The sequence below is a fragment of the Pseudomonas sp. 1L-E-NC-VB-C3 genome, assembly GCF_057291535.1.
This window is the reverse complement of the sequence record NZ_JBXAWD010000004.1, coordinates 396,231-453,901: the sequence shown is the minus strand read 5'-3', so window position 1 is coordinate 453,901 and position 57,671 is coordinate 396,231. Positions and strand designations below refer to the sequence as shown.

At 60.2% G+C, this 57,671-nt stretch carries 50 protein-coding genes; 26 read left to right on the top strand and 24 right to left on the bottom strand.

The window, feature by feature from the left end; translation table 11 throughout:
• Window positions 1-45 precede the first annotated feature (45 nt).
• From AC0Z5Z_RS09860 to yaaA, 9 genes are all read right to left on the bottom strand, one after another.
• A complete protein-coding gene (locus AC0Z5Z_RS09860; RefSeq protein ID WP_095180419.1) occupies window positions 46-1,158 on the bottom strand; it encodes a mannuronate-specific alginate lyase in 1,113 nt (370 codons plus the stop codon).
• A gap of 8 nt (window positions 1,159-1,166) precedes the next feature.
• The gene (locus AC0Z5Z_RS09855; protein ID WP_252877484.1) at window positions 1,167-2,633 is read right to left on the bottom strand and encodes an alginate O-acetyltransferase; all 1,467 of its coding nucleotides are present in this window, start codon (window positions 2,631-2,633) and stop codon (window positions 1,167-1,169) included.
• An 11-nt stretch (window positions 2,634-2,644) separates the two neighbouring features.
• Window positions 2,645-4,216, bottom strand: coding sequence for a mannuronan 5-epimerase AlgG (algG, locus tag AC0Z5Z_RS09850; protein ID WP_051600606.1), 1,572 nt, complete (start codon window positions 4,214-4,216; stop codon window positions 2,645-2,647).
• A 26-nt stretch (window positions 4,217-4,242) separates the two neighbouring features.
• Complete coding sequence (locus AC0Z5Z_RS09845; protein WP_041479487.1) at window positions 4,243-5,724, bottom strand: alginate export family protein; 1,482 nt, start codon at window positions 5,722-5,724, stop codon at window positions 4,243-4,245.
• Window positions 5,721-7,229 carry an alginate biosynthesis TPR repeat lipoprotein AlgK gene (gene algK, locus AC0Z5Z_RS09840; RefSeq protein ID WP_177342702.1) on the bottom strand — a complete coding sequence of 503 codons (1,509 nt, stop codon included), beginning with the start codon at window positions 7,227-7,229 and terminating at the stop codon, window positions 5,721-5,723. Before algK ends, AC0Z5Z_RS09845 begins: the two co-directional genes overlap by 4 nt.
• 9 nt (window positions 7,230-7,238) lie before the next feature.
• Window positions 7,239-8,408, bottom strand: coding sequence for an alginate biosynthesis protein Alg44 (locus tag AC0Z5Z_RS09835; RefSeq protein WP_024011680.1), 1,170 nt, complete (start codon window positions 8,406-8,408; stop codon window positions 7,239-7,241).
• A 35-nt stretch (window positions 8,409-8,443) separates the two neighbouring features.
• Window positions 8,444-9,925, bottom strand: a complete 1,482-nt coding sequence (alg8, locus tag AC0Z5Z_RS09830; protein WP_162098720.1) for a mannuronan synthase — start codon at window positions 9,923-9,925, stop codon at window positions 8,444-8,446.
• Between the two features lie 79 nt (window positions 9,926-10,004).
• Entirely contained in the window at window positions 10,005-11,321 is a 1,317-nt protein-coding gene (locus AC0Z5Z_RS09825) for a nucleotide sugar dehydrogenase (RefSeq protein ID WP_016771595.1), read from the bottom strand.
• 809 nt (window positions 11,322-12,130) lie between these two features.
• On the bottom strand, window positions 12,131-12,910 hold the full coding sequence (gene yaaA / locus AC0Z5Z_RS09820; RefSeq protein WP_150636190.1) for a peroxide stress protein YaaA: 780 nt from the start codon (window positions 12,908-12,910) through the stop codon (window positions 12,131-12,133).
• A 363-nt stretch (window positions 12,911-13,273) separates the two neighbouring features.
• Here yaaA and AC0Z5Z_RS09815 point away from each other — a divergent pair, with 363 nt between their 5' ends.
• From AC0Z5Z_RS09815 to AC0Z5Z_RS09790, 6 genes are all read left to right on the top strand, one after another.
• Entirely contained in the window at window positions 13,274-14,350 is a 1,077-nt protein-coding gene (locus tag AC0Z5Z_RS09815) for a polysaccharide deacetylase family protein (RefSeq protein WP_370695134.1), read from the top strand.
• A 338-nt stretch (window positions 14,351-14,688) separates the two neighbouring features.
• Window positions 14,689-16,083, top strand: coding sequence for a PhoH family protein (locus AC0Z5Z_RS09810; protein ID WP_485610997.1), 1,395 nt, complete (start codon window positions 14,689-14,691; stop codon window positions 16,081-16,083).
• A gap of 240 nt (window positions 16,084-16,323) precedes the next feature.
• Window positions 16,324-16,797, top strand: coding sequence for a cyclic pyranopterin monophosphate synthase MoaC (gene moaC / locus AC0Z5Z_RS09805; RefSeq protein ID WP_041479492.1), 474 nt, complete (start codon window positions 16,324-16,326; stop codon window positions 16,795-16,797).
• Window positions 16,794-17,036 (top strand): MoaD/ThiS family protein, encoded by a 243-nt coding sequence (locus AC0Z5Z_RS09800; protein WP_024011686.1) that lies wholly within the window; start codon window positions 16,794-16,796, stop codon window positions 17,034-17,036. The genes moaC and AC0Z5Z_RS09800 overlap by 4 nt, the downstream gene beginning before the upstream one ends.
• Before the next feature lie 2 nt (window positions 17,037-17,038).
• The gene (moaE, locus tag AC0Z5Z_RS09795) at window positions 17,039-17,491 is read left to right on the top strand and encodes a molybdopterin synthase catalytic subunit MoaE (protein WP_016771590.1); all 453 of its coding nucleotides are present in this window, start codon (window positions 17,039-17,041) and stop codon (window positions 17,489-17,491) included.
• A gap of 262 nt (window positions 17,492-17,753) precedes the next feature.
• Entirely contained in the window at window positions 17,754-18,530 is a 777-nt protein-coding gene (locus AC0Z5Z_RS09790) for an ABC transporter substrate-binding protein (protein WP_252868833.1), read from the top strand.
• Window positions 18,531-18,631: 101 nt separating this feature from the next.
• Here the strand turns inward: AC0Z5Z_RS09790 and AC0Z5Z_RS09785 are convergent, their stop codons facing one another.
• The 5 genes from AC0Z5Z_RS09785 to AC0Z5Z_RS09765 form a co-directional block, all read right to left on the bottom strand.
• Window positions 18,632-19,258 carry a helix-turn-helix transcriptional regulator gene (locus AC0Z5Z_RS09785; RefSeq protein WP_016771588.1) on the bottom strand — a complete coding sequence of 209 codons (627 nt, stop codon included), beginning with the start codon at window positions 19,256-19,258 and terminating at the stop codon, window positions 18,632-18,634.
• An 84-nt stretch (window positions 19,259-19,342) separates the two neighbouring features.
• Window positions 19,343-20,470, bottom strand: coding sequence for an NAD(P)/FAD-dependent oxidoreductase (locus tag AC0Z5Z_RS09780; RefSeq protein ID WP_315435695.1), 1,128 nt, complete (start codon window positions 20,468-20,470; stop codon window positions 19,343-19,345).
• 150 nt (window positions 20,471-20,620) lie between these two features.
• The gene (locus AC0Z5Z_RS09775) at window positions 20,621-21,565 is read right to left on the bottom strand and encodes an ornithine cyclodeaminase family protein (protein WP_485610996.1); all 945 of its coding nucleotides are present in this window, start codon (window positions 21,563-21,565) and stop codon (window positions 20,621-20,623) included.
• A gap of 117 nt (window positions 21,566-21,682) precedes the next feature.
• A complete protein-coding gene (gene rhlB / locus AC0Z5Z_RS09770; protein ID WP_056783067.1) occupies window positions 21,683-23,161 on the bottom strand; it encodes an ATP-dependent RNA helicase RhlB in 1,479 nt (492 codons plus the stop codon).
• 96 nt (window positions 23,162-23,257) lie between these two features.
• Complete coding sequence (locus AC0Z5Z_RS09765) at window positions 23,258-23,914, bottom strand: alpha/beta hydrolase (protein WP_056783069.1); 657 nt, start codon at window positions 23,912-23,914, stop codon at window positions 23,258-23,260.
• Window positions 23,915-24,382: 468 nt separating this feature from the next.
• On the opposite strand from AC0Z5Z_RS09765, the gene AC0Z5Z_RS09760 reads away from it, so the two are divergent.
• From AC0Z5Z_RS09760 to AC0Z5Z_RS09745, 4 genes are all read left to right on the top strand, one after another.
• Window positions 24,383-25,414 carry an amino acid ABC transporter substrate-binding protein gene (locus tag AC0Z5Z_RS09760; protein ID WP_016771583.1) on the top strand — a complete coding sequence of 344 codons (1,032 nt, stop codon included), beginning with the start codon at window positions 24,383-24,385 and terminating at the stop codon, window positions 25,412-25,414.
• A gap of 66 nt (window positions 25,415-25,480) precedes the next feature.
• Complete coding sequence (locus AC0Z5Z_RS09755; RefSeq protein WP_071174462.1) at window positions 25,481-26,662, top strand: amino acid ABC transporter permease; 1,182 nt, start codon at window positions 25,481-25,483, stop codon at window positions 26,660-26,662.
• Between the two features lie 10 nt (window positions 26,663-26,672).
• Window positions 26,673-27,767 (top strand): amino acid ABC transporter permease, encoded by a 1,095-nt coding sequence (locus AC0Z5Z_RS09750; protein WP_016771582.1) that lies wholly within the window; start codon window positions 26,673-26,675, stop codon window positions 27,765-27,767.
• A gap of 13 nt (window positions 27,768-27,780) precedes the next feature.
• Window positions 27,781-28,545 carry an amino acid ABC transporter ATP-binding protein gene (locus tag AC0Z5Z_RS09745; RefSeq protein ID WP_485610995.1) on the top strand — a complete coding sequence of 255 codons (765 nt, stop codon included), beginning with the start codon at window positions 27,781-27,783 and terminating at the stop codon, window positions 28,543-28,545.
• A 57-nt stretch (window positions 28,546-28,602) separates the two neighbouring features.
• On the opposite strand, the gene AC0Z5Z_RS09740 is transcribed toward AC0Z5Z_RS09745, so the two are convergent.
• On the bottom strand, window positions 28,603-29,091 hold the full coding sequence (locus AC0Z5Z_RS09740) for a type II toxin-antitoxin system MqsA family antitoxin (RefSeq protein ID WP_056783073.1): 489 nt from the start codon (window positions 29,089-29,091) through the stop codon (window positions 28,603-28,605).
• On the bottom strand, window positions 29,088-29,399 hold the full coding sequence (locus tag AC0Z5Z_RS09735; RefSeq protein WP_071174464.1) for a type II toxin-antitoxin system MqsR family toxin: 312 nt from the start codon (window positions 29,397-29,399) through the stop codon (window positions 29,088-29,090). Before AC0Z5Z_RS09735 ends, AC0Z5Z_RS09740 begins: the two co-directional genes overlap by 4 nt.
• A 166-nt stretch (window positions 29,400-29,565) precedes the next feature.
• On the opposite strand from AC0Z5Z_RS09735, the gene AC0Z5Z_RS09730 reads away from it, so the two are divergent.
• The 5 genes from AC0Z5Z_RS09730 (at window position 29,566) to AC0Z5Z_RS09710 (ending at window position 33,543) form a co-directional block, all read left to right on the top strand.
• A complete protein-coding gene (locus AC0Z5Z_RS09730; RefSeq protein WP_406228326.1) occupies window positions 29,566-30,225 on the top strand; it encodes a FadR/GntR family transcriptional regulator in 660 nt (219 codons plus the stop codon).
• Complete coding sequence (locus AC0Z5Z_RS09725; RefSeq protein WP_485610994.1) at window positions 30,215-31,519, top strand: CynX/NimT family MFS transporter; 1,305 nt, start codon at window positions 30,215-30,217, stop codon at window positions 31,517-31,519. Before AC0Z5Z_RS09730 ends, AC0Z5Z_RS09725 begins: the two co-directional genes overlap by 11 nt.
• A gap of 190 nt (window positions 31,520-31,709) precedes the next feature.
• Window positions 31,710-32,180, top strand: a complete 471-nt coding sequence (locus AC0Z5Z_RS09720; RefSeq protein WP_095180432.1) for a nuclear transport factor 2 family protein — start codon at window positions 31,710-31,712, stop codon at window positions 32,178-32,180.
• Between the two features lie 40 nt (window positions 32,181-32,220).
• The gene (locus AC0Z5Z_RS09715) at window positions 32,221-32,523 is read left to right on the top strand and encodes a GIY-YIG nuclease family protein (protein ID WP_095180433.1); all 303 of its coding nucleotides are present in this window, start codon (window positions 32,221-32,223) and stop codon (window positions 32,521-32,523) included.
• Window positions 32,524-32,607: 84 nt separating this feature from the next.
• Window positions 32,608-33,543, top strand: coding sequence for a glutathione S-transferase family protein (locus AC0Z5Z_RS09710; RefSeq protein ID WP_236168102.1), 936 nt, complete (start codon window positions 32,608-32,610; stop codon window positions 33,541-33,543).
• Window positions 33,544-33,659: 116 nt separating this feature from the next.
• Here AC0Z5Z_RS09710 and AC0Z5Z_RS09705 read toward each other — a convergent pair whose 3' ends face one another.
• The gene (locus AC0Z5Z_RS09705; protein WP_095180435.1) at window positions 33,660-34,010 is read right to left on the bottom strand and encodes a glutaredoxin family protein; all 351 of its coding nucleotides are present in this window, start codon (window positions 34,008-34,010) and stop codon (window positions 33,660-33,662) included.
• A complete protein-coding gene (gene yejK, locus AC0Z5Z_RS09700) occupies window positions 34,010-35,014 on the bottom strand; it encodes a nucleoid-associated protein YejK (protein ID WP_039759184.1) in 1,005 nt (334 codons plus the stop codon). Before yejK ends, AC0Z5Z_RS09705 begins: the two co-directional genes overlap by 1 nt.
• Before the next feature lie 485 nt (window positions 35,015-35,499).
• On the opposite strand from yejK, the gene AC0Z5Z_RS09695 reads away from it, so the two are divergent.
• The gene (locus tag AC0Z5Z_RS09695) at window positions 35,500-35,781 is read left to right on the top strand and encodes an HU family DNA-binding protein (RefSeq protein ID WP_003221909.1); all 282 of its coding nucleotides are present in this window, start codon (window positions 35,500-35,502) and stop codon (window positions 35,779-35,781) included.
• 194 nt (window positions 35,782-35,975) lie between these two features.
• Here the strand turns inward: AC0Z5Z_RS09695 and rlmF are convergent, their stop codons facing one another.
• The 5 genes from rlmF to AC0Z5Z_RS09670 all read right to left on the bottom strand — a co-directional run bounded on the left by rlmF (window position 35,976) and on the right by AC0Z5Z_RS09670 (window position 42,641).
• Window positions 35,976-36,995, bottom strand: coding sequence for a 23S rRNA (adenine(1618)-N(6))-methyltransferase RlmF (gene rlmF, locus AC0Z5Z_RS09690; RefSeq protein ID WP_016771571.1), 1,020 nt, complete (start codon window positions 36,993-36,995; stop codon window positions 35,976-35,978).
• Window positions 36,996-37,228: 233 nt separating this feature from the next.
• A complete protein-coding gene (locus tag AC0Z5Z_RS09685) occupies window positions 37,229-40,075 on the bottom strand; it encodes a valine--tRNA ligase (protein WP_485610993.1) in 2,847 nt (948 codons plus the stop codon).
• Window positions 40,076-40,269: 194 nt separating this feature from the next.
• On the bottom strand, window positions 40,270-40,656 hold the full coding sequence (locus tag AC0Z5Z_RS09680; RefSeq protein WP_056783087.1) for a hypothetical protein: 387 nt from the start codon (window positions 40,654-40,656) through the stop codon (window positions 40,270-40,272).
• Between the two features lie 8 nt (window positions 40,657-40,664).
• Entirely contained in the window at window positions 40,665-41,093 is a 429-nt protein-coding gene (locus AC0Z5Z_RS09675) for a DNA polymerase III subunit chi (protein WP_122707168.1), read from the bottom strand.
• 57 nt (window positions 41,094-41,150) lie between these two features.
• Window positions 41,151-42,641: a leucyl aminopeptidase gene (locus AC0Z5Z_RS09670; RefSeq protein ID WP_460124266.1), complete on the bottom strand. Its 1,491-nt coding sequence runs from the start codon at window positions 42,639-42,641 to the stop codon at window positions 41,151-41,153.
• Between the two features lie 296 nt (window positions 42,642-42,937).
• Here AC0Z5Z_RS09670 and lptF point away from each other — a divergent pair, with 296 nt between their 5' ends.
• From lptF to pdxJ, 8 genes are all read left to right on the top strand, one after another.
• A complete protein-coding gene (lptF, locus tag AC0Z5Z_RS09665) occupies window positions 42,938-44,059 on the top strand; it encodes an LPS export ABC transporter permease LptF (protein WP_016771566.1) in 1,122 nt (373 codons plus the stop codon).
• Window positions 44,052-45,113, top strand: coding sequence for an LPS export ABC transporter permease LptG (lptG, locus tag AC0Z5Z_RS09660; protein ID WP_073473630.1), 1,062 nt, complete (start codon window positions 44,052-44,054; stop codon window positions 45,111-45,113). Before lptF ends, lptG begins: the two co-directional genes overlap by 8 nt.
• 173 nt (window positions 45,114-45,286) lie before the next feature.
• Entirely contained in the window at window positions 45,287-47,083 is a 1,797-nt protein-coding gene (gene lepA / locus AC0Z5Z_RS09655; protein WP_016771564.1) for a translation elongation factor 4, read from the top strand.
• Between the two features lie 9 nt (window positions 47,084-47,092).
• On the top strand, window positions 47,093-47,947 hold the full coding sequence (lepB, locus tag AC0Z5Z_RS09650; RefSeq protein WP_056783094.1) for a signal peptidase I: 855 nt from the start codon (window positions 47,093-47,095) through the stop codon (window positions 47,945-47,947).
• 169 nt (window positions 47,948-48,116) lie between these two features.
• A complete protein-coding gene (rnc, locus tag AC0Z5Z_RS09645) occupies window positions 48,117-48,806 on the top strand; it encodes a ribonuclease III (RefSeq protein WP_024011703.1) in 690 nt (229 codons plus the stop codon).
• Entirely contained in the window at window positions 48,799-49,701 is a 903-nt protein-coding gene (gene era, locus AC0Z5Z_RS09640) for a GTPase Era (RefSeq protein ID WP_016771562.1), read from the top strand. Before rnc ends, era begins: the two co-directional genes overlap by 8 nt.
• A gap of 166 nt (window positions 49,702-49,867) precedes the next feature.
• Window positions 49,868-50,557: a DNA repair protein RecO gene (gene recO, locus AC0Z5Z_RS09635; protein ID WP_016771561.1), complete on the top strand. Its 690-nt coding sequence runs from the start codon at window positions 49,868-49,870 to the stop codon at window positions 50,555-50,557.
• Window positions 50,558-50,596: 39 nt separating this feature from the next.
• A complete protein-coding gene (pdxJ, locus tag AC0Z5Z_RS09630) occupies window positions 50,597-51,343 on the top strand; it encodes a pyridoxine 5'-phosphate synthase (RefSeq protein WP_095180437.1) in 747 nt (248 codons plus the stop codon).
• An 83-nt stretch (window positions 51,344-51,426) separates the two neighbouring features.
• Here the strand turns inward: pdxJ and mltF are convergent, their stop codons facing one another.
• Window positions 51,427-52,887 (bottom strand): membrane-bound lytic murein transglycosylase MltF, encoded by a 1,461-nt coding sequence (gene mltF, locus AC0Z5Z_RS09625; protein WP_081932530.1) that lies wholly within the window; start codon window positions 52,885-52,887, stop codon window positions 51,427-51,429.
• A gap of 285 nt (window positions 52,888-53,172) precedes the next feature.
• Between mltF and purL the strand changes: the two genes are divergently transcribed.
• Window positions 53,173-57,069: a phosphoribosylformylglycinamidine synthase gene (purL, locus tag AC0Z5Z_RS09620; protein ID WP_095180438.1), complete on the top strand. Its 3,897-nt coding sequence runs from the start codon at window positions 53,173-53,175 to the stop codon at window positions 57,067-57,069.
• Window positions 57,070-57,074: 5 nt separating this feature from the next.
• Window positions 57,075-57,386 carry a YqfO family protein gene (locus AC0Z5Z_RS09615; RefSeq protein ID WP_041479517.1) on the top strand — a complete coding sequence of 104 codons (312 nt, stop codon included), beginning with the start codon at window positions 57,075-57,077 and terminating at the stop codon, window positions 57,384-57,386.
• Window positions 57,387-57,671: the final 285 nt, after the last annotated feature.

The following is a 57,671-nucleotide window of genomic DNA, read 5'->3' as shown; positions in this document are numbered from 1 at the left end:
GGTCAGTCCCCTCTCCCTCCGGGAGAGGGTTAGGGTGAGGGGCTTTTAGCCCTTTTCATGCGACGGGTCGTAGACCTTGGTCAGGTCGCCGCCAAGACGGAAAGTCTTGAACGGTTGCATGTCGCGTTTCTTCTCGATCACATCCGGCGCACAGGTGTAGAGCGTGCAGAACGGTTCGAGCCAGGCGAATTTCATGTCCTCTTTCAGGTCGGTCATGTCCTGCTTTTTGCCGTTCTTTTCTTCGAACTCGTCAGGGTCCTTCACGCCGGCCAACACGCGGTCACCCAGACGCTTCAGTGCGCCATTGTTTTCCTGACGCAGATCGACACCGTTGACCTGGGCGAAACTGGCGATCATCGCCAGCGGCGGCAGGGCGTAGTTGTGATAGGCGAGGGCGCGTTGCTGGCGCTTGAGTTCGTTGGGCAGGAATCCGTCGGCGTCGACCTGGTTGACGCCGACCTTGTATTCCTTCACCGCCCAGTCGAACAGGTCGCGGCGGTTGGTGGCGACGGCGGTGGCCATCACCGACCAGGCGGCCCAGTACGAGTGGTTGTTGGTTTTTTCCAGCGGCAGGTTGTCCCAGTCGCTGACCACCTGATCGGCCATTTTGCTGAACCAGGCTTCGATCACCTGCGCTTCCTGCTGATGCTGGGCCAGCGGATGCGAGTCGGAAAACTTCAGGCGAATGTACGACGAGGCCATGCTGCCCAGTGCCCATTTGCGCATCGACTTGCCGGTGTGGTTGAAGTCTTTGGACATCAACGCGTCAGCCTTGGCCCATGCGGTCAGCCAGTTGAGCGTGCATTCGAGCTGCTCCGGGCGACCGTCGCGCATGAACTGCATGACGCGCTTGGCGGTGCCGCGCTCCAGCGTGGTGATGTCTTTGGTGGTGTCGCGAAAGGCTTTTTCCGACTGCACATTCAGCGTCGCGCGGGCCTTGTCCGAACCTTCGTATTTGCTGCGAAATTGCAGCGGACCGGTGTATGGCGCCGGCATCGCGTCGCAGCCGTCGCTCTTGTCGCCGGTCTTGAATTTATCCACCGGGGCGAAGTAGCCCTGCGGTGGACGCAATGGCGCGGCGGCCTGAGTTGCCCCGGCGAACATCGCCAGGCTCAGGAGTGTCGGTGCCAACAGATTTTTCAGTTTCGGATTTCGCATAGCAGACCTCATTGCCCGAGCTGCGCGGTCTGTTGACCGACGCCCGGGAATACGTTGCGTTTGCAGATTTTCGCTTCGACTTTTTGTGGCGCGGCGCCAGGTCCGGCTTCAGGACCCTGGACTTCGACTGCCAGCAGGTTTTGCGAGGCCCAGTCTTCGTCCGTGCGCAGCTCAAAGGCGAAACGACCGTCGGTGTCGGAGGTTTCCGGTTTCTCGATCTTGATGTCCTCGTGGCGACCGTTCATGTACCAGAGGGTGGCTTGCAGGGTTTTCACCGAGGTGTCGGCGAAGCGGATATCAACCTGATGGTTGGAGTTCTGCAGGTTCAGGTTCTTGCTGTTGACCAGCAGTTCTTGCTTGCTGCCCGGCTTCAGCGTGGCGCTGGCGGACATCTGCGCGTCCTTGCCTTCGCAACCGTTGTCGAGCAGCGCCATCATCTGGCGATAGATGGTTTCCTGGTCGAGGCGATACAGCGGCGAGAATTCCCAGATGAGAATCTTCGGCGGGGTCTTCTGGAATTCTTCGCTGCCCAGGTATTGCAGCATCGAACCTTCGAAACCGCCGCCGGGGAAGGCCACGTTGAGGATGTCGGCGCCGATGGCTTCTTCGAGGAAACCGGCGAAGTTGTAGTTCTTGCCGCTGTGCGATGTACCGACCAGAGTGATCTGCGGATTGCCGGAATCGCCGAACAGATCGCCGTCACCGGCCTCGCCTTTCGGCTCGGTGGTGAACTGGTCCATGTACTGGATCGCGTAGCTGGTGCCGCACAGTTGCCCGGCCATGTTGTGCAGGGTGCCGGTCTTGCCCATGCGCCCGGAGCGCTTGGTCTCGAATTCACGCTTGGGAATGTCGGCGAAGGCCGGGATCTGCTTGACCTTTTCGGCGACGATTTTTGCCGTGCGCTGGGCACCGTAAGGTGTCCAGTGCTGGTCGCCACGGAAGTAGAAATCGTGGGCGGGCAGGGTGTCCGGCAGCGATTCGTTGGTCAGTGGCGACAGGTCCGGCACCACGTAGCCCATCTTGGCGAAACGGCCGAGCATGGTCTTGTAGTTGCCCAGCGCTTTCTCGTAATCGAACGCGGCTTTTTCCTGCGGGTTGAGCTTGTTGCGGTTCACCAGGCCACGGGTCGGCTGGTAAACGATCACCAGCTCGACGCCTTTGCTCTTGAACGCATCGTGCAACTGCTGCAGGCGCTTGTAGCCGGCCGGCGTGGTGTTGAACTCGGTGCGCAGGTCTTCCTGGGTACGGAACAGCCAGTCGCCCTGAGCCTGTACCAGGGTGGTGAAGTTCTGCTGATAACGCGTGGTGTAGTTCTTCGCGTCATGGGCCGCCGGGCACAGGTTGCAGCACGGCTCGGCGGTGAACTTCGGTGGCGTGACGCTTGCGCCGTCAGCGTCGGCGCGGGCGTTGCCGGCAGCGAGAATGCCGAGAGTCAGGGCCGAGAGGCTGAGCAGTTTGATCATGTGTGGGTGCATAAAAATTATCCTCAGTCCTGCAATTCGGTCTGGCGTTCGACAGGGTCGATCAGCACGGCTTTCTGCTGGCGCACCAACAGATCGAGAATTTCATCCTGGCGCTCGCCGAGAATGCCGTTGAAGCTGATCCCGCTGGACTTGGTCGGCGCCAGCATCGACACGCGATACAGCTCGACACTCAGCGGCGAGTCGATCGACAGCGGGCCGCTGCCATTGGCCGCCAGCTCGCCGCCGACGACGATCAGCGAGACCTGCGCGTCGAACGGGTCGAGCTTGATGTCACGGTCGGTGTCGGTCAGGTCCTTGATGTGGCCGTAGATACCGGTCAGGCCGTTGGTCATGGCGACGTTTTCGTAGAGGCGGATGTTCACGCTGTTACGAATACGAATGCCGTGACGGGTATTGCTGATGACCTTGTTGCCCCACAGCAGGTTGTCGGCGGACTCGTAGAGCGTGATGCCGTCGGTGTGGTTCTTGTAGATCTCGTTGTAGGCAATGATGTTGTTGACGCTGTTACGGTCGATCACCAGGCCCGACAATTTGTTGTCGAAACTCTTGTTGTTGAAGATGAAGCTGTCGTTGACCTCACGGGAAATGATGATCCCGTGCTTCTTCTTCGTGCCGTGAACGGTGTTCTCGGCAATGATCAGACGGTGCGAGCGGTCATGCGGGTCGATGCCGTAGACGATGTTGTCTTTGTAGGTGTTGCCCTTGACCACAAAGTCGCTGGTTTCGTAGCAGTAGAAGCCGTACCACATGTCCGAGAACTCGGAGCCGACGATCCAGCCGGTCGGTTCCGGGCGCTTGAGGACCTTGGCCATGTTCGGCGTGTACTGGGAAATACTCACCCCGTACGACTTACTGTTGGCGTAACCGAAACTGGCCATCTTGCTGTTGACGATGTAGGTCTCGGTGCCGCCCCAGGCGAGCAGGAACGGACGGAATTCCTTCGGCGAACGGAAGGTTGCCGGGCCGTTGTCCTTCTCGCGCCAGCCGGTGACTTTGGTGTCACGCACGAACAGTTTGCCGTCATTGACCAGGAACGAACCGGCCTCTTGGGACAGGCGCAGTTCCTGGGTCTGACCGTCGATTTCGAGGATGCCTTTCTCGCCGACCACGATCGGCAATTTGGCTAGGTACACGCCCGGGGACGTCTCGCTGAAATACTGCTTGGGCAGTTTTTTCGCCAGATCCTTGAGGTTCATGTAGCCGTCGTCGATGAAGATCGCCTGCGGAATGCCGTGCTGACGCACGACCCATTCGGCCATCTTGTTATCGCCGCCGATGAAGTCCTTCAGGGCGTTTTCCTGCATCATCCGGCGCACACTGATCTTGCCCGGTTTGCTGCGCACGATCTTCGCGGCAGCGGCTTCGGCGGTGAAGCCGGACAGGTCGGGCAGTGTCGGCTTGGCCAGTTTCAGTGCGTCGGTCGGCGCGCTGCTGACGGTGTAGGTCTTGGCCTGTTGCAGTTCCTTGGCCACGGTCGCAGGTTTCGCCGGTTCAACATTGGCGAAGGCGCCGGCGCTGGCCAGCAGCATCGCGCCGGCCAGCAGGCTGAGTGAGCCTGTTCTGGTGCTGATCATGTCGGGCACTCCCTTGGCGGTTTGCATCAGAAGCGCCAGATCACGTCAATGAATGCGCGGTGCATGTAGGAATCAACCTGGCTGCCATAGGCGTCGCCCGGTTTGAACACACCGCCACGGAAACGCACCAGTGCCGAAGGCTCGTCGATCGACTGGCTCAACGCCGCCGGCAACAGGCCTTGCTTGAAGTACTTGGTGACGACCAGGTCCATTTCCTGACCCAGGTCCTTGTTGCCATCTTCAAGCGGCAAGGATGTGCTGGAGAGGATCGCGCCGGTGACGTCGTCGGTGTTGTTTTCCACCGCATTGATGCCGTTGCTGCCGACCGGCTTGTTGCCGTCGACACGCCAGAACTTGTGGTAGATCAGGCTGGCGTCGTACTCGTCGTTGACCATCCACGAACCGAACAGGGTGGCGGTCTGCATGTTGTTCATTTCGCCACGGAACGCTTCGCCGAAACGGTGCACGCGCGAGCGGGTACCGGTGTAGTTGGAGCGGTTGCTCTCCAGACCGTTCTGTTCGTAATCGGCACTGGCGCGGGCGTAGGCACCGCCGACTTGCCACTGCGGATCGAGGCGCAGACGCACGCCGACATCGGCTGCCCAGCCGCTGATGTCATCGCTGCGCTTGGCTTGTGTCGGGCGCGTGCCGTCGGCGTTCAGCGCGTTGACCGTGTCGCGGTCGCCGCTCATGCCGGTGATGCTGCCCCAGTAGTTGACGGTGTTGGTGTTGCGCCAGTTGTAGGCGTCGCTGTCAGCGGTCAGGCCGATCCAGCTGATGTCGCCGTTCTCGGTCTTGTCCAGCGAGTCGCGCGGGACGCCCGGCTCGGCGTAATCGAGTTTGCCGTCATCGTGAGTGTGGTGGCCGCGAATGCCGACCCACTGGCCCGGTGTCCACTGGTAAGCAGCGTCGGCGTAGGCGTGCAGGCGATCCTTGTCTTTCGGCGCCAGCTCTTTCAAGTCGGTGCGGTATTCGCTGAAACGCTCGGCAACACCGGCATTGGCCCGCAGCAGGGTGGTGTCGAAGGTCCAGTTCAGCGCTTCGATGTTGGTGTCACGCCATTGGCCGTCGTCATTGCGCAGACGCTGGCGACCGAACTTGAGCATCTCGCCTGGGTACGGGGTGAGGCCGCTGTAGCCGACCCAGAACTCGCGCATCGCCAGGTAGTTCTTCTTGGTTTTGCGATCACTGTTGTCGGTGGCTTGTTCGCCGTCGGATTGTTGCAGGGTGTCGGTCTCGATGATGTCGGTCGAGGTCACCGCCTGACCCATCGCGTAGGCGCTCCACGCGCCGCTTTCGCCGTAGATCCACGGACGCAGGTCGAGGCCCACGCCATTGACGTCACCGCCGCCGGCAGTGCCGAGGTCACGGTCGTCTTCGGACTGGCCGGTGAGTTTCACTTCCAGACCGAAGTTCTTGGTTTCAGTCATCGCAGCCAGTGTCGGGCAAGACCAGATCAGCGCGAAGGTGAGGCCAATACCGGCCTTCACGAATGGGTTCAGCTTCATAGTTTTTCCTCGCCGTCTTCTTCTTGCAGGGCGTGCAGTTGCAGCGTGTTCGAGTTCAGGGCGCCACGGCTGGCCTGTTCCTGTTGCAACAGGCGGCGGGCTTCGGGCAGGCGCTCGGGCGGCAATTGCGCCTCGAGTGTCGCTGCCAGTTCATCGGCTTGCGGGGTGTTCTGCGCCTTGGCCAGTTGGCTGAATACGTAGGCGTTCAGCGGGTCGGGCTTGGTACCCTTGCCTTGGGAAAACAACTGGGCGATGGCGAAGTCGGCACTGTTCTGGCCGTTGCGCGCAGCGGTCAGCAGGTGGTCCAGAGCCTTCTGCGGATAGACCTTGCCCAGGTAGCCACGACGGTAGATCTGGCCGAGGTAGTAGTCGGCGGCGACTTCGCGGCCAACGGCTTTCTGGAAGTGTTCCTCGGCGACTTTCGCATCGGCCGGGACCATTTTGCCTTCGTAGTAGACCTTGCCCAGCAGCAGTTCGGCGCGCGGCTGGTCGGCGGCGCGACCGTTGTCCAGGTACTTCATCATCTGGTCGACGTCGCCCAGTTCGGGGAAGTCGTAAAGCAGTTGGGCGAGGGTGACCCACGATGCCGGGTAGCCCGGAGCGATCGGCTCGAGCAGCGCCTGCGCGGTTTTTTCGTCAGTCTTGCCCAGGGTCGAATCGGCCAGCACGCGGGCTACTGAGTCGACACGCTGCGCGGTGACGGTGCCACGGCTGTAACCGGCCTGCATCTGCTTGATCAGCTCGGCCTGTTGGTCCGCCTGGCCACGTTTCTGGTAGACGGTGGCCAGTTCGACGTAGCAGATGTCAGTGGTGTTGAGCGCGGCCTTGCAGATCTTTTCCACGTCATCCAGATGCTGGTCGTAAGTGCCTTGGGTGCGATACAGCAGCACCTGCGCCAGACCCGCTTCCGGGTAGCCCGACTTGCGCCACTGATCGATCTGCTGCTGCGCGTTGATGTTGGGGAAGCTGTGCGGGTATTGCAGGTACAGCATCGCCAGCGGGATCAACGTGTTGCCTTCGCCATTGGCGGCGGCTTTTTTCAGCAGGGTTTCGGCTTCGTGGTGCTCGGCTTCGGTGGAGCCCGGCTTGGCCACCAGCAGACGACCGAGACGTGCCTGGGCACGCGGCGACACGCTGGCCGCTGCGCGGTAAGTCGCCTCGGCCTGTTTCATCTGCGCCGGGTCACGGCTGTCGACCTGGATATCGGCCAGGCCGACTTGCGCCTCGCTGTAACCCAGATCGGCCAGTTGCTGGTAATTCTGCGCAGCGGTGGCGGTGTCGCCACGCTTGAGCGCTTCGTTGGCCAGACGCTGATCGGGCAGCCCGGCGCAACCGGCCAGAGAAACTGCCAGTGCCAGCGAGCACACCATCAATCCCATGTGGGAGCGAGCCTGCTCGCGAAGCAGTCGACTCGGTACTTCAGACAAACCGCGCTGGCCCTTTCGCGAGCAGGCTCGCTCCCACAGGGTCGGCGGTGTGTTCAAGTTATGCGTAGTCACAGGCATGTCCTCGACTTAAAGACCGGCAGCCATGGCTTTGTCGATCAGCCAGTTCAGGTTCGGGCCACGGTCGCTGTTCACTTCAACCGGGCGGCCGGCCAGGCTGCTGTCGAGCGGCTCGTCAGGCTGGATCTGCACGCGGATGTCGGAGGACAGGTCGGCGCTCTTCAGGCTCGTGCTGCTGACGATCTTGCCGGTGCGGGTCTTGTCTTCGCCGGCGATCTGGAAGCTCACCGGGGTGCCCGGACGCACGTCGCCGAACTGGCGATAGGAGAAGCGTGCTTCAACGTTGGCCTGGGTGTTGCGCGGCACCAACTGGAAGATCACGTCGCCCTTGCTCGCGTACTGACCGTCAGCCACCAGTTGCTGGGCCACGGTGCAGTCGCACGGCGAAGTCAGGGTGCCGGTCATTTGCTTGCCGAACAGTTCTTCAACCTTGGCCGGGGCCAGTTGGTCTTCGGCCAGATGGCCCTTGAGCACGTCGAGCATGCTGGTGCTGAAGGTCGCCAGCGGTGCGCCTTTGGCGGCAACGCCGTCGGACTTGACCAGGCTCTGTACGGTGCCGTCACGCGGCATGGTGATGTTCATCCCCGGCACGCTGACCAGACCGGCCTGGGCGTGGCTGACGAAGTACATGCCGTACACCGACTTGAAGATGAAACCGGCGGCGACCAGACCAACAGCGAAAATACCGGCGCTGAAGGTCACGGCTTTCAGGCGGCCGAACGGGGTCATGCCGGTGTCGTTGGTCTTGTTCTTGCGCGCCTTGGTGAAGTTGTCGCGCTGCAGGGTCGCCAGCACTTCGCCGATGCTGACGATGTCGCCGGCCAGGTGCGAAGTGATCAGGTGGCGCAGGGTGGAAATGTCCTGCGGCTCGAGGTTCTGGAACTGGCAGCCGGCGCGGCCGGTGGCGCGGTCAAAGGAACGCACCTGCAGTTCAACGTCCATGGCCAGGCCGAGGTTGTCGATGACAAATTGCAGACGCGCCTTGTACACCTCGCCGATGGTCAGCGGCATCTGCCCGGCGTTGAACGCCAGACCGCCAGCCGACAGATCGAGGACCCGCGCTTCGAGCGGAGTCCGGTCAGGGCCGAAGAAACGCAGCTTGGCCGGGATTTTCACGCGAGCGTGCTGGCGCTGGGCTTCGGATTCATGCACTACGTTGACGTTGACGGCGGTATTCATAGGGGCGATTTCCTTGTTAATTCAATAGGAGCGGGTCAGACCATCATCAGCAGCACGGCGACAAAAATGCTGCCGGCGGAGAAGGTCATGGTCCGAGACGACCAGGTGTTGAACCAACGTTGAAAGCTGGCGAGATCACGGGTCAGGGATGTGGGCTGGCGAGTCCAGGATTGTTGGTCGAGGCGGAAGAACACGTAGATCTTCACCAGGGCGCCAACGATCTGGTTGTAATACAGAATCGCCGGGTAAGCAGGGCCGATGCGGTGACCGGAACACGACAGCAACAGCGTCAGGATCAGGCGGGTGATACCGATCCACAGCAGGTACACGAGGATGAACGCGGTGCCGTACTTGAAGCTGGCGATCAGTGCGACGGTCAGGCCGAGCAGCGAAGTCCACATCGACACGCGCTGGTCGAACAGCACCACCGAGGTGAACGCGCCGAGGCGGCGGATACCCAGACCCAGTGCACGCGAGTTCTGGCGCAGGTTGTTGCCGTACCAGCGGAACATCAGCTTGCGGCTGGCCTTGATGAAGCTCTTTTCCGGCGGATGTTCAACGGTGTTGATCGCGGCATCCGGCACGTAGAAGGTGTCGTAACCCAGGCGCATCAGGCTGAACCAGCTCGACTTGTCGTCGCCGGTCAGGAACTTGAAGCGGCCCAGACGCCAGTGTTGCAGCGAGTCGCTTTCAACGTCGGCGATGAACTCCGGATTGGTCACCACGGAGGCTTTGAACACCGACATCCGACCGGTCATGGTCAGTACGCGCTTGGACAGGGCCATCGAGCACATGTTGATGTGGCGCTGGGCGAAACGCAGCTTGTGCCATTCGCTCATGATGTAACCGCCGCGCACTTCGCAGAACTCGTTGGTGGTCAGGCCGCCGACATTGCCGAACAGCTGGAACCACGGCACGGTCTTGCGCACGACGCCTTCGCCGAGCACGGTGTCGCCGTCGATCACGGCCACCACGGCACGGTCGTCCGGCAGGTGACGGGAGATCGCGCGGAAACCGAAGGCCAGACCATCGCGCTTGCCGGTGCCGGGAATTCGTACGAAGTCGAGCTTGACCCGCTCCGGCGGATTCATCCGTGCCCACAGCGCCTTGACCAGCAGCTCGTCGGACATTTCCACGATCGAGCAGACAATGGTGGTCGGCAGTTCGCAGTCGATGGCTTCGCGGATCACCGAGCTGTAGACCTGCGCGGTTGTCAGCGCGTCAATACGAAAGCTGGTGACCATCAGAAACACATGCGACGGATCGGCCGCTTTACCCAGCTTGCGTACTTTGCGACGCAGGTGCGGGTAAACGATGTAGAGAAAAATCATGCCGCGCACAAAGTGCGTTGCACCCATCGAGTAGCGCCAGATACCCACGGCGCCAATCAGGAAAATGAAGTCCTTCGACTCGGAGTCGAATGTGGACGTGGGCAGCATCAAGGCCAGGCCCATCAGCAGACTGAGATAAAAAAGCCAGCCGGCTGATTGCAGAAAAAAATGTTTGAGCTTGGTCATAACCGTCATCCGAAGGTGATGGAGGCTTCAAGCCGCAAGCGTGTTGCTTTTGCTTGCGGCTTGAAGCTTGAGGCTTGCCTTACCAGCAAATGCCTTCGGTGCGGCTACCGGCGCTGGTGGCCTTGGACATGAAGCCCACCAGGTCGATGACTTGCTTGCCCTGCGGCGCTTCCTGGGCCAGCGAACGGAATTTCTCGTCGCGGTTGCCGAGGATGATCACGTCGGAGTTATCGATCACCGAGTCGAAGTCGGAGTTGAGCAGGGACGATACGTGCGGAATCTTCGATTCGATGTAGTCCTTGTTCGCACCGTGGACACGGGCGTATTCGACGTTGCTGTCGTAGATGCTCAGGTCGTAACCCTTGCCGATCAGCATTTCCGCCAGTTCGACCAGCGGGCTTTCGCGCAGGTCGTCGGTGCCGGCCTTGAAGCTCAGACCGAGCAGGGCGACTTTGCGTTTTTCATGGCTTTCAACGATGTCGAAAGCGTTCTGCACTTGCGATTCGTTACTGCGCATCAGCGAGTTGAGCAGCGGTGCTTCGACGTCCAGGGAACCGGCGCGGTAGGTCAGCGCACGTACGTCTTTGGGCAGGCACGAACCGCCGAAGGCGAAGCCCGGGCGCATGTAGTACTGGGACAGGTTCAGAGTCTTGTCCTGGCAAACCACTTCCATCACTTCACGACCATCGACGCCGACCGCTTTGGCGATGTTGCCGATCTCGTTGGCGAAGGTCACTTTGGTCGCGTGCCAGACGTTGCAGGTGTACTTGATCATCTCGGCAACGGCGATGTCCTTGCGGATGATCGGGGCGTCGAGTTCTTCGTACAGCGATTGCAGAACGTCGCCCGAGGCGGTATCGAACTCGCCGATAACGGTCATCGGTGGCTGATCGTAGTCAGCGATGGCGGTGGATTCGCGGAGGAATTCCGGGTTGACCGCAACGCCGAAATCGACGCCGGCTTTCTTGCCGGAGCAGTCTTCCAGAATCGGGATGACCACGTTGGCCACGGTGCCTGGCAACACGGTGCTGCGCACGACGATGGTGTGGCGGGTGGTTTTTTCACGCAGGACAAAACCGATCTCGCGGCACACGGCCTCGATGTAGTTCAGTTCCAGGTCGCCGTTCTTTTTGCTTGGCGTGCCGACGCAGATCATCGACAGGTCGGTATCACGAATCGCCTCGGCGAAGTTGGTCGTGCCGCGCAGACGACCGGTCTGGATACCCTGTTGCAACAGTTCACCCAGGCCCGGTTCAACGATCGGCGATTTGCCGGCGTTAATCATGTCGATCTTGTCTTTGGCAACATCGACGCCAACTACGTCATGGCCCCGTGCAGACAGGCAACCGGCACATACTGCGCCAACGTAACCCAAACCAAATATGCTGATGCGCATCGCAATTACCTCTGTATATATCAGGCCTTAGAAGGCCGGAGTTAATGGTGTTCAGCGGTCACTAGTGCACTCGGAAGTGCGGCTTACAGGCGCCACAATGCCGTGTGCAGGCATACAAAGTTCCGAGTGTCTAATAAGTGCACTCAAGATGTGCGCAACTAGGCCTTGTTGTTATGACTTGCCCTGTTATGCAGCCGATCTTCCGTGCGGGAAGACTCTAGTGCAGTCGTGTAGCCTGCTCGACGTCCGGTAGGGGGCCGGTAAATCAAGCAGTTAGGTGCTCAGGCGAGCACGTTTATAGGGGCGCGGCCTTGGCCTTTGTAGGGGATATTAATGGTGCGTATCTCCTGTCCTTCGATTGTTTTGAGACTAGTTAGTCACTCAGGCAAGTTGCTGTGACAACTTGGTTACATGGCTATCAGCTCTGCGTAAGTTATCTCGTACAAACTCGGCGAGAATCGTTACCGGTGGTATGAGCAACGCATTTGGACATAGTTCCAGCCCGCTCATCGTGCCAGCCGAAATTTTTTGAAATATTGATGAAGATGGCACTGGGTGCAAATTGATAGCACTAACGATTTCGCCCTTTAGTTATCGGGGTGAAACCGGGGTCGATAGTTTTGTGCCACTACGGGTAAAAAATTTAGGTGCCACTACTGAAAAAAAACTTCAGTGTCGAGTGAAACTAAAATTAGAAAATAGAGTGTGGTTTTATTGGCGCCATGAATTTGGCGATATGTCGCAGGGGGATTTTGACTTCGGGCGGACTGCACGACTCTGGAGGAAAAGAGTCGTGCAAAGGGCATGCTTTATTCCGGGGCGTGGTCGCGCAAAAACACCAGATTGTCAGGTTTCGATTGTTCGGCGCTGTAGCGATAACCCTGTACATCAAATTGCTTGAGCTGAGCCGGGTCGTTGATGCGTTCCTGGATCACAAAACGGCTCATCAGGCCGCGCGCTTTCTTCGCGTAGAAACTGATGATCTTGTACTGGCCGTTCTTCTGATCCTTGAACTCGGTATTGATGATCCGCGCCTTCAACGCGCTGCGCTTGACCGCAGAAAAGTATTCGTTGGATGCAAGGTTGAGCAGTACGTCATCGCCCTGATCGGCCAGCGCTTCATTCAGCCACTCGCTGATGCGCGTACCCCAGAACGCATACAGATCCTTGCCACGGCCGTTGGCCAGTTTGGTGCCCATTTCCAGGCGATAGGGTTGCATCAGGTCCAGCGGCCGCAGCAGGCCATAAAGGCCGGAGAGCATGCGCAAATGCTTTTGCGCGTAATCGAATTGCGCTTCGCTGAAGGACTGCGCATCCAGGCCGGTGTACACGTCACCCTTGAAGGCGAGCAGGGCCTGCTTGGCGTTTTCCGGGGTGAAGGCGGGTGTCCAGCTGCCGAAACGCGCGGCGTTGAGGCCACCGATCTTGTCGGACACGTGCATCAACTCGCTGATCTGCGCCGGACTCAGCTCGCGCAACTGCTGGATCAATTCCTGGGAATGGTCGAGGTACTGCGGCTGGGTAAAGCGCTGGGTCGCCGGCGGTGTTTCGTAGTCGAGGGTCTTGGCGGGGGAAATCACCATCAGCATGAAGTCGTCTCCTTTAATCGTGGGGGCGATTCTAGGGGGTTGTCCGGGTTGACTCCAGCTATCAAGCCCATAGGTGATCGACGGCTTAACTCAAACCCCTTGTAGGAGCGAGCCTGCTCGCGAAAGCGGATTCACATGATCGTTCCCACGCTCCGCGTGGGAATGCAGCCCTTGACGCTCTGCGTCACAGTCGTCTGACGCGGAGCGTCCGGGGAGGCGTTACCACGCAGAGCGTGGGAACGATCATCCGTGGCTGAGGGGAATAGGACAGGATCAGCTATAGTGCCGCGCGGGTTTTGTTATGGAGACATCCCTTTGCGCATTGTTCTTTTATTCACCGCGTGGCTGCTGAGCTTCGGCGCCATGGCGGCGCCCGGTGATGCGGCGACGCTGGATCGCACGACCTGGCCGGAGCAGCTCAGCAACCCGACCCTGTTCGACGTCGCGTCGCGGGCGGAAATCCTCATGTTCGCTCGCGGCCTGCTCGGCACCGAGTCCATCGACGAGGCGGCACTGGCCCAGCGCCTGGGCCTGCGCACGGTCAATATCGATGCGGTCAATCAGCTGCGCCAGCGCCTCTGGCAGCGCTTGCTCGCCAACTACAACCACGCCCAGCAAAGCTGCGATCAGGACGCCTCGTTCTGCTTCCTCGTCGAAGACCTGCCGACCCTGCGCGAGCAGGCGGCCAAGTTCGTCGTCAGCGACGACAGCTATTACACCAAGTGGGCCGAGCCGAGCCGGATCTTCCATTTGCAGTACCTCGACGAGCTGATGCGCAAGGCCGCGCTGTCACCGCAAACCAGTAACGAATTCGATCGTTTCGGCGACTACGAGCGCAACGGCGACGACATGCACGACCGGCTGTTTCTGCTGACGTTCGACAGCGCCGCCAACGTGCAACCGGACAACACCGACTGGCTGACCGAATACCTGCGAAAATCTAATCTGAGCGGGACATTCTTTGTACTGGGCAAGGATATTCAGGCGCGACTCGCTGGCCGTTCGGTCAGCAGCCTGCAGGCGAGTTTCTCCCGGCAGTGCGTTGGCGTGCAGGGCTGGGAGTTCCGCTCTCACAGCCATTGGCAGGACTGGCAGGATTCGGTGCGGCGCAGCGCCGATCTGGTGAAGAACAAACTGCCGGAAAACTACGTGCCGCTGTTCCGTCCGCCGGATGGCCAGCGCCGCAGTGACGCACAAGGTTTCTTCAATAGCCAGGGCCTGCAAGTGGCGCTGTGGGACATCGATGCCCAGGACGGTGCCGGCAAACTCAAAGGCCCTGCAAGCGCGCAGCGGGTGCTGACCCTGATGCTGCTGTGGCGGCACGGGGTGATCAATTTCAACATGAAACAGGATGCGGTGAAGACGTCCCTGCCGTGGCTGATCACCCAGACTGCGCAGAGCGGCATCGGCTGGGAAGACTGTCAGGACGCGTTTCGTTGAGAAATGAGAAAAAGCCCGTAAACATTGGGCTTTGGGTGATTTTCAGGAGGAATTCGATGCGGGCGGACTTCCGACTTTAGCGGGGTACGGGGAGTCCGCCAAGGGCTTTTCGTCACTCTGCAAAATAAACTTAAAAAAACCGTCAAAGAGCTTTTTTATGTCATCGGTTTTGGAGTATTACGAAGACAGACCGCCGAAACCTGCAACACAGGTGGCGTCTTCCCAGACTCCTATTGTGTGCAGTTCATCCAGGCCCTCGTGGATGAATTCGGCAGTCACCTCGAGGCGCAGCACTGTCACGGTATTGCGTCGAATGGCTCCCACAAAGGTGACCGAGTATGGATGATCACGGACGCAGCCCTTCCTCCAACCAGCCAATCCTGTATGTACTCGATACCAACGTATTGATTCACGATCCAAATGCCCTGCTGAATTTCGAAGAACACCACGTCGCCATCCCGATGACCGTGCTGGAAGAGCTGGACAAGCTCAAGAGCGGCCATCACAGCGTGGCCGCTGAATGCCGTCAGGCGATCCGCCTGATCGACAAGACCCTGGGCGATGCGTCCCCCGAGGACGTCGAACTGGGCGTGCCGATCCAGCGCGGCAAGGGCGGGCCAAAGGGCTTGCTGTCAATTCTGATGAGCAAGCAGGCCGAGTCGAACCTGATTCTGCCCGAGCATCTGAACGACAACAAAATCATCAACCAACTGATTGATCTGCATACCCGCGATCCGCAAAAACCGGTGGTGCTGGTCACCAAAGACATCAACATGCGCCTCAAGGCGCGCGCCTGTGGGATCGACGCCGAGGACTACAGCACCGACCAATTGGTCGATGACGTGTCCCTGCTGCCCAACGGCTACCACAACATGACCGGCTCCTTCTGGGACCGCGTGAGCAAGGTCGAAACCCGTCAGGACCACGGCCGCACCTGGCATCAGGTACAACTGATCGACAACCTGCCGGCCGTGCACATCAACGAGTTCATCATCGACGAGCAGGGCTTTGTCGGCTGGATCAAGGAAATCCAGGAAGACCGCCTGCTGATCCTCGACCTGCACCAGGAGCCACTGCTGCATCAGGAGGCCTGGGGCCTGAAGCCGCGCGACATCTATCAGAGTCTGGCGCTGTACGCGTTGCTTGACCCGGAAATTCATCTGGTCAACCTGTCCGGCGCCGCCGGTTCCGGTAAAACCATTCTGGCGCTGGCCGCTGCCATCGAGCAGACCATGGTCAGCAAACGTTATCGCCGCATCATCGCCACCCGCAGCGTGCAGGGTCTGGACCAGGAAATCGGCTTCCTGCCCGGCACCGAAGCGGAAAAAATGGAGCCTTGGCTGGGCGCCATCACCGACAACCTCGAAGCCTTGCACATGGATGACGAAAACACCCATGGCAGCGTCGACTACATCCTCAGCAAAGTGCCGTTGCAGTTCAAATCGCTCAACTACATTCGCGGTCGCAGCTTCCAGCAGAGCCTGATCCTGATCGACGAATGCCAGAACCTCACGCCGCACCAGATGAAAACCATCATCACCCGTGCCGGCGCCGGTTCCAAAGTGGTGTGCCTGGGCAACCTGGCGCAGATCGACACCCCTTACCTGTCCGCGACCAGCTCCGGGCTGACCTACCTGACCGAACGTTTCAAGGACTTCCCCAACGGTGTGCACATCACCCTGCAAGGGGTGCCTCGCTCGATCCTGGCCGAATACGCCGAATCGCATCTGTAACCTTTCACCCAGAACCGGGCGGCCCTTAAAGCCGCCCGGTTTTTTTATGGATAAATGAATATCTCCTGTGGGAGCGAGCCTGCTCGCGAATGCGGTGTATCAGTCGACATCTATAGTGAATCTGAATCCGCTTTCGCGAGCAGGCTCGCTCCCACAGGGGGCAACGGTGATTTCATAATCAGTGATGCGGATATCTGACCCACAGGTTTACAATCCACGCTCCTGATCAGGAGTAATCCCGTGCTGACTCATCTCGATTCCCAAGGTCGCGCCAACATGGTCGACGTCACTGAAAAAGCCGTGACGTTCCGTGAAGCGACCGCTCAAGCGCTGGTGCGCATGCTCCCCGCAACCTTGCAGATGATCGTCAGCGGCGGTCATCCCAAGGGTGATGTGTTCGCCGTGGCGCGCATTGCCGGAATTCAGGCGGCGAAGAAGACCAGCGATCTGATTCCCCTGTGCCACCCGCTGATGCTCACCGGCGTCAAAGTCGAACTCAGCGCCGAAGGCGATGACAGCGTGCGTATCGTCGCCCGCTGCAAGCTGTCCGGGCAGACCGGCGTCGAGATGGAAGCGCTGACCGCCGCCAGCGTCGCCGCCCTGACCATTTACGACATGTGCAAAGCCGTCGACCGGGGCATGACCATCGAAAGCGTGCGTCTGCTGGAGAAAGTCGGCGGCAAGAGCGGCCACTTCCAGGCGGAGCAGCCATGAAACTGACCGTGAAATTTTTTGCCCGCTACCGTGAAGCGCTGGGCGTGGATTCGGTTGCGGTTGAAGGCGATTTCGCCACCGTCGATGACGTTCGGGCACTGTTGGCAGAACGTGATGGCGCCGAAGTGCTGAGCGAGCAGAACCTGATGTGCGCACGCAACGAAGACCTCTGCCAGCTCGACGAGCCAGTTGTCGATGGTGATGAAGTGGCGTTTTTCCCCACCGTGACCGGAGGCTGAGCATGGCGATTCGCGTGCAGGCCACGCCGTTCGATCCGGGCGCTGAAGTCAATGCGATGCACGCGGCCAATGTCGGTGTGGGCGCGGTGGTGAGCTTTGTCGGTTACGTGCGCGACTTCAACGACGGGCTCGACGTGGCCGGGATGTTCCTTGAGCACTATCCGGGCATGACCGAAAAAGCCCTCGGCAAGATCGCCGTCGAAGCCGAGCAGCGCTGGCCGCTGTTGAAACTGGAAGTGCTGCACCGCATCGGCGCGCTGGAGCCGGGCGAGCCGATCGTATTCGTCGGTGCCGCCAGCGCCCATCGCCAGGCCGCGTTCGACGCCTGCGCCTTCGTCATGGACTACCTGAAAACCCGCGCGCCGTTCTGGAAAAAAGAAAACACCAGTGACGGCCCGCGTTGGGTCGAAGGGCGTGACAGTGATCATGCGGCTGCGGATCGCTGGAAGAAGTAGTTTCTGTAGCGCCCTCCGGTCAGTCTTCGCGAGCAGGCTCGCTCCCACAATTGGAAAGCGTTCCCCTGTGGGAGCGAGCCTGCTCGCGAAGGCGTCATCTGTGACACCGAAAATCCTTCCCTCTCTACCCGATTGACGATTTGTACCTGAGAGTCCAGTATGGATTTCCAAGTACAAAAAAGCTTCTGTCTTGCAGCTATCAGCTTGCCGCTTGTAGCTGCTCTTCTTCGCCAAACCAACAACAACCCGCGAGAGAACGAACATGAAGAAACTTCCCCTCATCACCGGTCTGGCTCTCAGTCTGCTGGCCTGCTCCAGCGTCTTCGCCGCCGAGAAAACCCTGCGTATCGGCATCGAAGCGGCCTATCCGCCGTTCGCGTCGAAAACCGATAAAGGTGAAATCGTCGGTTTCGACTACGACATCGGCAATGCCCTGTGTGCGCAGATGAAGGTCAAGTGCGTGTGGGTTGAAGGTGAGTTCGACGGGCTGATTCCTTCGCTGAAAGTGAAGAAGATCGACATGGCGCTGTCGTCGATGACCATCAACGAAGATCGCAAGAAGTCGGTGGATTTCAGCCACAAGTACTATTTCACTTCTTCGCGTCTGGTCATGAAGGAAGGCGCGACGGTGGATGATCAGTACGCCAGCCTCAAAGGCAAGAACGTCGGCGTGCAGCGCGCGACCACCACCGATCGTTATGCCACCGAGGTGTTCGAACCCAAGGGCATCAACGTCAAGCGCTACAGCAACAACGAAGAAATCTACATGGACCTGGCGGCGGGGCGCCTCGATGCGATTTTCGCCGACACCATCCCGCTCAATGACTTTCTGTCGATGCCGCGTGGCAAGGGTTATGAGTTTGTCGGGCCGGAGCTGAAGGATCCGAAGTACGTCGGCGAGGGTGCGGGGATTGCCGTGCGCAAGGGCAACGGTGAACTGGTCAGCCAGTTGAACCGCGCCATCGACGGGATTCGCGCGAATGGCGAGTATCAGAAGATTTCCGAGAAGTATTTCAAGACCGATATCTACGGCGATTGATCAAGCGCTTTCGCGAGCAGGCTCGCTCCCACAGGGGTAACGCATTCCAAATGTGGGAGCGAGCCTGCTCGCGAAGAGGCCAGCGCTAGCGATGCAAATCTTCAGCCCTTCAATTCCTTCAAATGTTTGTACACCGTCGCCCGCCCCATGTTCAGCACATTGGCCACGTAGTTCGAGGCGCTCTTGCCCTTGAACGCGCCCTCGGCGTGCAGCGCCAGCACCAGTTCGCGTTTGTGATCGCGGGTCAGCAGGTTCAGGCTCAACTGCCGCTCGCGCAACCAGGCGTGGAGGAAGGTGTTGATGCGTTCCTGCCAGTCATCACGGAACAGTGAGTCCGGCTGCGGAATCAGTTTGCTCGGCGAGAGAAACAGGTCCAGCGCCGCTTTGGCGTTCTCGAACAGGGAAATATTCAGATTGATGCACAGCACCGCCAGCGGCCGACTTTCGCTGTCACGCAGCACGGTGCTCAGGCTGCGAATTTTCTGACCGTCCCAGTTGAGCTTTTCGTACGGGCCGATGTTCCTGTCGCTGACATCCTCGCTGAGCATGTCTTCCAGTGACGAGTCGTCGCCGATCTCGCGCTTGGACAGGTTGTTGGCGATGTAGTCGACCTTCTGCGTGCGCAGGTCGTGCAGCACCACCTCGGCATGTGGAAAGAACAGCGTGGCGATGGCGTCGGCGATGGCGCGGAAGTTATCCAGCGCCGGGTCGAATTCAGGGGCAGTCATGACAGTGGAGCTCCAGGCAGCGTCAGCGCCCCTTGTGCCGGGGCGCTGCGAGTGTGCCGCAATCTTTTGGACGAGTCGATGCGATCAAGCCAGTCGGGCCGGGGAGAGCATGGCGCTGTCCAGGCCGAATTGATGCAGGTGCTCGGGGAATGGCTCGCCGCGCACCAGCGCCGCACTGGCCTGGCCCATCGCCGGCGACGTCTGAATGCCGTAACCGCCCTGCGCGGCGACCCAGAACAGCCCTGGCACCTGCGGATCAAAGCCGCTGAGCAAATCACCGTCGGCAACGAAACTGCGCAGACCGGCCCAGGTGCGGGTCGGACGGCGGATGGTCAGCGTGGTGGCCTCTTCGATCTGATAAATGCCCATGGCGATGTCGAGTTCTTCCGGCTGCACATCGTGCGGTTCGACCGGATCGGCGTTGGCGGGCGAGCCGAGGAACATGCCGGCGTCGGGCTTCATGTAGAAGGATTCGTCGAGGCTGACCAGCATTGGCCAATGATGAGTGTCCACGCCTTCCGGGCCGGCAAAGATAAATGCGGCGCGGCGTTTCGCTTGCAGACCCAGCGGCTGCGCACCGGCCAGGGCAGCGATCTTGTCGGCCCACGCACCGGCGGCGTTGATAAGCACCGGTGCGCTGAACGTCTCGCCATTGGTCTGCACGATCCACACGCCATCGGCATCGCGGCTCAAGCCGAGCACTTCGCAATCGGTGCGCACTTCGCCGTGGTTGCGCCGGATGCCGCGCAGGTAGCCTTGATGCAGCGCGTCGGTGTCGATGTCGCAGGCCGATGGGTCGTAGATCGCGCCGTGGACTTTTTCCCGGCGCAGGATCGGCAGACGCGCGCAGGCTTCGTCGGCGCTGAGCAGTTGCATCTGCGGCACGGTGGCTTTGGCGCTGAGGTATTGATTGTTCAGTTCGGCGGGATCACCGATGAAGTCGACGGTCATTTCGCCGCGCGGAGTCAGCAGCGGGTGCTCGCAAAAGCCGCTCGGAGGACTGTCGAAAAACGCGCGGCTCGCCTGAGTCAGTGCGCGGACCTGTGCGGTGCCGTAGGCGGCGGTGTACAGCGCGGCGGAGCGACCGGTGGAGTGATAGCCGGGATGGGTTTCACGCTCGAGCACGATCACTTTGCCGTGCGGCGCCAGCCAGAACCCGGTGGAAGCGCCGGCAATCCCGCCGCCGATGATGATGAAATCTGCGTGGTTCATGTAGGTCTCCAGTGGGTACGCAATATCAAGGCGTTCGCTAGTCCCTTGTGGGAGCGAGCCTGCTCGCGAAAGCGGTGTATCAGTCGACATCTTCGCTGAATGTCAGACCGCATTCGCGAGCAGGCTCGCTCCCACAGGGGATTTTTGGCGTTAGTGGGTTAAGTGATAAACCGCATTGGCGAGGGCAATGTCTTCCAGGCCCAAGCCGATTGAACGGAAGAACACGTGACGGTCGTAACCCGGGCGCGGCACTTTTTCGCTGAGCAAGTCGGCGAGGTCGCCGACAATCGAATCCTTGTTCCAGCCATGCTGTTCGGCGGCAATCAGCATCTCACCTGCCGAACCCGGCGTGGTCAGACGATAGTCGCAGAACACCTGCATGTCGTTGAGACTTTGCGGCGGTACTTCATGGGCGCGGGGGGCGTTGGTGCTGATCGAGGTGATCAGCGCCGGTTTGCTTAACGTTGCAGGATCAATCACCGGCCCGGCCGACGAGGTGCAGAGCATGATCACATCCGCATCGGCGGTGACGGTCTCAAGGCTGTCGGCAATCTTCACTGACGGCACAATGCACTTCAACTCGGCCTGTGTTTGCGCATCTTCCAGCAGCGACGGCGAATACAGGCTGATGCTCTTCCAGTCGCGCAGCGCTTTGGCGTAATGCAGATGCGCTTGAGCAACCTTGCCGCTGCCGATGATCGCCAGTCGCTGGGCATTCAACGGGGCGAGGGCGTCGACCGCCACGGCCGTGGTCGCGGCGGTGCGCGCGGTGGTCAGTTCGCCGGCATCGCAGAGCAGCAGCGGCTGACCGGTTTTCGTCGACATCAGCAGGGTCCACGCCGTCACCAGCGCACCCTGCTCACGGACGATGTACGGCGAAGTCTTCACTCCGTACACGCCGTCCTCGGCCAGCACGCCCAGATAATTGATGAAGTCGCCGGCACCCTGCGGAAACTCGACCCATTGCTGCGCCGGCTGCACGGCGTTCCCGGCCGCCAGATCGCGGAACAGCTTGCGCAGGATTTGCGGAACATCGATACGCGCCAACAGCTCATGGGCCTGGGCTTGATCGATCACATAGGGCGTACTGGACATTTCGCGCTCCAAAACTAAACTTATTTTTCCATTATGGACTTTTAGTTCTGGTGAGCAACCATCGGGCATAAAAAAAGCGCAGTCCGTTTCCGGCTGCGCTTTTTCATATGGCGGGGCTTACTGTGGACGCTTGCGCTCAACCGCACGCAGCAGATGCGTCGGCGGGGTTTCACAGCTGATCTTGCGACCAAGCTTTTCTTCGATCGACGGCAACTGGTAGGAGTCGTCCTCGCCGGCAAAGCTGATCGACACGCCATCGGCGCCGGCACGACCGGTACGGCCAATGCGGTGCACGTAGTCGTCCGGGACTTCCGGCAGCGTGAAGTTGATCACGTGGCTGATGCCGTCGATGTGGATGCCGCGACCGGCGACATCGGTGGCCACCAGCACGCGGATCTTGCCTTCGCGAAAACCTTCCAGAGTCTTGATGCGCTTGTGCTGCGGCACATCACCGGAGAGTTGCGCGGCGTTGATGCCGTCACGCACCAGACGCTCTTCGATGCGGCGTACTTCGTCCTTGCGGTTGGCAAACACGATGACCCGCTCCCAACCGTTATCGTTGACCAGGTTGTAGAGCAGCTTGTATTTGTCGGCAGCGGCCACGGCGTAGATGTGCTGCTCGACGTTCTCGTTGGCGACGTTGGTGATTTCGATTTCGACAATCGCCGGGTCGGTGGTCCATTGCTTGGCCAGATTCATCACGTCTTCGGTGAAGGTCGCGGAGAACAGCAGGGTCTGGCGCTCGGACTTCGGCGGGGTCTGGCGAATGATCTGCCGTACCTGCGGGATGAAACCCATGTCGAGCATGCGGTCAGCTTCGTCCAGGACCATCACTTCGACCATGTCCAGGTGCACATCGCCGCGCTGGTTGAAGTCGAGCAAGCGGCCCGGCGTGGCGACGAGGATGTCGCAATGCCGCGCTTCGAGGTGCTTGAGCTGTTTGTCGAAGTCCATGCCGCCGACGAACGTCATGACATTGAGGCCGGTGTATTTGGTCAGGTCAGCGGCGTCCTTGGCGATCTGCACCACCAGTTCGCGGGTCGGCGCGATGATCAGCGCACGCGGCTCGCCCATATAGCGCTCTTTCGGCGGCGGCGTCTGCAGCAACTGGGTGATGATCGAGATCAGGAACGCGGCGGTCTTGCCGGTGCCGGTCTGCGCGCGGCCAATGGCGTCTTTGCCGGCGAGGGTGAAGCCCAGCACCTGCGCCTGGATCGGCGTGCAGTACGGAAAGCCCAGGTCCTGGATGGCGTGCATCAGTTCCGGGGCAAGCTTGAAATCGTGAAAGCGGGTTTTGCCTTCCTGTGGCTCGACGACGAAGTCTTCGAGTTTCCATGGAATGACCGGTGCCTTGGGCTTCGGTTCGCGACGCGGTCTGGCCGGTTTCGGCGCTTCGCCGGGTGCAGGCTCTACGGCCATTGGCGCGGCCGCAGCGGGTTTTTCTTCGGGCTTCGGTGCGGCTGCGGGAGCGGGGCGGTCGGCCTGCGGGGCATCGGCGCGATGACCGGGGGCGTGCGACGGCGCACTGGGAACTGGCGCGAGCTGCTCAGCCTCGCTTTTACCGAACATTTTCTTGAGTGCTTTGAGCACGGTCATCTCATCAATTGGTTAAGGAATGTACGCCGGCCAGTGTAATGCAAGAATCGGGCGCGGCGTAGTAGGAGGGATCAATGGGCAGGGATTGGTCGACAATCAGCGCAGTCGTTCGCTCAACCAGACACCAATGTCGCGAATCTCTTCAGGTAACACTTCGTGCTCCATTGGGTATTCCTGCCATGTCACGGTGACACCATGCTTCTTCAAATGCTCGTAAGCACTGCGGCCCATCGAGTTCTGCACCACGTTATCGAACTGGCCGTGCAGCGATAGCACCGGAATGCGCTGCTGGCTGGCGGATAACTCCAGTTCGTCGCTGAATGTCGGTGCGTAAGTAGACAACGCCAGCACCCCACCCAACGGCCCCTGCCACTTCAGAAATGCGGTGTGCAGAACCACCGCGCCGCCCTGGGAAAAACCGGCGAGAAAAATCCGCGAGGCGTCTATTCCGCTGGCGCGCTCGGCTTCGATCAGTTCGATGATGCGCTCTGCCGAAGCTTCCAACTGGTCACGGTCGATCGCCCGGGCCGGGCTCATGGCCTTGATGTCGTACCAGCTGGGCATGGCATATCCGCCATTTATCGTCACTGGACGCGTCGGCGCCTGCGGCAGCACAAAACGCGTGCTCAGCAGGCTTTCCTGCAACGCCTCGGCCACCGGCAGGAAGTCGTAACGGTCGGCGCCGAGGCCGTGCAGCCAGATCACGCAGGCGTCTGCGGGCTTAACAGGCTGAAGAATCAAGGGCTCGGTCATGTCTGCTCCAAAAATGTGCGGGCGCTCTCATTGAGTGCGTGATTGAAGTGCGCGCCCGGTTGATCCGTTAACAAGATGTCGCAAGGTTACAAGTTTAGCTATTGACGTGTCGCGCAATCACTTTCGCAAGCGGTGTGGTACGGCGTTTGCTATGGAGGTTTGCGTACGAAGCGTCCTACTCGTGGCGGTAACACTATCAGTGTCAGTCGCGTGATGGGATAGCAACGAATCCGGTGATGGATGTTCGCCAATGGCCGCTACGGGCTTAGCGAACGTGAAAGGGCTACAGCCCGTTCGGCCGATTGGTGAGAAGTGAGTGATCCATGATGTGGATTTTCTCCTACTAGACTCATAGCGAAGGTCTTACGTCGGTTGACCCCAAAAAAAGCCAACACGGGTCAACAACGCCTCAAAAGGGTGCGACTGGACTCAAGCTCCGACACAACAAGAGCAAAACTGGAGGTTTGAATGAAGATGTTGAAATCCACTCTGGCGGTCGTGACTGCTGCAGCAGTACTCGGCGTCAGCGGGTTCGCTCAGGCGGGTGCAACCCTGGATGCGGTACAGAAAAAAGGTTTCGTGCAGTGTGGCGTGAGCGACGGTCTGCCGGGCTTCTCGGTACCGGATGCGACCGGGAAGATTCTCGGCATCGACGCCGACGTCTGCCGCGCTGTGGCCGCAGCCGTTTTCGGCGACGCCAACAAGGTCAAGTTCAGCCAGTTGAACGCCAAGGAGCGCTTCACCGCGCTGCAGTCCGGCGAGATCGACATCCTGTCGCGCAACACCACCATGACCAGCTCCCGTGACGCGGGCATGGGCCTGAAATTCCCGGGCTTCATCACCTACTACGACGGCATCGGCTTCCTGGTAAACAACAAGCTGGGCGTGAAAAGTGCCAAAGAGCTCGACGGCGCGACCATCTGCATCCAGGCCGGTACCACCACCGAACTGAACGTTTCCGACTACTTCCGTGGCAACGGTCTGAAATACACCCCGATCACCTTCGACACCTCCGATGAAAGCGCCAAGTCGCTGGAATCCGGTCGTTGCGACGTGCTGACCTCCGACAAGTCCCAGCTGTTCGCCCAGCGCAGCAAGCTGGCCTCGCCGAAGGACTACGTGGTTCTGCCGGAAACCATTTCCAAAGAACCACTGGGTCCGGTCGTACGTAACGGCGACGACGAGTGGCTGGCCATCGTGCGTTGGGTCGGCTACGCGCTGCTCAATGCCGAAGAAGCCGGCATCACTTCGAAGAACGTCGAAGCTGAAGCCAAGTCCACCAAGAACCCGGACGTGGCCCGTATGCTCGGTGCTGACGGCGAATACGGCAAAGACCTGAAACTGCCGAAAGACTGGGTTGTGCAGATCGTCAAGCAGGTCGGCAACTACGGCGAAATCTTCGAGAAAAACCTCGGCAAGAGCACTCCGCTGGAAATCGACCGTGGCCTGAACGCCCTGTGGAACAACGGCGGCATTCAGTACGCACCACCAGTGCGCTAATGGTTCTATCGCCCGGCGGGCCAACCGCCGGGTGATGTTCTTGTTCCATTTCTTCCGGGGCACTTCATGCAAAATTCAATCGGCGCACCAAAGCAGAGGCTCAGCCTCAGCGATCCACGAGTGCGTGCGTGGCTATTCCAGATCATCACCGTTGTGGCGGTGGTCTCGCTTGGCTGGTACCTGTTCGACAACACGCAAACCAACCTTCAGCACCGGGGTATCACTTCCGGTTTCAGCTTTCTGGAGCGCAGTGCCGGGTTCGGCATCGCTCAAACCCTGATCGACTACACCGAAGCGGACAGTTATGCGCGGGTGTTTGTCATCGGCCTGCTCAACACCCTGTTGGTGACATTTATCGGCGTGATCCTGGCGACGATTCTCGGTTTCATCGTCGGTGTAGCGCGGCTGTCGCAGAACTGGATCATTGCCAAACTGGCGACGGTGTATGTGGAAGTATTCCGCAACATTCCGCCGCTGCTGCAGATCCTGTTCTGGTACTTCGCGGTGTTCCTGACCATGCCGGGGCCGCGCAACAGCCACAACTTCGGCGACACCTTCTTCGTCAGCAGCCGTGGCCTGAACATGCCGGCCGCACTCGCCGCTGACGGCTTCTGGGCGTTCGTGATCAGCATCGTGCTGGCCATCGTCGGCATCGTGCTGATGTGCCGCTGGGCCAACAAGCGTTTCGAAGAAACCGGCGTACCGTTCCACAAGTTCTGGACCGGCCTGGCAATTGCGCTGGTGATCCCGACCTTGTGCGCGCTGATCTTCGGCGCTCCGTTGCACTGGGAAATGCCCGAGCTCAAGGGCTTCAACTTTGTCGGTGGCTGGGTGCTGATCCCGGAACTGCTGGCGTTGACCCTGGCGCTCACTGTGTACACCGCAGCGTTTATCGCCGAGATCGTGCGTTCCGGGATCAAGTCGGTCAGCCACGGTCAGACCGAAGCGGCGCGTTCGCTTGGCCTGCGCAACGGCCCGACCCTGCGCAAGGTGATCATCCCGCAGGCCCTGCGCGTGATCATTCCGCCGCTGACCAGCCAATACCTGAACCTTGCGAAGAACTCCTCGCTGGCAGCCGGTATCGGTTACCCGGAAATGGTTTCGCTGTTCGCTGGCACCGTGCTCAACCAGACCGGGCAGGCCATCGAAGTGATTGCCATCACCATGAGCGTGTACCTGGCGATCAGTATCAGCATTTCCCTGCTGATGAACTGGTACAACAAGCGCATTGCGCTGATCGAGCGGTAAGGAAAAGCGCATGAGTACTCATACTTTCAAACCCGACATGCCTCCACCGAACAGCAGTATCGGCGTGGTGGCGTGGATGCGCGCGAACATGTTCTCCAGCTGGCTCAACACCCTGCTGACGCTGTTTGCGTTCTACCTGATCTACCTGGTCGTGCCACCGATCCTCAGCTGGGCGATCGTCGACGCCAACTGGGTCGGCACCACGCGCGCCGACTGCACCAAGGAAGGCGCCTGCTGGGTGTTCATTCAGCAGCGTTTCGGCCAGTTCATGTACGGCTACTACCCGACCGAACTGCGCTGGCGCGTCGACCTGACCGTGTGGCTGGCGGTCATCGGCGCAGCACCGCTGTTCATCTCGCGCGTGCCGCGTAAAGCGGTGTACGGCCTGAGCTTCCTGGTGCTGTACCCGATCATTGCCTTCACTTTGCTGCATGGCGGTTTCGGAATGACCACCGTGCCGACCAGCCAGTGGGGCGGCCTGATGCTGACCCTGGTGATCGCCACCGTCGGCATCGCCGGGGCGTTGCCGCTGGGTATCGTGCTGGCGCTGGGACGACGTTCGAACATGCCGGCGATTCGTGTGGTCTGCGTGACCTTCATCGAGTTCTGGCGCGGCGTGCCGTTGATCACGGTGCTGTTCATGTCCTCGGTAATGCTGCCGCTGTTCCTGCCTGAAGGCATGAACTTCGACAAGCTGCTGCGGGCGCTGATCGGCGTGATCCTGTTCCAGTCAGCCTACGTCGCCGAAGTGGTGCGCGGTGGTCTGCAAGCGATTCCCAAAGGGCAGTACGAAGCGGCTGCAGCGATGGGCCTCGGTTACTGGCGTTCGATGGGCCTGGTGATTCTGCCGCAAGCCCTGAAGCTGGTAATCCCGGGCATCGTCAACACGTTCATTGCGCTGTTCAAGGACACCAGCCTGGTGATCATTATCGGCCTGTTCGACCTGCTCAACAGCGTCAAGCAAGCCGCCGCCGACCCGAAATGGCTGGGCATGGCCACCGAAGGCTACGTGTTCGCCGCCCTGGTGTTCTGGATTTTCTGTTTTGGTATGTCGCGCTATTCCATGCATCTGGAACGCAAGCTCGACACTGGCCACAAGCGTTAGGAGTTCTCTGTAAATGAGCGAAGCAATCAAAAAGCCTGTGGGTCCGGAAGGCATTATCCAGATGCAGGGCGTGAACAAGTGGTACGGCCAGTTTCACGTACTCAAGGACATCAACCTCAACGTCAAACAGGGCGAACGCATCGTCCTGTGTGGTCCGTCGGGCTCCGGTAAGTCCACCACGATCCGTTGCCTCAATCGTCTGGAAGAACACCAGCAGGGGCGCATCGTCGTCGATGGCGTGGAACTGACCAACGACCTCAAGCAGATCGAAGCGATCCGTCGCGAAGTCGGCATGGTGTTCCAGCACTTCAACCTGTTCCCGCACCTGACCATCCTGCAAAACTGCACGCTGGCGCCGATGTGGGTGCGCAAGTTGCCCAAGCGCAAGGCCGAAGAAATCGCCATGCATTACCTGGAGCGCGTACGCATTCCGGAGCAGGCGCACAAATATCCGGGGCAGCTTTCCGGCGGTCAGCAACAGCGTGTGGCGATCGCCCGCGCCTTGTGCATGAAGCCGAAAATCATGCTGTTCGACGAACCGACTTCAGCGCTTGATCCGGAAATGGTGAAAGAAGTTCTGGACACCATGATCGGTCTGGCCGAAGACGGCATGACCATGCTCTGCGTGACGCACGAAATGGGCTTCGCCCGCACCGTGGCCAACCGCGTGATCTTCATGGACAAGGGCGAAATCGTTGAACAGGCCGCGCCGAACGACTTCTTCGACAATCCGCAGAATGATCGGACCAAGTTGTTCTTGAGTCAGATTTTGCATTGATGCCCGTCAGGCACTGAAACAAACCCGGACTCAGTTCCGGGTTTGTTTTATCTGGGCTCATCTGGCCAGAACAGGTTCCCGCTCCGGGTAACGAGTTTCCAGAAGTTGTTTGAGACCGTCGTCTGCGTGAAGTGCCTGAATTTCCTCTAGCAGATCGGGATGACGATCCAGAAGCCGCATCAGTGTGAACAACGGCTGCGGCGGAGCCAGTTCGCCGCGTTCATATCGTGAAAACGCATTATGCCCACCTCCTGACAGCCACTTCACCGCACTTCTTTGAGTGAGATGGAGCTTTCGGCGAATACGCTTCATTTCGGTACCGATCAGCCGAAGTACGTCTTCGAGTAATTGATCGCCGGCATCTACGTAGCGCTCGGCACTGTCGGTACCACTGTCAAAAATGATTTCGCCACAGATCCTGCACTCCCAGCCGGCGAGAAGGTGTACGGGCCGCGAAAACTGTTTGTAATTGACGTCGAGACTGCGATCTTGAAAGTGGTGCATTGCGTGTTCGGTGCCGCAACTCAGGCATTGCCTCTTGCTCATGTGTTTTTCTCCTTGAAGGAGATCACCGGAGAACCACCGCTCGTGCAGTAGGTCACTTTGATATAGATCTCCCGATTTCGAAACGATACGTGATAGACGTCGTGCCAGTTACGATGGTTGGAATAAGAGGTCATGGATTTGTAGAGCATCCGCCGCTCAAGCGTTGCCACAACCTGCATCATCACTTTCCAGGACATGCCCATGTCCCGGCCTGTCTCAAGTGCATAACGTGTAAAGGCTTCTTTGCCTCGTCTAATTACTTCGGCCTTCACGACTGCCAAGTCGTAATGGGGTGTGTTCTTTTCCATAAGAAGCCAAAACCCTGTCCCTGAAATTACCCTTAAAGGGTAATTTTGACCAATCGAAAATGCCGCTCCATGTGTCTCCGATTGACCCTAGGTGGTTGCCGTCCTACATGGGTCTGACTAACATGTCGGAAAATTCATCCTATGATTGGATGAAAAGGTGAGGTTCATGTCAGACATTTCCCCTTTGATCAAGCGATCCCTGGTCGATCAGGCTTTGGATCAACTGCGGCAGCGCATCAACAGCGGTGCGTGGCAGGTCGGCGAGCGTCTGCCGACCGAACCTGAGCTGTGTGCCGAACTGGGCATTAGCCGCAATACAGTGCGTGAGGCGATGCGTGTTCTGGCGTTCTCGGGATTGATCGAAATTCGCCAAGGCGACGGCAGTTATCTTCGGGCGGTGGTCGACCCGCTCGACACACTTAAAGCGCTATCCCGCTGTTCGCTGGAGCAGGCTCGGGAGACCCGACACATCCTTGAAGTCGAGGCCATCGGCCTGGCCGCGTTGCGCCGTACCGATGAGGATCTGGCGACCCTGCGCGAAGCGCTCGGCACCAGCGGCAGCCACTACCACGGCGATCTCGACACCTATATCGCCTGCGATCTGGTGTTCCATCGCCGACTGGTCGACGCCGCGCACAACCCGACCCTCAGCGAGTTGTATCGCTACTTTTCCAGCATCGTCGGCGCGCAATTGCGCCAGACCCTGAATATCTCCCCGCGCCGTCAGGAAGTGTTCGATCTGCACATCGACTTGCTCGATGCGGTCGAGCAACGCGACCCGGAGCGGGCCAAAGCCTTGTCGAGGCAGTTGATCAATGAACCTTGAAACCGAGAAATCCATGTCCCGCAGTGAGTTATCCACAGTGTCGAAACGCACCCCCGAACTTGAAGAGCTGCTGATCGATGCCGAGGCTGATGACGAGCAGGTCCAGCAAAGCCACCCATTGGTAAAACGCCCGTGGCTGTTGCTGCTCGGGTTGATTCTGGTGGCGCTGAACCTGCGCCCGGCGTTGTCGAGCATGGCGCCGTTGCTCAGCGAGGTCTCCAGCAGTCTCGGACTGTCTGCGGCGCAGGCGGGATTGCTGACCACGTTGCCGGTGCTGTGCCTGGGCCTGTTTGCGCCGCTGGCGCCGATTCTGGCGCGGCGTTTCGGTGCTGAGCGGGTGGTGTTGGGGATTCTGCTGACGCTGGCCGGCGGGATTATCCTGCGCAGTAATTTCGGCGAGATCGGCCTGTTCGCCGGCAGCGTGCTTGGGGGCGCCAGCATCGGCATTATCGGCGTGCTGTTACCGGGCATTGTCAAACGCGATTTCGCCAAACATGCCGGGACCATGACCGGCGTCTACACCATGGCCCTGTGCCTGGGTGCGGCGATGGCGGCTGGTTCGACCGTGCCGCTGAGTGAACACTTCGGCAACAGCTGGGCGATGGGCCTGGGCTTCTGGGTGATTCCGGCATTGGTAGCCGCAGTGTTCTGGCTGCCACAAGTCGGCTCCAAACATGGCGCACACAACGTCGCCTATCGCGTGCGCGGGTTGCTGCGTGATCCGCTGGCCTGGCAGGTGACCTTGTACATGGGCCTGCAATCGTCGCTGGCCTACATCGTGTTTGGCTGGTTGCCGTCAATCCTCATCGGGCGCGGGCTGACACCGACTCAGGCCGGATTGGTGCTGTCCGGTTCGGTGATCATTCAACTGGCCAGTTCGCTGGCCGCGCCGTGGCTGGCGACCCGGGGCAAGGATCAGCGCCTGGCGATTGTCGTGGTCATGGCGCTGACCCTGGCCGGCCTGTTCGGCTGCCTGTACGCACCGATCGAAGGTCTGTGGGGCTGGGCGATTCTGCTCGGACTGGGGCAGGGCGGCACGTTCAGTCTGGCCCTGACCCTGATCGTGCTGCGCTCGCGCGATTCCCATGTCGCGGCGAACCTGTCGAGCATGTCCCAGGGTTTTGGCTACACGCTGGCGTCCATGGGGCCGTTTGCCGTGGGCGTGGTGCATGACTGGACCGGCGGCTGGAATGCCCTGGGCTGGATCTTCGGCGTTATCGGCGCTGGTGCGATCCTGGCCGGGCTGGGTGCCGGGCGGGCGTTGTATGTGCAGGTGCAAAGCGAAAAGATCTGAATGCACTGGTTGCAAATGTGGGAGCGAGCCTGCTCGCGAAAGCGGTGTTTCGGTCAACATGGATGTTGAATGTTGAATTGCCTTCGCGAGCAGGCTCGCTCCCACAAGGGTTTTGCGTATTGCCGATAGTGTTTCTGCGCGCGGCAGATTATGGTGCTGGCAATCTGTACCTATTTCCTTGGAGATTGCCTTGAGCGAAGCCCATAGCGCCCTGATCACCCGCTTCTACCAAGCCTTTCAGCGCCTCGACGCCGAGGCCATGGCGGCCTGCTACACCGATGATGTGGTCTTCAGCGATCCGGCCTTCGGCGAGTTGCGCGGGCGCGATGCCGGCGACATGTGGCGCATGCTGACTACCCGCGCCAGGGATTTTTCCCTGACTTTTGACAATGTCCGCGCCGACGAGCGCACCGGCGGCGCGCATTGGGTGGCGACTTACCTGTTCAGTCAGACCGGCAACGTCGTGGTCAACGACATCCAGGCGCGCTTCGTCTTCCGGGACGGCAAGATCTGTGAGCACCACGACCACTTCGATCTGTGGCGCTGGTCGCGGCAGGCGTTGGGTTTCAAAGGCCTGCTGCTGGGCTGGACGCCGCTGGTGCGCAACGCGGTACGTGCCCAGGCGCGCAAGGGACTGAAGGCATTTCAGGCCGGGCGCTGATAAGATCGCCGCCTGTTTTCCTACACGTTCAGATCCCGAAGTGACCAGCCTTAGCGAAAAATCCGTCGATGCTGCCGAACCAGTGAGCAAATCCTGGTTCGTCTACCTCGTGCGTGCCGCCAATGGCTCGTTGTATTGCGGAATCAGCGACGACCCCGTGCGCCGTTTCGCCAAGCACCAGAGCGGCAAGGGCGCGCGGTTCTTTCTTTCCAGCCCCGCGATGGCCCTGGTCTACACCGAACTGTGCCGCGACAAAAGCGATGCTTTGCGCCAGGAACGGCTGATCAAAAAGCTCAAGAAGAGCGCCAAGGAATGCCTGGTCGCGTCTTATCAATCTGACTGATTGGTTCCCATCAGGCAGATCGGTAGGCCTGTCAGGCAATGCGCGCTAAGCTGCGGATTCACTTTTCCAGCGGCGGAGCCGAGCATGTCCGAGTTGATTCTGCACCATTACCCGACCTCTCCATTTGCCGAGAAGGCGCGCCTGCTGCTGGGCTTCAAAGGCCTGTCCTGGCGTTCGGTGCATATTTCCCCGGTGATGCCCAAGCCTGATCTGACGGCATTGACCGGTGGCTACCGCAAGACCCCAGTGTTGCAGATCGGTGCTGACATCTATTGCGACACCGCACTGATCGCTCGACGCCTGGAGCAGGAAAAAGCCCTGCCGGCGTTCTTTCCCGAAGGCCAGGAAATGACCAGCGCCAGTTTTGCAGCGTGGGCCGATTCGGTGGTGTTCCAGCATGCCGTGAGCCTGGTGTTCCAGCCGGAGTCAGTGGCGGTGCGTTTCGGCAAATTGCCGCCGGAAGCGATCAAGGCCTTCCTGGCCGACCGCGCCGGCTTGTTCAGCGGTGGCAGCGCCACACGCCTGTCCGCCGAGCAGGCCAAGCATCAGTGGCCGACGATCATGGCGCGTCTGGAGCAGCAGTTGCAGCGCGAACAGGGCGACTACCTCTTCGGCGAGCCATCGATTGCCGACTTCGCCCTGGCGCATCCGCTGTGGTTCCTCAAGGCGACCCACGTCACGGCGCCGCTGGTGGATGAATATCCGGCGGTGGCGGCGTGGCTGGGTCGGGTGCTCGGGTTCGGCCATGGCGCAGCGAGCGAGATGTCCTCTGCCGAGGCATTGGAGGTCGCGCGTAACGCGACGCCAGCGGCATTGCCGGATGAGCGGTTCGTTGATCCGAACGGCTTCAAGACGGGACAGCAAGTGGCAATTGCCGCTGTCGATTACGGCGTTGATCCGGTGGCAGGCGAGTTGTTGTTTGCTGGCAGTGAAGAGCTGATCATTCGCCGTGAAGACGAACGTGGCGGCGTGGTGCATGTGCACTTTCCGCGTTTTGGTTTCCGTATCGAAGCGCGCTGATTTATCAAGCAGCTGCAAAACCTGTGGGAGCGAGCCTGCTCGCGAAGACGATGGATCATTCAACATGGTTGTTGGCTGATGCAGCGCTTTCGCGAGCAGGCTCGCTCCCACATTGGTTATTTCAGGGCTGCAAGGATTTCGTCCGGATCGAACCCGCGAATCAACGTGCCGTTCACATCGATCAGCGGAATCCCGCGTCCACCCAATGCTTCATACGCCTTGCGCGCTTCAACATCTTTCTCGATGTCGAACTCCTTGAACGGTATGCCCTTGCTGTCGAGAAAGCGTTTGGTCTGTTTGCAGTAGCCGCACCAGTCGGTGGCATAAAGCACGACATTGGCTTGCGCCCGGGTCTGCGGCGAGACCATTTGCGCGGGATTGAACACCCGCTCGATCTTGCCCCAGTTCTGATAGACCACGACCACCAGCAATACCAGGGCGACCTTTTTCAGCACATTGCCGAGCATCAGTTACGCCGCTTCAACTGATCGGTCAGCGAAGTCGGCAGGCCTTTGATGATCAGGGTGCCGTTCTCTTCGTCGTACTCGATCTTCGAGCCCAGCAGGTGCGCTTCGAAGCTGATCGACAAACCTTCGGCGCGGCCGGTGAAACGACGGAATTGATTGAGGGTGCGCTTGTCTGCCGGAATCTCTGGCGACAGGCCATAGTCCTTGTTGCGGATGTGATCGTAGAAGGCTTTCGGGCGTTCTTCGTCGATCAGCTCCGACAGCTCCTCAAGACCCATCGGTTCGCCGAGCTTGGCCTGGCTGCTGGCATAGTCAACCAGGGTCTTGGTTTTCTCGCGGGCCGAGTCTTCCGGCAGGTCTTCGCTCTCGACAAAGTCACTGAAGGCCTTGAGCAGCGTGCGCGTCTCGCCGGGGCCGTCGACGCCTTCCTGGCAACCGATGAAGTCGCGGAAATACTCCGAGACCTTCTTGCCATTCTTGCCCTTGATGAACGAGATGTACTGCTTGGACTGCTTGTTGTTCTGCCACTCGGAAACGTTGATCCGCGCGGCCAGATGCAACTGGCCAAGGTCGAGATGGCGCGAGGGCGTCACGTCGAGCTCGTCGGTCACCGCCACGCCTTCGCTGTGGTGCAGCAGGGCGATCGCCAGGTAGTCAGTCATGCCTTGCTGATAGTGGGCGAACAGCACGTGGCCACCCACCGACAGGTTGGATTCTTCCATCAGTTTCTGCAGATGCTCGACCGCCACTTTACTGAACGCGGTGAAGTCACGGCCGCCTTCCATATACTCCTTCAGCCAGCCGCTGAACGGGAATGCGCCGGATTCCGGATGGAACAGGCCCCAGGCTTTGCCCTGTTTGGCGTTGTAGCTTTCGTTGAGGTCGGCGAGCATGTTTTCGATGGCTGCGGACTCGGCCAGTTCAGAGTCACGGGCGTGCAGAACTGCGGGCGTGCCGTCGGGTTTTTTGTCGATCAGGTGGACGATGCAATGACGGATCGGCATGGGCTTCTCGGCTGTTGGAAGGGAGGAGGGCAGGCTCCCCCGAAAAAGCGCTCAGTGTAACCGAATCTCCGGCCGAGGCTCTGCGTAGGAGCTGCCGAAGGCTGCGATCTTTTGATCTTGTTTTTGAAAAAGCAAAGTCCAAAGATCGCAGCCTTCGGCAGCTCCTACAGGGGGGCCAAGGCTTAAATCGGCGCAAGCGGCCGGCCTTAAGCGGTTTTTTACCGATTTAGCGCAATAAAGCTGACCAAATGGGTAGCTAGAGGCGGATATTTCCTTGTCGCTGTGCTAGTTTTGCCCGGTCTTACGCGAAGTCACTGCGTTAAGCGTGCATTCAGCATTTGTCAGGTCGAACCAAACCCTGATTTCGGCATCTATAACCCGACTCGTCGTGGTTATCGCCGAGGGTGCCAGATCCAGAAGATCGGGCTCGATGGCTGACACTGCACTCTGCAATCCATATGAATTTGATAGGGAAGGAACACTACATGGCTCTTACTAAAGACCAACTGATCGCCGACATCGCTGAAGCTATCGACGCGCCGAAAACCACCGCGCGTAACGCTCTGGACCAACTGGGCCAAATCGTTGCCGATCAGCTGGAAAACGGCGGCGAAATCACCTTGCCAGGTATCGGCAAGCTGAAAGTGACCGAGCGTCCTGCCCGCACTGGCCGTAACCCTTCGACTGGCGCTGCCATCGAAATCCCTGCAAAGAAAGTGATCAAGCTGGTTGTGGCCAAAGGCCTGACCGACGCTGTGAACAAGTAAGACGCAGCGATAAAAAAACCGTGCTTCGGAGTGATCCGGGGCACGGTTTTTTTGTGTCTGTGATTTAGCGACTGAATCGCAGGGCCAATGTGGGAGCGAGCCTGCTCGCGAAAGCGGTAGGTCAGTCGATATTGAAGCTGACTGACGCGCCGCTTTCGCGAGCAGGCTCGCTCCCACAGGGGATCTGCTGTGTGTTAGCGAACCCAGCGCTCACGCCGCCAGATCTGCTGCTCGGACTTGGTCTGGAAGGTCCAGGCGACAAAGCGGCTCTGCTTCTGGCCCTGCGACATCTCCACGACCTGGCTCTCCAGCACGCCGGCCTTCTTCAGTGCCGTCTCGATGGCCGGCAGGTTCGAGGCCTTCGACACCAGTGTGCTGAACCACAACACCTTGTGCTGGAAGTTCGCACTTTCGGCAATCAACTGCGTCACAAAGCGCGCTTCACCGCCTTCACACCACAGCTCCGCCGATTGCCCGCCGAAGTTCAGCACCGGTAGCTTGCGTTTCGGGTCGGCCTTGCCCAAGGCGCGCCACTTGCGCTCGCTGCCCTTGGTCGCTTCTTCCATCGAAGCGTGGAACGGCGGGTTGCACATGGTCAGGTCGAAACGCTCGCCCGGCTCCAGCAAGCCAATGAGGATGTGCTTGCGGTTTTCCTGCTGGCGCAGCTGGATCACCTTGCTCAGATCGTTGGACTGCACGATGGCTCGCGCCGCCGCCACGGCTGTTGGGTCGATCTCCGAGCCGAGGAAGTGCCAACGGTATTCGCTGTTGCCGATCAACGGATAAACGCAGTTGGCGCCCATGCCGATATCCAGCACATTGACGATCGCGCCGCGCGGGACCTTGCCGTCGTTCATGCTCGCCAGCAGGTCGGCGAGAAAGTGCACATAGTCGGCACGCCCCGGAACAGGAGGGCAAAGATAGTCCGCCGGGATGTCCCAATGCTGGATGCCGTAGAACGCCTTGAGCAGCGCCCGATTGAACACACGTACCGCGTCGGGGCTGGCGAAGTCGATGCTTTCCTTGCCGTACGGGTTGGTGATCACGTACTTGGCCAGTTCCGGCGTGGTCTTGATCAGCGCCGGAAAGTCGTAACGACCCTGATGGCGATTGCGCGGATGCAGGCTGGCCTTCTCGCGCGGCTCGACGGCTTTGCTCGGGGAGGCGGCGTCAGGCTTCTTGCGCGCAGGTTTGGGTGTGCGGGGGGCGGTCATGGGCGTGGTCGATTCGGGTATGGCTGAAAGTGGCGGGCATTGTCCCACATCTGAAGGCAACACCGTTCAAACTGTGGGAGCGAGCCTGCTCGCGAAGGCGGTTTCACATCCGGCAGATTTGTCGGCTGACACAGCGCTTTCGCGAGCAGGCTCGCTCCCACAGGGGACTCAAGGTTTTTCAGGAATAAAAAAGGGAGGCCACCTGGGCCTCCCTTTTTCAGTGCGGTTTGCCGTTACAGACTGGCAATCCGCGCATGCTGCTCGGCCAGTTTGCCCAGGGCCTGTTCGGCCTCGGCCAGTTTGGCGCGTTCCTTCTCGATGACTTCGGCCGGGGCCTTGTCGACGAAACCTGCGTTGGACAGCTTGCCGCCAACGCGCTGGACTTCGCCCTGCAGACGCAGGATTTCCTTGTCCAGACGCGCCAGTTCGGCGCCCTTGTCGATCAGACCGGCCATCGGCACCAGCACTTCCATCTCGCCGACCAGTGCGGTAGCGGACAGCGGTGCTTCTTCGCCAGCGGCGAGTACGGTGATCGATTCCAGACGCGCCAGCTTCTTCAGCAGCGCTTCGTTCTCGGTCAGGCGGCGCTGGTCGTCAGCGCTGACGTTCTTCAGGAAGATCGGCAGTGGCTTGCCCGGGCCGATGTTCATCTCGCCACGAATGTTGCGCGTGCCGAGCATCAGTTCCTTGAGCCATTCGATGTCGTTTTCCGCCGCCGGATCGATGCGCTCTTCGTTGGCCACCGGCCAAGGCTGCAGCATGATCGTCTTGCCCTGGATGCCGGCCAGCGGCGCGATGCGCTGCCAGATTTCTTCAGTGATGAACGGCATGAACGGATGCGCCAGACGCAGCGCCACTTCCAGCACGCGTACCAGCGTCCGGCGAGTGCCGCGCTGACGTTCGACCGGTGCGTTCTCGTCCCACAGCACAGGCTTGGACAGTTCCAGATACCAGTCGCAGTACTGGTTCCAGATGAACTCGTACAACGCTTGCGCGGCGAGGTCGAAACGGAACTGATCCAGTTGGCGGGTCACTTCGGCTTCGGTGCGTTGCAGCTGCGAGATGATCCAGCGATCAGCCAGCGACAGCTCGTAGGCTTCGCCGTTCTGGCCGCAGTCTTCGCCCTTGTCCAGAACGTAACGCGCGGCGTTCCAGATCTTGTTGCAGAAGTTGCGATAGCCTTCGACGCGACCCATGTCGAACTTGATGTCGCGACCGGTCGAGGCCAGCGAGCAGAACGTGAAGCGCAGGGCGTCGGTGCCGTAGCTTTCGATGCCATTGGCGAATTCTTCGCGGGTGGCTTTCTCGATCTTCTTCGCCAGTTTCGGTTGCATCAGGCCCGAAGTGCGCTTCTGCACCAGGGTTTCCAGGTCGATGCCGTCGATGATGTCCAGCGGGTCAAGGACGTTGCCCTTGGACTTGGACATCTTCTGGCCTTGGCCGTCGCGTACCAGACCGTGTACGTACACAGTCTTGAACGGAACCTGCGGCGTGCCGTCTTCGTTCTTCATCAGGTGCATGGTCATCATGATCATCCGGGCAACCCAGAAGAAGATGATGTCGAAACCGGTGACCAGCACGTCGGTGGAGTGGAATTTCTTCAGGAACTCGGTCTGCTCAGGCCAGCCCAGCGTGGAGAAGGTCCACAGGCCGGAGCTGAACCAGGTGTCGAGTACGTCGTTGTCCTGTTGCAGCGCAACGTCCGGGCCGAGGTTGTGCTTGGCACGGACTTCGGCTTCGTCGCGACCGACGTAGACTTTGCCCGACTCGTCGTACCAGGCCGGAATCCGGTGGCCCCACCACAGCTGACGGCTGATGCACCAGTCCTGGATGTCGCGCATCCACGAGAAGTACATGTTTTCGTACTGCTTGGGCACGAACTGGATGCGACCGTCTTCAACGGCAGCAATCGCCGGCTCGGCCAGAGGCTTGGTCGATACGTACCACTGGTCGGTCAGCCACGGCTCGATGACCGTGCCGGAGCGATCGCCTTTCGGCGTTTTCTGGTTGTGATCGTTGACACTCACCAGCAGGCCGGCGGCGTCGAACGCGGCGACGATCTGCTTGCGCGCTTCGAAACGCTCAAGGCCGGCGAACTCGGCCGGAATCTTGCCGTCGATGCTCTCGTTCAGCGTGCCGTCGAGGTTGAACACCTGGGCGGCAGGCAGCACGTTGGCGTTCTTGTCGAAGATGTTCAGCAGCGGCAGGTTGTGGCGCTTGCCGACTTCGTAGTCGTTGAAATCGTGGGCTGGGGTGATTTTCACGCAGCCGGTGCCGAATTCAGGATCGCAGTAATCGTCGGCGATGATCGGGATGCGGCGGCCAACCAGTGGCAGCTCGACGAATTTGCCGATCAGCGCTTTGTAGCGTTCGTCGTTCGGGTTAACCGCGACGGCGGAGTCACCGAGCATGGTTTCCGGACGGGTGGTGGCGACGATCAGGAAGTCATCGCCCTCAGCGGTTTTTACACCATCGGCCAATGGGTATTTCAGGTTCCACAGGAAGCCTTTCTCTTCGTGGTTTTCCACTTCGAGGTCGGAAATCGCTGTGTGCAGTTTGGTGTCCCAGTTGACCAGACGCTTGCCGCGGTAGATCAGGCCGTCTTCATGCAGACGCACGAAAGCTTCCTTGACCGCTTCCGAGAGGCCGTCGTCCATGGTGAAGCGCTCGCGGCTCCAGTCGACGGACGAGCCGAGGCGACGGATCTGCCGGCTGATGTTGCCGCCGGACTGATCTTTCCATTCCCAGACTTTTTCGAGAAATTTTTCCCGGCCCAGATCGTGACGATTCTGGCCCTGGGCTTCGAGCTGACGCTCCACCAGCATCTGCGTGGCGATACCGGCATGGTCGGTGCCCGGTTGCCAAAGGGTGTCGCGACCCTGCATGCGGCGGAAACGGATCAACGCGTCCATGATCGCGTTGTTGAAACCGTGACCCATGTGCAGGCTGCCGGTGACGTTCGGCGGCGGGATCATGATGGTGTAGGACTCGCCCGCGCCTTGCGGGGCGAAGTAGTTCTCGGACTCCCAGGTCTTGTACCAGGAAGTTTCAATGGCGTGCGGCTGGTAGGTCTTATCCATGCGCGGCGGGACCCTATTGGCATTTATTCAGGAAAAGCCGGGAAGTATAGCGGGGCGTGGTGCCGAGGGCGAGCGGGGGAGGTCGGGCGGAGATCTAAATGTAGGAGCTGCCGAAGGCTGCGATCTTTTGATCTTGTTTTTTTTGAAAGCAAAGTCAAAAGATCGCAGCCTTCGGTAGCTCCTACACCAGCGGCTTATTCGTACTGGCTGAGCAGCCGCTCCATCCGCGCATCCAGGCGACGTTTGATTTCGGTTTCGATGTGCGGGGCGAAGTCGTCGATCACGTCTTGCATGATCAATTGCGCGGCGGCGCGCAGTTCGCTGTCCAGGTGCAGCAAGGCGTCCGGGCCTTTATCGACCGGTGCGGCAGCCGGGGCAGCCGGCGGCGCTGGTGGCGGCTCGACGGCCGCCGGCTGATTGCCGACGGAATCGAACAGCATCGGAATCTGTTCCTGTTCGCCGTCATCGACCGTATCGGTCAAGAGCGGCGGTTGCAGGTTGTCATCGCCGAGCAACTGGCGGATCGATTCAAGATCGTCCAGCAGATGTGCGGACTTCTGTTGCGGTTTCGGAGTGTCCATTGGAGTGCTCAGAGTCGCTGTAAACGGTGGTCTTGCAGAGAATAGCCCTGTTCGCGGTAGAAACGGAAACTCTCCCGCGCCGCTGCGCGGATGGCTGGATCTTCCACCACCACTTCCGCCACGCGGGCGAATTTGCTGGCGAAGGCCGGGACTTTCAGGTCGAGATTGACCAGCAGATCGTGATGCTCACCGCAGTCGTCTCCAAGTCCCAGCACGATCAAACCGTCCGGTTCGCTGTCGGCCGGGCCGTGGGGCACGAAGCTTTCACCCTTGAATGCCCACAGACGCGCATCGAGATCGTCGCGCTGGGCCGCATCGCTGCAATGCAGGTAGATGCGGTGGCCCATGCGCCAGGCTTTCTCGGTGAGCTTGCAGGCGAAATCCAGGCGCGCTGAAGGATCGGCGCTGGGCAGGATATAGAAGTCGACTTTGGTCATTGCGGTTCCAGAGCGGCAAGCGGCGTCACCCGAGAGTGACGCCACCTTTCAGCGGTTTCAGGCCTTGGCGCGATCCAGCAGGTACTGGGTCAGCAGTGGAACCGGACGGCCGGTGGCGCCTTTGTCCTTGCCGCCGCTGGTCCATGCCGTGCCGGCGATGTCCAGGTGCGCCCAGTTGAGGTTCTTGGTGAAGCGCGACAGGAAGCAGGCGGCAGTGATGGTGCCGGCCTTCGGCCCGCCAATGTTGGCGATGTCGGCGAACGGGCTGTCCAGCTGCTCTTGATACTCGTCAAACAGCGGCAGTTGCCAGGCGCGGTCGTCGGCAGCCTTGCCGGCGCTGAGCAGTTGGTCGATCAGTTCGTCGTTGTTGCCCAGCAGGCCGGACGTGTGTGCGCCCAGGGCCACCACGCAAGCACCGGTCAGGGTGGCGATGTCGATCACCGCTTGTGGCTTGAAGCGCTCGGCGTAGGTCAGCGCATCGCACAGCACCAGACGGCCTTCGGCGTCGGTGTTGAGGATTTCCACGGTCTGGCCGCTCATGGTGGTGACGATGTCGCCCGGACGGGTCGCATTGCCGCTCGGCATGTTTTCGGCGCAGGCGAGGATGCACACCAGATTGATCGGCAGTTTCAGCTCAAGCACGGCGCGCAATGTGCCGAACACGGAGGCAGCGCCGCCCATGTCGTACTTCATCTCGTCCATGCCGGCGCCCGGCTTCAGGCTTATGCCGCCAGTGTCGAAGGTGATGCCCTTGCCGACCAGCGCGTATGGCTTCTCGGATTTCTTGCTGCCGTTGTATTGCATGACGATCAGGCGCGGCGGCTGGGCGCTGCCCTGGCCCACGGCGTAGAACGAGCCCATGCCGAGGGATTTGATCTTCTTCTCGTCGAGTACTTCGACTTTCAGATCCTTGAACTCTTTGCCCAGGTTCTTCGCCTGTTCGCCCATGAAGGTCGGGTGGCAGATGTTCGGTGGCAGGTTGCCAAGGTCGCGGGTGAAGGCCATGCCGTTGGCGATGGCGGTGGCGTGGTTCACGGCGCGCTGCACTTCGGCTTGCGCAGCCTTGATGGTCAGCAGGGTGATTTTCTTCAGGGCGCGCGGTTCGGCTTTCTGGCTCTTGAACTGGTCGAAGGTGTAGCCGCCGTCGACCAGGGTTTCTGCCAGCAGGCGAGTCTTGCCGTAGCTGTCGCGACCTTTGACGATGACTTCATCCAGCGCCAGCACGGCGTCACCGCCGCCCAGGCCTTTGAGGGTGTTGAGGATGCCGGCAACGATTTTGCGGAACGGACGGTCGCCCAGTTCTTCGTCCTTGCCCACGCCGACCAGCAACACGCGCTCGGCTTTCAGGTTCGGCAGGCTGTGCAGCAGCAGGCTCTGACCGACCTTGCCGGCCAGGTCGCCACGCTTGAGCACGGCGCTGATCGCGCCACCGCTCGACTCGTCGACCAGTCTGGCGGCGACACCGAGTTTGCGGCCTTCGCCGACGGCAACCACCAGGGTGGCGGTTTTCAACGTTTCTGGGCTAACGCTTTTTACAACCAGTTCCATGTCCGGATCCCTGAATGAATGGTCAACACGCAGGCGTTCGACGTTGTCCGCAGTCGCCTGCTTATAGATAGAAGAGGCGCAGGCCAAAGCCTGCGACAAGGGCCGCAGTTTGAACCTCGCTCCCCGCGCCTGACAACCCTCAGCAAAGGATTACAGCGATGGATGAGTGTGCGCAGTGACAGGCGCACCCAATCACAGGATAATGCCGCATCTTTTTTCGACCGCTCTGCATGGCGGGCCGGTCGATGTGTTTGCTTGTTTGGCCGCCTTAGCCTGACAACCCTGGAGTGTCTGGTTTGATCGTCTTCCGTTATCTGTCCCGCGAAGTCCTGTTGACCCTCAGCGCCGTAAGTGCCGTGCTGCTGGTCATCATCATGAGCGGTCGCTTCATCAAATACCTGGCGCAGGCTGCGGCCGGTCAGCTCGATCCGGGCTCGCTGTTCCTGATCATGGGCTTTCGTCTGCCGGGCTTCCTGCAACTGATTCTGCCGCTGGGCCTGTTCCTCGGGATCCTGCTGGCCTACGGTCGCCTGTACCTCGAAAGCGAAATGACCGTGCTCTCGGCCACCGGCATGAGCCAGCAAAAGCTGTTTCGCATGACCCTGTTTCCGGCAACGCTGGTGGCACTGGTGGTGGCGTGGCTGAGCCTCGGCCTGGCTCCGCAGGGCGCCAACCAGTTTCAGTTGCTGCTGAACAAGCAGGACGCGCTGACCGAGTTCGATACCCTCGAGCCGGGCCGCTTCCAGGCCCTGCGTGACGGTACTCGGGTGACCTACACCGAAACCCTGAGCGACGATCGCGTCAATCTCGGCAGCGTGTTCATCTCGCAGAAGAACCTCGGCGCCGATAAAAAGGACCGCGGGATTTCCGTGCTGGTGGCCGAGTCGGGCCGTCAGGAAATCCGCCCCGATGGCAATCGCTACCTGATCCTCGATAACGGTTACCGCTATGACGGCAGCCCGGGGCAGGCCGATTACCGCGCCATTCATTACGAAACCTACGGCGTGCTGCTGCCCAAGCCGGACGTAAGCGAAGAAGTCACCGACCGTGACGCGATGCCGACCTCGTCCCTGTGGGGCAGCGACGACATTCGTTCGAAAACCGAACTGCAATGGCGTATGTCGCTGCCGTTGCTGGTGTTCATCGTGACCCTGATGGCGGTGCCGCTGTCGCGGGTGAATCCGCGCCAAGGGCGTTTTCTCAAGCTGCTGCCGGCGATTCTTCTTTATATGGCTTACCTGACCATCCTGATTGCCGCTCGCGGCGCCCTTGAAAAAGGCAAGATCCCGCCGGCCCTCGGCCTGTGGTGGGTGCACGCGATCTTCCTGGTGATCGGCCTCGGCCTGCTGTATTGGGAGCCGCTGCGCCTGAAACTGGCCAGCCGTCGCAGCGCCGCGCTGGAGGTGGCCCGTGGTTAAACTCGACCGCTACATCGGCAGCAGCGTATTCATGGCGATCATTGCCGTGCTGGCGATCATCCTCGGCCTGGCGACGCTGTTTGCCTTCATCGATGAAATGGGCGACGTCAGCGACACCTACACCCTGGTCGACGTGCTCGGTTTTGTATTGCTGACCGCACCGCGCCGGTTGTATGAAATGTTGCCGATGGCCGCATTGATCGGCTGCCTGATCGGTCTCGGCAGTCTGGCCAGCAGCAGTGAGCTGACGGTCATGCGCGCTGCTGGCGTGTCGATCGGCCGTATCGTCTGGGCTGTGATGAAGCCGATGCTGGTGCTGATGCTCGCCGGCGTGCTGATTGGCGAATACGTCGCCCCGGCCACCGAAAGCATGGCCCAGGCCAATCGCTCGCTGGCCCAGGGCAGCGGCGATGCGCAAAGCGCCAAGCACGGTATGTGGCACCGTCAGGGTGAAGAATTTATCCACATCAACGCGGTTCAGCCGAACGGTCTGTTGTACGGCGTGACGCGCTATCACTTCGACAAGGAGCGCCATCTGCTCAGCTCCAGCTTCGCCAAAAAGGCTGAGTTTGACGGCACCAAGTGGCAGCTCACCGACGTTGCCACCACGCTGTTCCACGAGCGCAGCACTGAGGTCGTCAATGCCCCGAGCGAGGAGTGGGACGTGGCGTTGAGCCCGCAGCTGCTCAGCACCGTGGTCATGGCGCCGGAATCGCTGTCGATCAGCGGTCTGTGGGGCTACATCCACTATCTGGCCGAGCAGGGCCTGAGCAATGGCCGTTACTGGCTGGCATTTTGGGTCAAGGTGTTGCAGCCGCTGGTGACTGCCGCGCTGGTGCTGATGGCGATCTCGTTCATCTTCGGTCCACTGCGTTCGGTGACCCTCGGTCAGCGTGTTTTCACCGGCGTGCTGGTGGGCTTCACCTTCCGCATCGTCCAGGATCTGTTGGGGCCATCGAGTCTGGTGTTCGGTTTCTCGCCGTTGTTTGCGGTGTTGGTGCCGGCCGGCGTGTGTGCGCTGGCAGGTGTCTGGCTGCTCAGGCGAGCGGGCTGATGAACAAGCTTTCATTCAGCGCTTGAACCCTGAAAACGCCTCGGTCGCCAGACCGGGGCGTTTTTGCATGCGATCCGGGTGACAGGCGAACGTGACGCTTGCGCCGTGTATCAGGTACAATTCCCGGCTATTTTTCGGCGGGCCAAGCCTGCAGCCTTTTTGAGTGTTGATCCGTGAGTGATTTGAGTCATATCCGCAATTTCTCCATCATCGCCCACATTGACCATGGCAAGTCGACGCTGGCTGACCGTTTCATCCAGATGTGCGGCGGCCTGGCCGAGCGTGAAATGGAAGCCCAGGTACTGGATTCCATGGATCTTGAGCGTGAACGCGGGATCACCATCAAGGCCCATAGCGTCACCCTCTATTACAAAGCCAAAGACGGCATCACCTACCAGCTGAACTTCATTGACACCCCGGGCCACGTCGACTTCACCTACGAAGTCAGCCGTTCCCTGGCCGCGTGCGAAGGTGCCTTGCTGGTGGTCGATGCGGGGCAGGGCGTAGAAGCCCAGTCCGTGGCCAACTGCTACACCGCCATCGAGCAGGGCCTGGAGGTCATGCCGGTACTGAACAAGATCGACCTGCCACAGGCCGAGCCGGATCGCGTCAAGGACGAGATCGAGAAGATCATCGGCATCGACGCAACCGACGCCGTTACTTGCAGCGCCAAGACCGGCCTGGGTGTCGACGAAGTGCTCGAGCGTCTGGTGCACACCATTCCTGCGCCGACCGGCAACATCGAAGATCCGCTGCAAGCGTTGATCATCGACTCCTGGTTCGACAACTACCTGGGCGTTGTTTCCCTGGTACGCGTGCGCCACGGCCGTGTGAAGAAGGGCGACAAGATTCTGGTCAAGTCCACCGGCAAGGTGCACCTGGTCGACAGCGTCGGCGTGTTCAACCCGAAACACACCGCCACCGTTGATCTGAAGGCCGGCGAAGTGGGCTTCATCATCGCCAGCATCAAGGACATTCACGGTGCACCGGTCGGTGACACCCTGACCCTGAGCTCCACCCCTGATGTGCCGGTGCTGCCGGGCTTCAAACGCATTCAGCCACAGGTTTACGCCGGTCTGTTCCCGGTCAGTTCCGACGACTTCGAGGATTTCCGCGAAGCGCTGCAGAAGCTGACCCTGAACGACTCGTCGCTGCAGTACACCCCGGAAAGCTCCGACGCCCTGGGCTTCGGCTTCCGTTGCGGCTTCCTCGGCATGCTGCACATGGAGATCATTCAGGAGCGCCTCGAGCGCGAATACGACCTGGACCTGATCACCACCGCGCCGACAGTAATTTTCGAACTGGTGTTGAAAACCGGTGAAACGATTTACGTCGACAACCCGTCGAAGCTTCCGGATGTGTCGGCGATCGAGGACATGCGCGAGCCAATCGTGCGCGCCAATATCCTCGTGCCGCAGGAACATTTGGGCAACGTCATCACCCTGTGCATCGAGAAACGCGGCGTTCAGGTCGACATGCTGTTCCTCGGCAATCAGGTGCAAGTCACCTACGACCTGCCGATGAACGAAGTGGTCCTGGACTTCTTCGACCGTCTCAAATCCACCAGCCGCGGCTATGCTTCGCTGGACTACCATTTCGATCGTTACCAATCGGCTAATCTGGTGAAACTGGACGTGCTGATCAACGGCGACAAGGTCGATGCCCTGGCATTGATCGTGCACCGTGACAATTCGCACTTCAAAGGTCGCCAGTTGACCGAGAAGATGAAAGAACTGATTCCTCGTCAGATGTTCGACGTGGCGATCCAGGCCGCCATCGGTGGTCAGATCGTGGCCCGGACAACCGTCAAGGCGCTCAGAAAGAACGTATTGGCCAAATGCTACGGCGGTGACGTCAGTCGTAAGAAGAAGCTGCTCGAGAAGCAGAAGGCCGGTAAGAAACGCATGAAACAGGTGGGCAACGTGGAAATTCCACAGGAAGCCTTCCTCGCCGTGCTCAGGTTGGAATAATCAGGTCCTATGTCGCTAAATTTCCCGCTGTTGCTGGTCATCGCCGTGTTCGTCTGCGGCCTGTTGGCGTTGATTGATCTGCTGTTCCTGGCACCGCGTCGGCGGGCTGCCATTGCCTCTTATCAAGGCAGTGTCAGCCAACCCGAGCCTGTGGTGGTCGAGAAGCTGAACAAAGAGCCGCTGCTGGTTGAATACGGCAAGTCGTTCTTTCCGGTGCTGTTCATCGTGCTGGTGCTGCGTTCGTTCCTGGTGGAGCCGTTCCAGATTCCGTCCGGCTCGATGAAACCGACCCTGGATGTCGGCGACTTCATTCTGGTGAACAAGTTTTCCTACGGCATCCGTCTGCCGGTGATCGACAAGAAGATCATCGAAGTCGGTGACCCGCAGCGCGGCGATGTGATGGTGTTCCGCTACCCGAGCGACCCGAACGTCAACTACATCAAGCGTGTGGTGGGCCTGCCGGGTGACACTGTGCGTTACACCGCCGACAAGCGTCTGTTCGTCAACGGTGAGTCGATCGCCGAGAAGATGGCCGGCGCCGAAGCAGGTTCGCTGGGCAGTGCGGAGCTCTATCAGGAAAAACTCGGCGCAGCCGAGCACCTGATCCGCAAGGAAATGAGCCGTTACCGCGCCACTCCGGATCGTTCGTGGACGGTGCCTGCCGGGCACTACTTCATGATGGGCGACAACCGCGACAATTCGAACGACAGCCGCTACTGGGATGATCCGAACATTCCCAAGGATCTGCTGGGCATGGTTCCCGACAAGAATATTGTCGGCAAGGCCTTCGCGGTCTGGATGAGCTGGCCAGAGCCGAAACTCAGCCACCTGCCGAATTTCTCGCGGGTCGGCCTGATCAAGTAATCAAACACGGCGCTGTTGACCACAGCGCCGAATGCATTTCTGGAGCCGGCACAATCGGCTTCGCAATCGCCAGGATCTATTTTTTGAACACAGCGTTAATTGTCCCAGGCCTGCGCCGTACCCCGGCGATGGCAGTGGAAACCAGCCACGAACTCAGCGTGGGTAAACCGTGAGCGTTTCTCTAAGCCGTCTCGAGCGCCAGCTCGGCTACACCTTCAAGGACCAGGAGCTGATGCTGCTGGCCCTCACGCACCGCAGTTTTGCCGGGCGCAACAACGAGCGTCTGGAATTCCTCGGTGATGCCATCCTCAACTTCGTCGCTGGCGAGGCGCTGTTCGATCGCTTCCCGCTGGCCCGCGAAGGCCAGTTGTCGCGTTTGCGCGCACGGCTGGTAAAAGGTGAAACGCTGGCCGTACTGGCTCGCGGTTTCGACCTCGGCGATTATCTGCGCCTGGGTTCGGGGGAACTGAAGAGCGGTGGTTTCCGCCGTGAATCGATTCTCGCCGATGCCCTCGAAGCTCTGATCGGTGCGATCTACCTCGATGCCGGCATGGACGTCGCCCGCGAGCGCGTACTGGCGTGGCTGGCCGGCGAATTCGAAGGCCTGACGCTGGTCGACACCAACAAGGATCCGAAAACCCGCTTGCAGGAACACTTGCAATCGCGCGGTTGCGAACTGCCACGCTACGAAGTGGTGGATATTCAGGGCGAACCGCACTGCCGTACCTTCTTCGTCGAATGCGAAGTGGTCTTACTGAATGAAAAAAGCCGAGGTCAGGGTGTGAGCCGTCGTATTGCCGAACAGGTAGCGGCCGCCGCAGCACTGATTGCCCTGGGCGTGGAGAATGGCAATGACTGATACAAACGCAACTCGCTGTGGCTACGTTGCCATCGTCGGCCGTCCCAACGTCGGCAAGTCGACGCTGCTCAACCACATCCTCGGGCAGAAGCTCGCGATCACCTCGCGCAAGCCGCAGACTACCCGCCACAACATGCTCGGGATCAAGACCGAGGGCGACGTCCAGGCGATCTACGTCGACACTCCGGGCATGCACAAGGGTGGCGAAAAGGCCCTGAACCGTTACATGAACAAAACCGCTTCGGCGGCGTTGAAAGACGTCGACGTGGTGATCTTCGTCGTCGACCGCACCAAGTGGACCGACGAAGACCAGATGGTGCTCGAGCGTGTGCAATACGTGACCGGCCCGCTGATCGTCGCGCTGAACAAGACCGATCGCATCGAAGACAAAGCCGAGCTGATGCCGCACCTGAGCTGGTTGCAGGAACAGCTGCCAAATGCGCAGATCATTCCGATTTCCGCGCAGCACGGGCACAACCTCGAAGCGCTGGAAAAGGTCATCGCCGATCACCTGCCGGAGAATGATCACTTCTTCCCGGAAGACCAGATCACCGACCGCAGCAGCCGTTTCCTTGCCGCCGAACTGGTGCGCGAGAAAATCATGCGCCAGATGGGTGCCGAGCTGCCGTACCAGATCACCGTCGAAATCGAAGAATTCAAGCAGCAGGGCAAGACCCTGCACATCCACGCGCTGATTCTCGTCGAGCGTGACGGCCAGAAGAAAATCATCATTGGCGACAAGGGCGAGCGCATCAAGCGCATCGGCACCGAAGCGCGCAAGGACATGGAGCTGCTGTTCGACTCCAAGATCATGCTCAACCTGTGGGTCAAGGTGAAGGGCGGCTGGTCCGATGACGAGCGCGCGCTGCGTTCGCTGGGTTATGGCGATCTGTAAGTAGCGATCTCGAAAACACCGCTACTCACTGTGGGAGCGAGCCTGCTCGCGAAGAGGATGTAACATTCAGCATTGATGTTGACTGTCACTCCGCTTTCGCGAGCAGGCTCGCTCCCACAGTGGTTTTGGGTTGTATGTAAAACCGCGTTTCTTCATCGAGAACTCAATGTCGCAAAACCCGCCTCCCGCCCAACCCGCCTATGTCCTGCATTCGCGCGCCTATCGCGAAACCAGCGCATTGGTCGATTTCCTCACGCCGCAAGGTCGGCTGCGGGCGGTGTTGCGCAGTGCGCGGGGCAAGGCCGGGACGCTGGCGCGGCCGTTCGTGGCGCTGGAGGTCGAGTTCCGTGGCAAGGGCGAGCTGAAGAATGTCGGTCGCATGGAGAGCTCCGGCACCTCGGCGTGGCTCAATGGCGAGGCGCTGTTCAGCGGCCTCTATCTCAACGAGCTGTTGATTCGGCTGTTGCCTGCCGAAGATCCGCATCCTGCAGTATTTGATCATTACGCCGCGACCTTGCTGGCGCTGGCCGAAGGTCGACCGCTGGAGCCATTGTTGCGCTCCTTTGAATGGCGTCTGCTGGATGATCTCGGCTACGGCTTCTCCATGAACACCGATATGCACGGCGAGCCTGTCGCGCCTGACGGTCTCTATCGCCTGCAAGTCGATGCCGGTCTCGAAAGGGTGTATCTGCTGCAACCCGGCCTGTTCAACGGTACCGAGCTGCTGGCCATGGCCGAAGCCGACTGGTCGGCGCCCGGTGCGCTGTCGGCGGCCAAGCGTCTGATGCGCCAGGCGCTGGCAGTGCATTTGGGCGGGCGTCCGCTTGTCAGTCGCGAGCTGTTTCGCAAGCCCTGATATGCTGTGCGCCGAATCTCTCAATTCAGGAGCGCATCCGTGACCAGCAGCAATCGCATTCTTCTCGGCGTGAACATCGACCACGTCGCCACCCTGCGGCAGGCCCGTGGCACGCGCTACCCGGATCCGGTCAAAGCGGCGCTGGATGCAGAAGAGGCGGGCGCTGATGGCATCACCGTGCACCTGCGCGAAGATCGTCGGCACATCCAGGAGCGCGACGTGTTGCTGCTCAAGGATGTGCTGCAAACGCGCATGAATTTCGAAATGGGCGTCACCGAAGAAATGATGGCGTTCGCCGAGCGTATTCGCCCGGCGCACATCTGCCTGGTCCCGGAAACCCGTCAGGAACTGACCACCGAGGGTGGCCTGGATGTAGCGGGGCAGGAGGAGCGAATCAGGGCTGCGGTCGAGCGCTTGTCGAAGATCGGCAGCGAAGTGTCGCTGTTCATCGACGCCGACGAGCGCCAGATCGCCGCCTCCAAGCGCATCGGTGCACCGGCCATCGAGCTGCACACCGGGCGTTACGCCGATGCCGAAACCCCGACTGAAGTGGCTGAAGAGCTCAAACGCGTCGCTGATGGCGTGGCGTTTGGACTGGCGCAGGGCCTGATCGTCAATGCCGGGCACGGCCTGCATTACCACAACGTCGAGGCCGTGGCGGCGATCAAAGGCATCAACGAACTGAACATCGGCCACGCGCTGGTGGCGCATGCGTTGTTCGTGGGCTTCAAGTCCGCCGTATCGGAAATGAAAGCGCTGATTCTGGCTGCTGCTCTCAAGGGCTAAGATCAAAAGATTGCAGCCTTCGGCAGCTCCTACAGGTGTACACATAACCCTGTAGGAGCTGCCGAAGGCTGCGATCTTTTGCTTTAAAGAGGGGCGGGCTCTTGCGCCGGTTTCGACTTGTCGATCGCCGGCACATGCAGGTTGCCCTCGGCCACCTGATCGCCCTCAAGCTGCGGCTGGGTCACCCAGGTCAGGATGTCGTAGTAGCGACGGATGTTCGCCACGAAGTGCACCGGCTCGCCACCCCGGGCGTAACCGTAGCGGGTCTTGCTGTACCACTGCTTCTGCGAGAGGCGCGGCAGGATCTTTTTCACGTCCAGCCACTTGTCCGGATTCAAGCCTTCCTTCGCCGCCAGTTTGCGCGCGTCATCCAAGTGGCCGCTGCCGACGTTGTACGCCGCCAGGGCGAACCAGGTGCGATCCGGTTCCTGGATCGAATCGTCGAGCTGATCTTTCATATAAGCCAGGTACTTGGCACCGCCCATAATGCTCTGCTTGGGATCGAGGCGGTTCGACACGCCCATCGCCTGCGCGGTGTTCTGGGTCAGCATCATCAGACCGCGCACGCCGGTTTTCGAGGTCACCGTCGGCTGCCACAGGGATTCCTGATAACCGATGGCGGCCAGCAGGCGCCAGTCGACTTTCTCTTTCTTCGCGTAGTTCTTGAAGTGCTGTTCGTATTTCGGCAGGCGCTGCTGCAAGTGCTGGGCGAAGGTGGTGGCGCCCATGTAGCCAAGCACATCAACGTGGCCGTAGTAGCGGTCCTTCAGGCGTTGCAGGGTGCCGTTCTTCTGCACCTTGTCCAGATAGGCGTTGATTTCATTGAGCAGGCTGTTGTCTTCGCCCGGGCCCACCGCCCAGCTCTGGCTGCGCGCGTCGCCGAGGTCGAAGGCCACGCGGATGTTGGTGAAGTACACCTGATTCATCGCCACTTCGTTGGAGTCGACCAGTGTCAGGTCAATCTGGCCTTCATCGACCATGCGCAGCAGATCGACCACTTCAACGGCGTCGGATTCTTCGTATTCGATGCCGGGATATTTCTGTTTCAGCGCGGCCAGTTGTTCGGCGTGGGTGCTGCCCTTGAGCACGGTGATCTTCTTGCCGACCAGATCCGCCGGATCGGTGGGGCGCGACTGGCCGTTGCGGTAGATGATCTGCGGAGTGACTTCGAGGTAGGAGTGGGAGAACCGCACCTGCTTCTTGCGTTCATCGCTGCTGACCAGACCGGCGGCCGCGAGTACCGGGCCGTTCGGCTTGCCGACCTGGTTGAACAGGTCATCGAGATTGTCGGCCGTCTCGATCTTCAGCTCGACGCCCAAATCGTCGGCGAAGCGCTTCACCAGCTCGTATTCGAAGCCGGTTTCACCGCTGCGATCCTGAAAGTAGGTGGCGGGGCTGTTGCGGGTAACCACGCGCAGCACACCATCCTCCTTTACGCGCTCGAGTGTGTTGGGTTTATCAACACAGCCACCGAGCATCAGGAAGAGTCCGGTTGCGATCAGCCATTTGGCGTATCGCGGACGCAAAGCCGTTGGGAAAAACATCTGCGCAGTATACGCAAACGGCCACGGGCGCCATATCTCGACAGCGTAGGACTAGTCTGCTAGCGATCACAAAATCGAACGAAATCCCTTGAATACGGGCCTTCAGGGCATTTTGTTACAGTAAAAATAAGCCATGCTGAAACGCTCGATTTACCTGACCCCGAAGGCAGAAACACAGATTGCTACCCGAGTGCAACCGTGCGTAGCGTTTCGGGTGATGTTGAGGTCGGTTTAGGCTAGAATGCACGGCCTCAAAGCACACCCCTTCCCGAGGCTGTCCCGAAGATGTTGATCCTGCGCGGCGCTCCTGCCCTTTCTGCCTTTCGCCACAGCAAACTCCTTGAGCAACTGAGCCAGAAGGTTCCAGCTGTCAGTGGCCTGTATGCTGAATTCGCTCACTTCGCCGAAGTCACCGGCGTCCTGACCGGCGACGAACAGCAGGTGCTAGCGCGCCTTCTGAAGTACGGCCCAAGTGTTCCGGTTCAAGAGCCGACCGGTCGTCTGTTTCTGGTGTTGCCGCGTTTCGGCACCATCTCGCCGTGGTCGAGCAAGGCCAGCGACATCGCCCGCAACTGCGGCCTGAGCAAGATCCAGCGCCTGGAACGCGGTATCGCCTTCTATGTTGCAGGGCAGTTCAGCGAAGCCGAAGCCCAGCTGATTTCGGACGCACTGCATGACCGCATGACCCAGATCGTGCTGGCCAACCTCGAGCAGGCCGCCGGACTGTTCAGCCACGCCGAGCCGAAGCCGCTGACCGCCATCGACATCCTCGGTGGCGGCCGCGCCGCGCTGGAAAAGGCCAACACCGAGCTGGGCCTGGCCCTGGCCGAAGACGAGATCGACTATCTGGTCAACGCCTTCAACGGTCTGAAGCGCAACCCGCACGACATCGAACTGATGATGTTCGCCCAGGCCAACTCCGAGCACTGCCGCCACAAGATCTTCAACGCCAGTTGGGACATTGACGGCCAGAGCCAGGAAAAAAGCCTGTTCGGCATGATCAAGAACACCTATCAGATGCACAGCGAAGGCGTGCTGTCCGCTTACAAGGACAACGCTTCGGTGATTGTCGGCAACGTTGCCGGCCGCTTCTTCCCGAACCCTGAAACCCGCCAGTACGGCGCGGTGCAGGAGCCGGTGCACATCCTGATGAAGGTTGAAACCCATAACCACCCGACCGCGATTGCCCCGTTCCCGGGCGCATCCACCGGTTCCGGTGGCGAGATCCGTGACGAAGGTGCAACCGGTCGTGGCGCCAAGCCCAAGGCCGGCCTCACCGGTTTTACCGTCTCCAACCTGCAGATCCCAGGCTTCGAACAGCCGTGGGAAGTGCCGTACGGCAAGCCTGAGCGCATCGTCACCGCGCTGGACATCATGATCGAAGGCCCGCTCGGCGGCGCTGCGTTCAACAACGAATTCGGCCGTCCGGCCCTGACCGGCTACTTCCGTACCTTCGAGCAGTCGATCACCACCCCGCACGGCGACGAAGTGCGCGGTTACCACAAGCCGATCATGCTGGCTGGCGGCATGGGCAACATCCGTGAAGAGCACGTCAAGAAAGGCGAGATCGTGGTCGGCTCCAAGCTGATCGTGCTCGGCGGCCCGGCAATGCTGATCGGCCTGGGCGGCGGCGCGGCTTCCTCCATGGCCACCGGCACCAGCTCGGCAGACCTGGATTTCGCTTCGGTACAGCGTGAAAACCCTGAAATGGAGCGTCGTTGCCAGGAAGTCATCGACCGTTGCTGGCAGTTGGGCGACAAGAACCCGATCAGCTTCATTCACGACGTTGGCGCGGGCGGTCTGTCCAACGCCTTCCCGGAACTGGTCAACGACGGCGATCGCGGTGGCCGTTTCGAACTGCGCAACATTCCAAACGACGAGCCGGGTATGGCCCCGCACGAAATCTGGTCCAACGAATCCCAGGAACGTTACGTGCTGGCAGTCGGCCCGGAAGACTTCGAGCGCTTCCAGGCGATCTGCGAACGCGAGCGTTGCCCGTTTGCCGTGGTCGGGGAAGCCACTGCCGAACCGCAATTGACCGTCACCGACAGCCACTTCGGCAACAACCCGGTGGACATGCCGCTGGAAGTGTTGCTGGGCAAGGCGCCGCGCATGCACCGTTCGGTGGTTCGCGAAGCCGAGCTGGGCGATGACTTCGATCCGTCGAACCTCGACATCAGCGAGTCCATCGAACGCGTTCTGCATCATCCGGCCGTGGCCAGCAAAAGCTTCCTGATCACCATCGGCGACCGCACCATCACCGGTCTCGTCGCCCGTGACCAGATGGTCGGCCCATGGCAAGTGCCGGTGGCCGACGTTGCCGTCACCGCCACCAGTTTCGACGTCTACACCGGTGAAGCCATGGCGATGGGCGAGCGTACTCCGCTGGCTCTGCTGGACGCGCCGGCCTCGGGCCGCATGGCCATCGGCGAAACCATCACCAACATTGCCGCCTCGCGGATCAACAAGCTCTCCGACATCAAACTGTCGGCGAACTGGATGTCGGCGGCCGGTCACCCGGGCGAAGACGCGCGTTTGTACGACACCGTGAAAGCGGTCGGCATGGAGCTGTGCCCTGAGCTGGGCATCACCATTCCGGTGGGCAAGGACTCGATGTCCATGGCCACGCGCTGGAATGACAACGGCGAAGACAAGACCGTCACCTCGCCGATGTCGCTGATCGTGACCGGTTTCGCGCCAGTGGCTGACATCCGTCAGACCCTGACCCCGGAACTGCGCATGGACAAGGGCACCACCGACCTGATCCTGATCGACCTCGGTCGCGGCCAGAACCGCATGGGTGCATCGATCCTCGCGCAGGTCCACGGCAAACTCGGCAAGCATGCGCCGGACGTCGATGACGCTGAAGACCTGAAAGCCTTCTTCGCAGTGATCCAGGGCCTCAATGCCGACGGTCACCTGCTGGCCTACCACGACCGTTCCGACGGTGGTCTGCTGACCTCCGTGGTGGAAATGGCCTTCGCCGGCCACTGCGGTCTGAGCCTGAACCTGGACAGCGTTGCCGAATCCGCTTCGGAAATCGCCGCGATCCTGTTCAACGAAGAGCTCGGCGCAGTGATCCAGGTTCGCCAGGACGCCACCCCGGACATCCTCGCGCAGTTCAGCGCCGCCGGTCTGGGCGACTGCGTGTCGGTGATCGGTCAGCCGATCAACAATGGCCAGATCAACATCACCTTCAACGGTGACACCGTGTTCGAAGGCCAGCGTCGTCTGCTGCAACGTCAGTGGGCCGAAACCAGCTACCAGATCCAGCGTCTGCGCGACAACGCCGACTGCGCCGAGCAGGAATTCGACGCGCTGCTGGAAGAAGACAACCCGGGCCTGAGCGTCAAGCTCAGCTACGACGTCAATCAGGACATCGCCGCGCCTTACATCAAGAAAGGCATCCGCCCACAGGTTGCCGTGCTGCGTGAGCAGGGCGTCAACGGTCAGGTGGAAATGGCTGCCGCGTTCGATCGCGCCGGTTTCAGCGCGATCGACGTGCACATGAGCGATATCCTCGCCGGTCGTGTCGACCTCAACGAGTTCAAAGGCCTGGTGGCCTGCGGCGGTTTCTCCTACGGCGACGTGCTTGGCGCCGGTGAAGGCTGGGCCAAGTCGGCGCTGTTCAACAGCCGCGCCCGCGATGCGTTCCAGGGCTTCTTCGAACGTAACGACAGCTTCACGCTGGGCGTGTGCAACGGTTGCCAGATGATGTCCAACCTGCACGAGCTGATCCCGGGCAGCGAGTTCTGGCCGCACTTCGTGCGCAACCGCTCCGAGCAGTTCGAAGCGCGGGTGGCGATGGTGCAGATCCAGGAATCGAATTCGATCTTCCTGCAGGGCATGGCCGGTTCGCGCATGCCGATCGCCATCGCCCACGGTGAAGGGCATGCCGAGTTCGCCAGCGAAGAAGCACTGCTGGAAGCCGATCTGTCCGGTTGCGTGGCGATGCGTTTTGTCGACAACCACGGCAAGGTCACCGAAGCCTACCCGGCCAACCCGAACGGCTCGCCGCGCGGGATCACCGGTCTGACCAGCCGTGACGGTCGCGTGACGATCATGATGCCGCACCCGGAGCGTGTGTTCCGCGCGGTGCAGAACTCGTGGCGTTCGGAAGACTGGACCGAGGATGCTCCTTGGATGCGCATGTTCCGTAATGCGCGCGTCTGGGTGAACTAAGGCCTGTGTACAAGCTGGCGTTTTTTGTTCCTGACAGTCATGTCGAGGTGGTCAAAGGGGCTGTGTTCGCTGCCGGTGGTGGGCGGATCGGTGACTATGACCACTGTGCGTGGCAGGTGCTTGGCTCTGGTCAGTTTCGACCGTTGGATGGCAGTCAGCCGTTTGTCGGTCAGGCGGGGCAGGTTGAGCGGGTTGAGGAATGGAAGGTTGAGCTTGTTGTCGCGGATGAGTTGATTGTGGCTGTTGTGGCGGCGTTGAAGCTCAGTCATCCGTATGAGACGCCGGCTTATGAGGTGTGGCGGCTGGAGGATTTCTGATCTTCTTTGCTGCTTGAACGGGAAACCCGCAGATGAGGGATTGTCTGCGGGTTTTTTGTTGGCCTTGGTTTTATTTGGATTTGGGTGAATATCCGTTGCTTCGGGTGTGGCGGCTCGCGGTTTCGCCCTTACGGCGAGTCACCTTTTTCAAACGCCAAAAAGGTAACCCAAAAGGCTTGCTCCTGCGTTCGGCCCTCGCAGGCTCGGGTTCCTTCGTTTCGGGACTGATCCGGGCGCAGCGGCTCCGGTTTGCTTCGCTGCACCTCCTTCCGCTGTGTTCGACTT

Bases quoted from the DNA above. Each gene is read 5' to 3' on its own strand.
- AC0Z5Z_RS09860 (WP_095180419.1), bottom strand. From the start codon at position 1,158: ATGCGAAATCCGAAACTGAAAAATCTGTTGGCACCGACACTCCTGAGC.
- AC0Z5Z_RS09855 (WP_252877484.1), bottom strand. From the start codon at position 2,633: ATGCACCCACACATGATCAAACTGCTCAGCCTCTCGGCCCTGACTCTC.
- algG (WP_051600606.1), bottom strand. From the start codon at position 4,216: ATGATCAGCACCAGAACAGGCTCACTCAGCCTGCTGGCCGGCGCGATG.
- AC0Z5Z_RS09845 (WP_041479487.1), bottom strand. From the start codon at position 5,724: ATGAAGCTGAACCCATTCGTGAAGGCCGGTATTGGCCTCACCTTCGCG.
- algK (WP_177342702.1), bottom strand. From the start codon at position 7,229: ATGCCTGTGACTACGCATAACTTGAACACACCGCCGACCCTGTGGGAG.
- AC0Z5Z_RS09835 (WP_024011680.1), bottom strand. From the start codon at position 8,408: ATGAATACCGCCGTCAACGTCAACGTAGTGCATGAATCCGAAGCCCAG.
- alg8 (WP_162098720.1), bottom strand. From the start codon at position 9,925: ATGACCAAGCTCAAACATTTTTTTCTGCAATCAGCCGGCTGGCTTTTT.
- AC0Z5Z_RS09825 (WP_016771595.1), bottom strand. From the start codon at position 11,321: ATGCGCATCAGCATATTTGGTTTGGGTTACGTTGGCGCAGTATGTGCC.
- yaaA (WP_150636190.1), bottom strand. From the start codon at position 12,910: ATGCTGATGGTGATTTCCCCCGCCAAGACCCTCGACTACGAAACACCG.
- AC0Z5Z_RS09815 (WP_370695134.1), top strand. From the start codon at position 13,274: ATGGCGGCGCCCGGTGATGCGGCGACGCTGGATCGCACGACCTGGCCG.
- AC0Z5Z_RS09810 (WP_485610997.1), top strand. From the start codon at position 14,689: ATGGATGATCACGGACGCAGCCCTTCCTCCAACCAGCCAATCCTGTAT.
- AC0Z5Z_RS09800 (WP_024011686.1), top strand. From the start codon at position 16,794: ATGAAACTGACCGTGAAATTTTTTGCCCGCTACCGTGAAGCGCTGGGC.
- moaE (WP_016771590.1), top strand. From the start codon at position 17,039: ATGGCGATTCGCGTGCAGGCCACGCCGTTCGATCCGGGCGCTGAAGTC.
- AC0Z5Z_RS09790 (WP_252868833.1), top strand. From the start codon at position 17,754: ATGAAGAAACTTCCCCTCATCACCGGTCTGGCTCTCAGTCTGCTGGCC.
- AC0Z5Z_RS09785 (WP_016771588.1), bottom strand. From the start codon at position 19,258: ATGACTGCCCCTGAATTCGACCCGGCGCTGGATAACTTCCGCGCCATC.
- AC0Z5Z_RS09780 (WP_315435695.1), bottom strand. From the start codon at position 20,470: ATGAACCACGCAGATTTCATCATCATCGGCGGCGGGATTGCCGGCGCT.
- AC0Z5Z_RS09775 (WP_485610996.1), bottom strand. From the start codon at position 21,565: ATGTCCAGTACGCCCTATGTGATCGATCAAGCCCAGGCCCATGAGCTG.
- rhlB (WP_056783067.1), bottom strand. From the start codon at position 23,161: ATGACCGTGCTCAAAGCACTCAAGAAAATGTTCGGTAAAAGCGAGGCT.
- AC0Z5Z_RS09765 (WP_056783069.1), bottom strand. From the start codon at position 23,914: ATGACCGAGCCCTTGATTCTTCAGCCTGTTAAGCCCGCAGACGCCTGC.
- AC0Z5Z_RS09760 (WP_016771583.1), top strand. From the start codon at position 24,383: ATGAAGATGTTGAAATCCACTCTGGCGGTCGTGACTGCTGCAGCAGTA.
- AC0Z5Z_RS09755 (WP_071174462.1), top strand. From the start codon at position 25,481: ATGCAAAATTCAATCGGCGCACCAAAGCAGAGGCTCAGCCTCAGCGAT.
- AC0Z5Z_RS09750 (WP_016771582.1), top strand. From the start codon at position 26,673: ATGAGTACTCATACTTTCAAACCCGACATGCCTCCACCGAACAGCAGT.
- AC0Z5Z_RS09745 (WP_485610995.1), top strand. From the start codon at position 27,781: ATGAGCGAAGCAATCAAAAAGCCTGTGGGTCCGGAAGGCATTATCCAG.
- AC0Z5Z_RS09740 (WP_056783073.1), bottom strand. From the start codon at position 29,091: ATGAGCAAGAGGCAATGCCTGAGTTGCGGCACCGAACACGCAATGCAC.
- AC0Z5Z_RS09735 (WP_071174464.1), bottom strand. From the start codon at position 29,399: ATGGAAAAGAACACACCCCATTACGACTTGGCAGTCGTGAAGGCCGAA.
- AC0Z5Z_RS09730 (WP_406228326.1), top strand. From the start codon at position 29,566: ATGTCAGACATTTCCCCTTTGATCAAGCGATCCCTGGTCGATCAGGCT.
- AC0Z5Z_RS09725 (WP_485610994.1), top strand. From the start codon at position 30,215: ATGAACCTTGAAACCGAGAAATCCATGTCCCGCAGTGAGTTATCCACA.
- AC0Z5Z_RS09710 (WP_236168102.1), top strand. From the start codon at position 32,608: ATGTCCGAGTTGATTCTGCACCATTACCCGACCTCTCCATTTGCCGAG.
- AC0Z5Z_RS09705 (WP_095180435.1), bottom strand. From the start codon at position 34,010: ATGCTCGGCAATGTGCTGAAAAAGGTCGCCCTGGTATTGCTGGTGGTC.
- yejK (WP_039759184.1), bottom strand. From the start codon at position 35,014: ATGCCGATCCGTCATTGCATCGTCCACCTGATCGACAAAAAACCCGAC.
- AC0Z5Z_RS09695 (WP_003221909.1), top strand. From the start codon at position 35,500: ATGGCTCTTACTAAAGACCAACTGATCGCCGACATCGCTGAAGCTATC.
- rlmF (WP_016771571.1), bottom strand. From the start codon at position 36,995: ATGACCGCCCCCCGCACACCCAAACCTGCGCGCAAGAAGCCTGACGCC.
- AC0Z5Z_RS09685 (WP_485610993.1), bottom strand. From the start codon at position 40,075: ATGGATAAGACCTACCAGCCGCACGCCATTGAAACTTCCTGGTACAAG.
- AC0Z5Z_RS09680 (WP_056783087.1), bottom strand. From the start codon at position 40,656: ATGGACACTCCGAAACCGCAACAGAAGTCCGCACATCTGCTGGACGAT.
- AC0Z5Z_RS09675 (WP_122707168.1), bottom strand. From the start codon at position 41,093: ATGACCAAAGTCGACTTCTATATCCTGCCCAGCGCCGATCCTTCAGCG.
- AC0Z5Z_RS09670 (WP_460124266.1), bottom strand. From the start codon at position 42,641: ATGGAACTGGTTGTAAAAAGCGTTAGCCCAGAAACGTTGAAAACCGCC.
- lepB (WP_056783094.1), top strand. From the start codon at position 47,093: ATGTCGCTAAATTTCCCGCTGTTGCTGGTCATCGCCGTGTTCGTCTGC.
- era (WP_016771562.1), top strand. From the start codon at position 48,799: ATGACTGATACAAACGCAACTCGCTGTGGCTACGTTGCCATCGTCGGC.
- recO (WP_016771561.1), top strand. From the start codon at position 49,868: ATGTCGCAAAACCCGCCTCCCGCCCAACCCGCCTATGTCCTGCATTCG.
- mltF (WP_081932530.1), bottom strand. From the start codon at position 52,887: ATGTTTTTCCCAACGGCTTTGCGTCCGCGATACGCCAAATGGCTGATC.
- purL (WP_095180438.1), top strand. From the start codon at position 53,173: ATGTTGATCCTGCGCGGCGCTCCTGCCCTTTCTGCCTTTCGCCACAGC.